Origin of the sequence: Rhodosalinus sp. (genome assembly GCF_041685465.1) — a bacterium.
GTDB lineage: Bacteria > Pseudomonadota > Alphaproteobacteria > Rhodobacterales > Rhodobacteraceae > Rhodosalinus.
The window spans coordinates 1-45322 of record NZ_JAWLFS010000001.1 but is presented as its reverse complement, the minus strand read 5'-3'; the positions used below and the strand labels follow the sequence as shown (position 1 = coordinate 45322).

39 protein-coding genes are annotated in these 45322 nt (G+C 70.3%); 22 read left to right on the top strand and 17 right to left on the bottom strand.

The window, feature by feature from the left end; all coding sequences use genetic code 11:
• Nucleotides 1–165 precede the first annotated feature (165 nt).
• The gene (locus tag ACESL7_RS00195; RefSeq protein ID WP_372890214.1) at nucleotides 166–618 is read left to right on the top strand and encodes a phosphate-starvation-inducible PsiE family protein; all 453 of its coding nucleotides are present in this window, start codon (nucleotides 166–168) and stop codon (nucleotides 616–618) included.
• Here the strand turns inward: ACESL7_RS00195 and arfB are convergent, their stop codons facing one another.
• The 6 genes from arfB to ACESL7_RS00165 all read right to left on the bottom strand — a co-directional run bounded on the left by arfB (nucleotide 619) and on the right by ACESL7_RS00165 (nucleotide 5677).
• On the bottom strand, nucleotides 619–1038 hold the full coding sequence (gene arfB / locus ACESL7_RS00190; protein WP_372890220.1) for an alternative ribosome rescue aminoacyl-tRNA hydrolase ArfB: 420 nt from the start codon (nucleotides 1036–1038) through the stop codon (nucleotides 619–621).
• Nucleotides 1039–1296: 258 nt separating this feature from the next.
• Nucleotides 1297–1920, bottom strand: a complete 624-nt coding sequence (locus ACESL7_RS00185) for a queuosine precursor transporter (protein ID WP_372890213.1) — start codon at nucleotides 1918–1920, stop codon at nucleotides 1297–1299.
• Between the two features lie 93 nt (nucleotides 1921–2013).
• Nucleotides 2014–2862, bottom strand: coding sequence for an esterase-like activity of phytase family protein (locus ACESL7_RS00180; RefSeq protein ID WP_372890211.1), 849 nt, complete (start codon nucleotides 2860–2862; stop codon nucleotides 2014–2016).
• Nucleotides 2835–3734 carry a penicillin-insensitive murein endopeptidase gene (gene mepA, locus ACESL7_RS00175; protein ID WP_372890209.1) on the bottom strand — a complete coding sequence of 300 codons (900 nt, stop codon included), beginning with the start codon at nucleotides 3732–3734 and terminating at the stop codon, nucleotides 2835–2837. Before mepA ends, ACESL7_RS00180 begins: the two co-directional genes overlap by 28 nt.
• A complete protein-coding gene (locus tag ACESL7_RS00170; protein ID WP_372890207.1) occupies nucleotides 3707–5068 on the bottom strand; it encodes an MFS transporter in 1362 nt (453 codons plus the stop codon). Before ACESL7_RS00170 ends, mepA begins: the two co-directional genes overlap by 28 nt.
• 42 nt (nucleotides 5069–5110) lie before the next feature.
• Nucleotides 5111–5677: an acyl-CoA thioesterase gene (locus tag ACESL7_RS00165; protein ID WP_372890205.1), complete on the bottom strand. Its 567-nt coding sequence runs from the start codon at nucleotides 5675–5677 to the stop codon at nucleotides 5111–5113.
• A 125-nt stretch (nucleotides 5678–5802) separates the two neighbouring features.
• Between ACESL7_RS00165 and ACESL7_RS00160 the strand changes: the two genes are divergently transcribed.
• The 3 genes from ACESL7_RS00160 to yaaA all read left to right on the top strand — a co-directional run bounded on the left by ACESL7_RS00160 (nucleotide 5803) and on the right by yaaA (nucleotide 9074).
• The gene (locus tag ACESL7_RS00160; RefSeq protein WP_372890203.1) at nucleotides 5803–6087 is read left to right on the top strand and encodes a YggT family protein; all 285 of its coding nucleotides are present in this window, start codon (nucleotides 5803–5805) and stop codon (nucleotides 6085–6087) included.
• A gap of 135 nt (nucleotides 6088–6222) precedes the next feature.
• Entirely contained in the window at nucleotides 6223–8274 is a 2052-nt protein-coding gene (gene recQ / locus ACESL7_RS00155; protein ID WP_372890201.1) for a DNA helicase RecQ, read from the top strand.
• A gap of 29 nt (nucleotides 8275–8303) precedes the next feature.
• Nucleotides 8304–9074, top strand: a complete 771-nt coding sequence (yaaA, locus tag ACESL7_RS00150) for a peroxide stress protein YaaA (protein ID WP_372890199.1) — start codon at nucleotides 8304–8306, stop codon at nucleotides 9072–9074.
• A gap of 9 nt (nucleotides 9075–9083) precedes the next feature.
• Here the strand turns inward: yaaA and ACESL7_RS00145 are convergent, their stop codons facing one another.
• The 4 genes from ACESL7_RS00145 to secA all read right to left on the bottom strand — a co-directional run bounded on the left by ACESL7_RS00145 (nucleotide 9084) and on the right by secA (nucleotide 17301).
• Nucleotides 9084–11624 carry a response regulator gene (locus ACESL7_RS00145; RefSeq protein ID WP_372890197.1) on the bottom strand — a complete coding sequence of 847 codons (2541 nt, stop codon included), beginning with the start codon at nucleotides 11622–11624 and terminating at the stop codon, nucleotides 9084–9086.
• A gap of 82 nt (nucleotides 11625–11706) precedes the next feature.
• Complete coding sequence (locus ACESL7_RS00140) at nucleotides 11707–13257, bottom strand: substrate-binding domain-containing protein (RefSeq protein WP_372890195.1); 1551 nt, start codon at nucleotides 13255–13257, stop codon at nucleotides 11707–11709.
• A 40-nt stretch (nucleotides 13258–13297) separates the two neighbouring features.
• Nucleotides 13298–14428 carry a hypothetical protein gene (locus ACESL7_RS00135; RefSeq protein WP_372890193.1) on the bottom strand — a complete coding sequence of 377 codons (1131 nt, stop codon included), beginning with the start codon at nucleotides 14426–14428 and terminating at the stop codon, nucleotides 13298–13300.
• 107 nt (nucleotides 14429–14535) lie between these two features.
• Nucleotides 14536–17301, bottom strand: coding sequence for a preprotein translocase subunit SecA (gene secA / locus ACESL7_RS00130; protein ID WP_372890191.1), 2766 nt, complete (start codon nucleotides 17299–17301; stop codon nucleotides 14536–14538).
• 173 nt (nucleotides 17302–17474) lie between these two features.
• Here secA and ACESL7_RS00125 point away from each other — a divergent pair, with 173 nt between their 5' ends.
• The 4 genes from ACESL7_RS00125 to ACESL7_RS00110 all read left to right on the top strand — a co-directional run bounded on the left by ACESL7_RS00125 (nucleotide 17475) and on the right by ACESL7_RS00110 (nucleotide 20333).
• Nucleotides 17475–18335 carry a peptidylprolyl isomerase gene (locus ACESL7_RS00125; protein WP_372890189.1) on the top strand — a complete coding sequence of 287 codons (861 nt, stop codon included), beginning with the start codon at nucleotides 17475–17477 and terminating at the stop codon, nucleotides 18333–18335.
• Between the two features lie 4 nt (nucleotides 18336–18339).
• The gene (gene argJ, locus ACESL7_RS00120; protein ID WP_372890187.1) at nucleotides 18340–19566 is read left to right on the top strand and encodes a bifunctional glutamate N-acetyltransferase/amino-acid acetyltransferase ArgJ; all 1227 of its coding nucleotides are present in this window, start codon (nucleotides 18340–18342) and stop codon (nucleotides 19564–19566) included.
• Nucleotides 19567–19571: 5 nt separating this feature from the next.
• Nucleotides 19572–19964 carry an 8-oxo-dGTP diphosphatase MutT gene (gene mutT / locus ACESL7_RS00115; RefSeq protein ID WP_372890218.1) on the top strand — a complete coding sequence of 131 codons (393 nt, stop codon included), beginning with the start codon at nucleotides 19572–19574 and terminating at the stop codon, nucleotides 19962–19964.
• 225 nt (nucleotides 19965–20189) lie between these two features.
• On the top strand, nucleotides 20190–20333 hold the full coding sequence (locus tag ACESL7_RS00110; protein ID WP_372890185.1) for a hypothetical protein: 144 nt from the start codon (nucleotides 20190–20192) through the stop codon (nucleotides 20331–20333).
• A 96-nt stretch (nucleotides 20334–20429) separates the two neighbouring features.
• Here ACESL7_RS00110 and infB read toward each other — a convergent pair whose 3' ends face one another.
• From infB to ACESL7_RS00075, 7 genes are all read right to left on the bottom strand, one after another.
• Nucleotides 20430–22907, bottom strand: coding sequence for a translation initiation factor IF-2 (gene infB / locus ACESL7_RS00105; protein WP_372890183.1), 2478 nt, complete (start codon nucleotides 22905–22907; stop codon nucleotides 20430–20432).
• Nucleotides 22904–23554, bottom strand: a complete 651-nt coding sequence (locus tag ACESL7_RS00100) for an RNA-binding protein (protein ID WP_372890181.1) — start codon at nucleotides 23552–23554, stop codon at nucleotides 22904–22906. Before ACESL7_RS00100 ends, infB begins: the two co-directional genes overlap by 4 nt.
• A 14-nt stretch (nucleotides 23555–23568) precedes the next feature.
• Nucleotides 23569–25194: a transcription termination factor NusA gene (gene nusA, locus ACESL7_RS00095; protein WP_372890179.1), complete on the bottom strand. Its 1626-nt coding sequence runs from the start codon at nucleotides 25192–25194 to the stop codon at nucleotides 23569–23571.
• A gap of 4 nt (nucleotides 25195–25198) precedes the next feature.
• A complete protein-coding gene (gene rimP / locus ACESL7_RS00090; protein WP_372890177.1) occupies nucleotides 25199–25768 on the bottom strand; it encodes a ribosome maturation factor RimP in 570 nt (189 codons plus the stop codon).
• A 269-nt stretch (nucleotides 25769–26037) separates the two neighbouring features.
• Nucleotides 26038–26910, bottom strand: a complete 873-nt coding sequence (locus ACESL7_RS00085) for a zinc metalloprotease HtpX (RefSeq protein WP_372890175.1) — start codon at nucleotides 26908–26910, stop codon at nucleotides 26038–26040.
• A gap of 117 nt (nucleotides 26911–27027) precedes the next feature.
• Nucleotides 27028–28467 (bottom strand): transcriptional regulator PpsR, encoded by a 1440-nt coding sequence (gene ppsR, locus ACESL7_RS00080; RefSeq protein WP_372890173.1) that lies wholly within the window; start codon nucleotides 28465–28467, stop codon nucleotides 27028–27030.
• Nucleotides 28468–28518: 51 nt separating this feature from the next.
• Nucleotides 28519–29289 carry a cobalamin B12-binding domain-containing protein gene (locus tag ACESL7_RS00075; RefSeq protein WP_372890171.1) on the bottom strand — a complete coding sequence of 257 codons (771 nt, stop codon included), beginning with the start codon at nucleotides 29287–29289 and terminating at the stop codon, nucleotides 28519–28521.
• Nucleotides 29290–29617: 328 nt separating this feature from the next.
• On the opposite strand from ACESL7_RS00075, the gene bchF reads away from it, so the two are divergent.
• From bchF to hemA, 14 genes are all read left to right on the top strand, one after another.
• Nucleotides 29618–30124, top strand: coding sequence for a 2-vinyl bacteriochlorophyllide hydratase (gene bchF, locus ACESL7_RS00070; RefSeq protein WP_372890169.1), 507 nt, complete (start codon nucleotides 29618–29620; stop codon nucleotides 30122–30124).
• Complete coding sequence (locus ACESL7_RS00065; RefSeq protein WP_372890167.1) at nucleotides 30121–31407, top strand: ferredoxin:protochlorophyllide reductase (ATP-dependent) subunit N; 1287 nt, start codon at nucleotides 30121–30123, stop codon at nucleotides 31405–31407. Before bchF ends, ACESL7_RS00065 begins: the two co-directional genes overlap by 4 nt.
• A complete protein-coding gene (gene bchB, locus ACESL7_RS00060) occupies nucleotides 31404–32996 on the top strand; it encodes a ferredoxin:protochlorophyllide reductase (ATP-dependent) subunit B (protein ID WP_372890165.1) in 1593 nt (530 codons plus the stop codon). Before ACESL7_RS00065 ends, bchB begins: the two co-directional genes overlap by 4 nt.
• Nucleotides 32986–36558: a magnesium chelatase subunit H gene (locus ACESL7_RS00055; RefSeq protein WP_372890162.1), complete on the top strand. Its 3573-nt coding sequence runs from the start codon at nucleotides 32986–32988 to the stop codon at nucleotides 36556–36558. The genes bchB and ACESL7_RS00055 overlap by 11 nt, the downstream gene beginning before the upstream one ends.
• A gap of 298 nt (nucleotides 36559–36856) precedes the next feature.
• Nucleotides 36857–37675, top strand: a complete 819-nt coding sequence (gene bchL, locus ACESL7_RS00050; RefSeq protein ID WP_372890216.1) for a ferredoxin:protochlorophyllide reductase (ATP-dependent) iron-sulfur ATP-binding protein — start codon at nucleotides 36857–36859, stop codon at nucleotides 37673–37675.
• A complete protein-coding gene (bchM, locus tag ACESL7_RS00045; RefSeq protein ID WP_372890160.1) occupies nucleotides 37675–38355 on the top strand; it encodes a magnesium protoporphyrin IX methyltransferase in 681 nt (226 codons plus the stop codon). The genes bchL and bchM overlap by 1 nt, the downstream gene beginning before the upstream one ends.
• The gene (locus ACESL7_RS00040) at nucleotides 38352–39791 is read left to right on the top strand and encodes a PucC family protein (protein WP_372890158.1); all 1440 of its coding nucleotides are present in this window, start codon (nucleotides 38352–38354) and stop codon (nucleotides 39789–39791) included. The genes bchM and ACESL7_RS00040 overlap by 4 nt, the downstream gene beginning before the upstream one ends.
• A 30-nt stretch (nucleotides 39792–39821) precedes the next feature.
• A complete protein-coding gene (gene puhA, locus ACESL7_RS00035; RefSeq protein ID WP_372890156.1) occupies nucleotides 39822–40592 on the top strand; it encodes a photosynthetic reaction center subunit H in 771 nt (256 codons plus the stop codon).
• A 19-nt stretch (nucleotides 40593–40611) separates the two neighbouring features.
• The gene (gene puhB / locus ACESL7_RS00030) at nucleotides 40612–41247 is read left to right on the top strand and encodes a photosynthetic complex putative assembly protein PuhB (RefSeq protein ID WP_372890154.1); all 636 of its coding nucleotides are present in this window, start codon (nucleotides 40612–40614) and stop codon (nucleotides 41245–41247) included.
• A gap of 28 nt (nucleotides 41248–41275) precedes the next feature.
• Nucleotides 41276–41743: a photosynthetic complex assembly protein PuhC gene (gene puhC / locus ACESL7_RS00025; RefSeq protein ID WP_372890151.1), complete on the top strand. Its 468-nt coding sequence runs from the start codon at nucleotides 41276–41278 to the stop codon at nucleotides 41741–41743.
• 17 nt (nucleotides 41744–41760) lie between these two features.
• Nucleotides 41761–42057, top strand: a complete 297-nt coding sequence (locus tag ACESL7_RS00020; protein ID WP_372890149.1) for a hypothetical protein — start codon at nucleotides 41761–41763, stop codon at nucleotides 42055–42057.
• Entirely contained in the window at nucleotides 42054–43190 is a 1137-nt protein-coding gene (acsF, locus tag ACESL7_RS00015) for a magnesium-protoporphyrin IX monomethyl ester (oxidative) cyclase (protein WP_372890147.1), read from the top strand. Before ACESL7_RS00020 ends, acsF begins: the two co-directional genes overlap by 4 nt.
• Nucleotides 43190–44011 carry a putative photosynthetic complex assembly protein PuhE gene (gene puhE / locus ACESL7_RS00010; protein WP_372890145.1) on the top strand — a complete coding sequence of 274 codons (822 nt, stop codon included), beginning with the start codon at nucleotides 43190–43192 and terminating at the stop codon, nucleotides 44009–44011. Before acsF ends, puhE begins: the two co-directional genes overlap by 1 nt.
• Entirely contained in the window at nucleotides 44001–45215 is a 1215-nt protein-coding gene (gene hemA, locus ACESL7_RS00005; protein ID WP_372890143.1) for a 5-aminolevulinate synthase, read from the top strand. Before puhE ends, hemA begins: the two co-directional genes overlap by 11 nt.
• Nucleotides 45216–45322 lie beyond the last annotated feature (107 nt).

The following is a 45322-nucleotide window of genomic DNA, read 5'->3' as shown; positions in this document are numbered from 1 at the left end:
AGCTTACTGGCGCTTCCGTCCCTAGGCAGTGCTCACTTTACAGGTGCCGACGGCCCAGCTAAGCGCTTCAGCGTCTAGTCGGCTGTTCTTCGCCACTAGCCAAGGGTTCGCTAATCCAAGGCTTGCTCCCGGAACCCCACCCCCACACCCCCGCGTTGCCCTGTCATGCAACTCGACGACCTCTACCGCCACTTCGAGCGTGTCGTGGCCGGGGTGCTCATGGCCGGGATGGTCGTGGTCATCGCGCTCGCCACGTGGAGCTTCCTGCGCGAGGCCGGGCTGGCCGCGGCGGATCCGACGGCCGCGCTCGACTATCCCGTGTTCCAGACCCTCTTCGACCGGTTGCTCGCCGCGATCATCGCGCTGGAGCTTGCCCATTCCGTGCAGCTCATGGTCAGCGGGCGGCGCGGGCTCACGCAGTTGCGCGCGGTGCTGGCGATCGGCGTGCTGGCCGTGGTGCGCAAGCTCGTGCTGATCGACATCGGCTCGGTCTCGCCGCTTCTGCTGATCGGGCTCTCGGCCGCGATCCTCGCCCTCGCGGGGGCGCTGGCGCTCCTGTCCTGGGTGCAGCACACGGCGAACGTCGAGCGCCTGCCCTCCCCCGGCGCGGAGGAGTGATCAGTCCCCCTCCACCGGGCCGCGCAGCGCCTTGACCGTGCCGCGCTTCTTCTTCGCCTCGAGGCGGCGCTTCTTCGAGGCGAGCGTGGGCCGCGTGGGGACGCGTGCCTTCGGCCGTTCGGTCGCGCGGCGGACCAGGTCGGCCATGCGCTCGCGCGCGATCTCGCGGTTGCGGGCCTGGTGGCGCGTCTCCTCCACCCGGAGGACCACCGCGCCGTCCTTCGTCCAGCGGCTCCCGGCGAGGCGCTTCAGCCGCCGCTTGACCGGCTCGGGCAGGTTGGGCGAGCGCGCCGCCTCGAAGCGCAGCTCGACCGCCGAGCTCACCTTGTTCACGTTCTGCCCGCCGGGGCCGCCGGCGCGGGTGAACTGCTCGGTGAGCTCCCAGTCCTCGAGGGCGATATCGTCGGTGATCCGCAGCATGGGGGGCAATGTGGGGTGGGTTTCGGCGACGAAAAAGGGCCGCCCCATGGACGGCCCTTTCCGAGAACTCGGAGGCGGTACCGGTTCAGGCACGCACCAATCCGGGGGCGTCGCCCCTCAGGGCTGCCTCAGAGGCGTGCCTCCCGGACTGTCCCGACACCTCGCTCCAATGTTTCTCTAGACACTGGACCACCTCCTTTCTCTACTGTTGCCGTTGGTCGCAGCGTGGCACGGATCGCCGCCCCTGAAAAGGAAAAATCATGCCGGCCGCGCGGTGAGGCGGGCGACGATCAGGCGGAAGGGCACCAGCGCGATCAGCGCGAGCGAGAGCTTCACCATCCAGTCGGCGGTGGCGAGCGAGACCCAGAGCGGCGCGACCGGGCCGAGCCCGAGGAGCGGCAGCGCCTCGTTCGCCCAGGCGACGTCGTTCGCGGGCTCGAGAAAGGCGAGCCAGGCGGAGAAGGCGATGGTGAAGAAGAGCGCGGTGTCGACGGTCGAGCCCACCAGCGTGGACACCAGCGGCGCGCGCCACCAGCGCCCGCCGCGCAGCCGGTCGAAGATCGCCACGTCGAGAAGCTGCGCCGTCAGGAAGGCGAGGCCGGAGCCCAGCGCGATGCGGAGCGTGACCAGAGGCCCGAACTCCCCCTGGATCTGCGACCCGACGAGCGAGCAGAGGACGCCGACGGCGAAGCCCGCGACCACGACCCGGCGCGCCGGCCCGACGCCGTAGACCCGGTTCATCACGTCGGTGACGAGAAAGGCCAGCGGATAGGTGAAGGCGCCCCATGTCAGCCACTGGCCGAAGAGGAACTGAACGAGGATGTTGGAGGCGACCACGATGGCCGCCATGGCAAGGATGCCGGGCAGATGCGCGCGTGTCATGAGCTTTCCCGTTTTGACAAGGTGGTCGGGGACTTGGCCCGCCCCCATGGCGGACGGGTCGCGCATAAGGGCTTCCGCGCGGTCGCGCAAGCGTCAGGGGAGGGCGTATTCCACGATCTCGCTGCGCTGGACCGCGAGGAAGTTGTCGTCGGCGATCATCGTGAGGCGCAGCCGCCCGCCCCCGTCGCGCCAGACGGCGAGCCCCTCGAGGTTGCCGTGCCGCCCCGGCGCGGTCGCGGGCAGCACCGTCTCGGGCGCGAGCGGGCGGTCACCGGGCCGGACGCGGCGCACGCGGCTCCGGAAGCCGACGCCCACGAAGGCGCGTTCGAGGATGTAGAGCCGCCCCGCGTCGTCGAAATCCGCCCCGACCGGCACGAAGCCGCCGTCGCGCGGCAGGCGACCCACGACGCGCCAGCGCCCCTCCGCGAAGCGGTAGAGCGGGAAGGCATCGCCTTCGCCCGCTTCCGGAAGGGTGTAGAGCCGCCCTGCCCCGTCCACGGCGAGCGCCTCGGCCCCCCGGTTTTCCGGCCATCGCGCGAAGGCGGCAGCCCGGGGCAGGACATCCCCGCCCGGAAAGGTCTCCACACGGCTTTGCCCCTCGTAGGCGATCCAGAGCCGGCCGTCCCGCAGCGCCAGCCCTTCGGCGTCGCTGGCCCCGGGACGTCCGGGCACGCGACCGGGAAGGGTCGTGACCCGGAGGGTCTCCACCCCCGCGATGCGCCCGCCGTCGCGGCGCACCCGCGCCTCGAACAGCGTGCCGCGGTCGCTCGCCGCGTAGAGCCGCGTGCCCGTCGCGTCGAGCTCCAGCCCCGAGAATCCTCCCGCCCGCGGATCCTCCAGCGCGAGCGCGTGGCGACCGAGGTAGGTCACCCCCTCCGGCGGCGCGCAGGACGCGAGGAAGAGGAGGGCGAGGATCAGGGCGACTGCAGGACGGTGGCGCATTGGCGCGGCAGATCGGCCATCGTGAGCTCGGGTCGCGGCTCGGGTGGCGGGGCGTCCGGGTCGGGGGGCGGCGGGTCGAGGATATTGTCCACCCAGTCCTGCGCCTCGGCGCAGCCGTCGCCGGGCGGCGGCGGGTCCTGCGCCACGCAGTCGCGCGCACCGCCGGGGCAGTGCAGGCGCACGTGGACATGGTAGTGATGCCCCCACCACGGCCGGATCTTGCGCAGCCAGGCGCGGTCGCCCTCCGCCTCGGCGCACATCCGGACCTTCGCCCCCGGAAAGACGAAGATGCGCGCCACGCGCGCGTCGCTGGCGGCGGCCTTCAGGATCTCGTGATGCGCCCGGCTCCAGCGGTCGTTGGTGAAGGCTCCGCGCGCCCGGCGCATGGACACCGAGGAAAGCTGCTCCCGCTCCGCCCGCGTCAGGTCGAGCCGGTCGGCGGGGCGCATCCAGATGTCGGCGTCGAGGCCCGACTGGTGGCTGCGGTGACCGGTCAGCATCGGCCCGCCGCGCGGCTGGCTGAGATCGCCGATGTAGAGCCCGTCCCACCCCGGTTGCGCCGCGGCGACGCGGCTCAGGTCGGTCAGGAAATCGATCATCGCCGGATGCGCCCAGTTGCGATTGCGGGACAGCCGCATCGCCTGCCAGGTGGGCCCGCTCTCCGGCAATTGCGCGGCCCCTGCGAGGCAGCCGCCGGAATAGCCGCCGATCACGGCGGACGGCCGGGGCGACGGCCCCTCCACCTGTCCGAACAGCTGCTTCGCCTCGCGCCCGCTCAGCACCGGGTCGAGCGGCGGCGCGGCGCGCTCCGGCGCCGCGCAGGCGGCGAGCGCGAGGGAAAGACTCAGACCGAGGCGTGTGCGGCGGGCCATGCGGCGCGATCTCCGTCCGGTTTCACGAAGGCTAGCAGCCCGAGCCCGATCAGGAAAAGCGCGATCAGCGGCGTGACGCCAAGTTGCTGGCTGCCGGTGGCCCATGTGGCGACCCCGATGGCGAGCGGCGCGACGAAGGAGGTCGCCTTGCCGGCGAGCGCGTAAAGACCGAAGGCTTCGGTCATCTTGGCGGGGTCCGCCTGCCGGACCATCATGGTCCGGCTCGCTGCCTGAATCACGCCGCCCGCCGCGCCGATGGTCACGCCGATCAGGTAGAAGGCGACGTCCGGCGCGGACGAACCCTCGGTCACGGGGATCCCGAAAAGCCGCGTCGGCGAGATGAACAGGATCGCCACCGCGACACCCGTCAGGATCAGGATGCACCCCGTGATCACCGGCTTCGGCCCGAAGGCTTCGTCCACGCGGCCGCCCACGACGGCGAAGACCGCGCCCGAAATGATGGCGAGGATGCCGAACATGCCAACGTCCACCACCGACCAGCCCAGAACGCCGGCGGCGTAGATGCCGCCGAAGGTATACATGCCGTTGAGCGCGTCGCGGTAGAACATCGAGCTTCCGAGGTAGGCGAAGAGCGAGGGCGTGCGCGGCAGGCGGCGCACGGTCGTCGCCACCTCGCCGAGCGCGCGGCGCACCGCGCCCGCGGGCAGGATCGGCGGCTTCGGGTCACGCACCCAGAGGAAGAAGGGGACCATGAAGACCGCGTACCAGAGCGCCGTGAGCGGCCCGACGAAGCGGGTGCCCTCCCGCGTCTCCGGGTCGAGGCCGAGGATCGGCTCGATCCCGATCAGCGTGCGGCCCGTCTCGCCGCTCTCGGCGAAGAGGGTCAGCATCACGACGAGCGCCACCAGCCCGCCCGCGTAGCCGAAGGCCCAGCCGTTGCCGGAGATGCGCCCGATCTTTTCCCTTGGTCCGAGGTCGGGCAGCATGGAATTCGTGAAGATCGTCGCGAACTCCATCCCGATCATGCCGACGGCGAACCAGAAGAGCGTGAGCACGAGGTTGAAATCCGAGGGCGCCGCGAACCACAGCATGCCGGCCCCCGCGACATACATCGCCGAAAAGCCCCAGATCCACGTCAGGCGGTTGCCGGCGGTGTCCGCCATCGCGCCGAGCACCGGGGCGAACAGCGCGATCACGATGCCCGCCGCACCGATCCCGAAGCCCCAGGCGCTCTGCGCCCGGCTGCCGTCGCCCACCATCTCCTGCACGTAGGGCGCGAAGATGAAGGTGATGAGCAGCGTGTTGTAAGGCTGGCTCGCCCAGTCGAAGAAGAACCAGCCCCAGATGCGTTTGCCGAGCGACGGCGCGGCCATGCCCCTCTCCCTCCGGGCGGTCGCCGCCCCTGCATCAGGAGACTACGCCGCGCCGCCGCGTGCAAGCGCCGCGTCGTCCTGCATCGGCGGCCAGGGGCGCGCCTCCTCCGCCGCGATCCAGGCCGCGACCCAGTCGGGCACCGGCGGCGGTGTCGTGTCCTGCCCCATGGCGGCGAGCACGGTCTCGGGCGGCACGATGCCGCCGCGCCCGGTCACCGCCGAGCGATAGAGGACATGGCCCGCGCACTCCCCTGCCGTCGTCCACATCGACTGCTCGAGGTAGATGAACCGCGCGTCCCAGGTCACCGCGCGCGACCGCATCTCGATCTTCTGGAAGGCGCGGATTCGGCGGCGGTAGCGCACGCTCGCCCCGGCCATGGTCAGCCCCCAGCGGTTCCGCCGCAGCGCGCCGACGAGCCCCGTCCGCATCGCCAGCGGAATGCGGCCCAGATCGTAGAGCGTGAGCGCCCGGCCGTTGTTGAGCTCGAGCCAGATGTCGAGATCCCAGGGCCAGCAGCGATGATGGGAGACATGCGTGGCGGTGAGTGGCAGCGGGTCCAGCCCGCGGGCCGCCCAGACCTCCTTGACCATCCGCACGAGGGGATACATGGCACGCCTCCTTCGCGGGCGGGGTGACGCGGCGGGTCGGCCGCGTCAACCGCGACCTCGCGGCAGACTTGCCGGACCGGGCCGGCATGGCTAGATCAGGGCGGCGACGGGGAAAGGACAGCGCGATGATGGCGATCTACGGACCACTGAAACTGATCCTGGACGTGGCCTTCTTCATCATGATCGCCCATATCATCATGAGCTGGCTCATCAACTTCCAGGTGCTCAACCTGCGCCAGCAGTTCGTGGCCTCCATCTGGGAGGGGCTCAACCGCCTGCTGGAGCCGATCTATCAACCGATCCGCAACATCCTGCCCGACACGCGGCCCCTCGACCTCGCGCCTCTGGTGGCGATCATCATCGTGATCTCGCTGCGCGACTTCATCCTGCCGACGCTGCTCTTCGGCTGAGGCGCGGCGCCCGGCCCGACGCCGGGACCGGGCAGGGCCGGACCATCGAAAGACCGGGTTGCGCCGGGGCGGGCCTTGTTCACCCGCCTCGCGGCAGGATAGCCTCGGGGTGCGAGCAGACAGGCGGCAGGGCAGATGAGCGAGGCAGGCGGCGCAGAGGCGATTCTGCGCGAGGTGTTCGGATTCGACGGTTTCCGTCCGGGCCAGGGCGAGATCGTGGAGGCCGTGTCCGCGGGGCGCGACGTGCTGGCCATCATGCCCACCGGCGGGGGCAAGTCGCTCTGCTATCAACTCCCCGCGCTCCTGCGCGACGGCGTGACGCTCGTCGTCTCGCCGCTCATCGCGCTGATGCGCGACCAGGTGCGCGCGCTGCGCGCCGCGGGGGTCGAGGCCGGCGCGCTCACCTCCGCCAACACCGAGGAGGAGACCGAGGGCGTCTGGGCCGCGCTGGACGCAGGGCGGCTGAAGCTCCTCTACATGGCGCCCGAACGTCTCGGCGCGGCCTCCACCTCGGGCGTGCTGCGCCGGGCGGGCGTCTCGCTGATCGCCGTGGACGAGGCGCATTGCGTCAGCCAGTGGGGCCACGACTTCCGCCCCGATTACCTGCGCATCGGCGAGCTCCGGCAGGCGCTCGGCGTGCCGCTCGCCGCCTTCACCGCCACCGCCGACGCCGAGACGCGGGAAGAGATCGTCGCGCGCCTCTTCGCGGGCCGCCCGCCGGAGAGCTTCCTGCGCGGCTTCGACCGGCCGAACATCCGCCTCGCCTTCCGCCCGAAGGACAGCCCGCGCCGCCAGATCCTCGCCTTCGCGGACGCGCGGCGCGGGCAGTCGGGCATCGTCTACTGCGGCACGCGCGCCAAGACCGAGACGCTCGCGCAGGCGCTGCGCGAGGCGGGGCATTCCGCCGCCGCCTATCACGGCGGCATGGAGGCCGAGACGCGCCGCACGGTCGAGACGCGCTTCGCCACGGAAGAGGGGCTGATCGTCGTGGCCACGGTCGCCTTCGGCATGGGCGTGGACAAGCCCGACATCCGCTGGGTCGCGCACGCCGACCTGCCCAAGTCGATCGAGGGCTACTATCAGGAGATCGGCCGCGCCGGCCGCGACGGCCTGCCGGCGGAGACGATGACGCTCTACGGCGCGGACGACATCCGCCTGCGCCGCAGCCAGATCGACGAGAGCCCGGCGCCCCCCGAACGCCGCGCGGCCGACCACGGGCGGCTCAACGCGCTCCTGGGGCTCGCCGAGGCGCTCGAGTGCCGGCGGCGCACGCTGCTGTCCTATTTCGGCGAGAGCGCTGCGGCCTGCGGCAACTGCGACCTCTGCGAGAGCCCACCCGAGACCTTCGACGGCACCGAGGCCGCGCAGAAAGCTCTCTCGGCCGCGCTGCGCACGGGCGAGAGCTTCGGCGCGGGGCATCTGATCGACGTGCTCACCGGCACCGAAACCGACAAGGTCCGCCAGCGCGGGCACGACCGGCTGCCGACCTTCGGCGTCGGGCGGGAGCACGGGCGCACCCAGTGGCAGGGTCTCTTCCGGCAGCTCATGGGCCGCGACCTCCTGCGCCCCGATCCCGAGCGGCACGGCGCGCTCCGCGTGACGGAGGCCGCGCATCCGGTGCTCAAGGGCGAGGCGCGCGTGGACCTGCGCCGCGACACGGTGACGAAAACGCAGGCCCCCGCGCCGAAGGCGCTCGTCTCGGAAGAGGACGCGCCGCTTCTCGCCGCGCTCAAGGCGAAGCGCCGCACGCTCGCCGAGGCGGCCGGCGTGCCCGCCTACATCGTCTTCAACGACCGCACGCTGATCGCCATGGCCGAGGCCCGGCCCACCACCCTCGACGAGATGGCGGCGATCCCCGGCGTCGGTGCGAAGAAGCTCGAGACCTACGGGCAGGCCTTCCTCCAGGTGATCGCGGAGGGGCCGGCGGAGCTGCACCCGAGCCGGCGCCGCCTCGCCGGGCGGCCGGAGGGCGCGCTCTTCGACCGGCTGCAGGAGGCCGAACGCCGCCTCGCCCGCGGCGAGACCGGGATCGAGAAGCCGATGTCCTGCACGCAGACGACGCTGCGCCACATCGCCGAGCGCCGGCCGGCCGACCTCGATCAGCTTGCGCGCATTCCGGGGATGGGCGCGCGACAGGTGGAACGCTTCGGCGACGCCTTTCTGGACGTTCTGCGCGCGGCGGATTAAGTGCTGACGGCGCTTCAGGAGGACCGCCGATGCTCGTCGTGATCTCGCCCGCGAAGAAACTCGACATGGAAGAGACGGCGCTGCCCGCCGGCGCCCCGGAGCCGAGCGCGCCCGATTTCGGCGAGGACGCCGCCGCGCTCGCGCAGGTGGCGCATGGGCTCTCGGACGCCGAACTGCAGAAACTCATGGGGATCAGCGACACCCTCGCGCGGCTCAACGCCGAGCGCTTCGCGGCCTTCGGTGACCAGCCGAAGAAGCCCGCCGCGCTCGCCTTCGCCGGCGACACCTACCGCGGGCTGGAGGCGTCGACGCTCGACGCCGACGCGCTGCGCTGGGGGCAGGCGCGGCTGCGGATCCTCTCGGGGCTTTACGGCGTGCTGCGGCCCCTCGACCTGATCGAGCCCTACCGGCTGGAGATGGGGAGCCGGCTGCGCACCGAGCGGGGGCGGTCGCTCTACGACTGGTGGGGCGACCGGATCGCGCGGGCGCTGAACGACGCCGCCGCCGCTGCGGGGACCGATACGCTCGTGAACTGCGCCAGTCAGGAATATTTCGGCGCGGTGGACGCGCAGGCGCTCGAGCTGCGGGTGATCACGCCCGTCTTCATGGAGATGAAGGGCGGCACGCCCAAGGTCGTCAGCTTCTACGCCAAGCAGGCGCGCGGCGCGATGGCGCGCTTCCTGCTTGAGACGCGCCTCGAGGACCCCGAAGAGCTCACCCGCTTTGACGCGGGCGGCTATGCCCACGCGCCGGATCTCTCGGAGCCCGACCGCCCGGTGTTCCTCCGCGGCGCGGACTGAGCCGCGCCGTCAGCCCGGATCGCCCGGCGCGAAGGGCCGGACCGCGGCGGGGCGGTGCGCGCGGATGGTCTCCATCAGCGCGGCCTTGCGAACCGGTTTGCTGATGTAGTGGTCGATCCCGTCCCCGAGAATCGCCTCGCGGTCGCCCTCCATGGCGTGCGCGGTCACGGCGACGATCGGCACGCGCGCCGTGCCCCCGGCCTCGCGGCGGCGGATCTCGCGCGCAGCCTCCCGACCGTCCATCTGCGGCATCGAGATATCCATGAAGATGAGATCCGGCGGTCCCGCCTCCCACGCCGCGACGGCCTCGTGCCCGTTGACGGCGACTTCGAGCTGGACGTCCAGATCCCGCACCATCTTGGCGAAGACCAGGCGGTTGGTGCGGTTGTCCTCCGCGAGGAGCACGCGCATCGGGCGCGGCGCCGCCTGCGCCCCGCGGTCTGGGGCCGGCAGCGTCGCCGGGACGGGCGCACCGCGCACGCCGCCGAGGCCGTGCAGCCGGCGCAGGAGTTCCTGCCGCGGCACGGGTTTCTGCAGCACGGCCTGCAGGACATCGGGGGCGAGGTCCGCCTCCACGATGGCCGGGTTGGAACTGAGCAGCAGGACCGGCATCGCATGGCCCTCCTCCCGCAGACGCCGGGCGAAGGCCACGCCGTCCGTGCCCGGCATCAGGTGGTCGGTCAGCACCACGTCCGGCGGCGGGGTCATCAGCGCCGCGGCTGCCTCCGCGCTCTCGGCCGCACGCACGGTCATGCCCAGCGCGGCGAGCTGTTTCTGCAGGATCTCGCGGTTGGCCGGGTGGTCGTCCACGACGAGCGCCGTCTTCAGCGCGGGCGGACCGGAGGGCGCGTCGGCCACCGCCTCGGCGGCGGGCAGCGGCACCCGGAAGCCGAAGCAGGTGCCCGCGCCCTCCTCGCTCTCGATCCAGATCTGCCCGCCCATCAGGTCGATCAGCCGCCGCGTGATCGCGAGGCCGAGGCCCGTCCCCTCGAAGGAGCGGTTGCGGTCGTCCTCCACCTGGTTGAACTCGCCGAAGACATGCTCCTGCCGGTCGGCGGGGATGCCGATTCCGGTGTCCTCCACCGTGACGATCACCTCCGCCCTGCCCTCCGTCACCTCGGGCACGCCGGTGACGCGGACGAGGACGTGGCCCGCATGGGTGAACTTCACCGCGTTGCCGATCAGGTTGGTCAGCACCTGCCGCACGCGCGCCGGATCGCCGACGAAGCGAGTGGGCAGGAACAGGTCGTAATCGACGAGCATCACCAGCCCCTTGTCGCGCGCAGTGGGCTGCAGGAGCATCACGATCTCGTGGATGCAGCGCTCCAGGTCGAAGGGTTCGGGGTGAAGCGCGAGGCGATCGGCCTCGATCTTGGAGTAGTCCAGCACGTCGTTGATGATCACGAGAAGCGACTCGCCCGAGGTGCGGATCGTCTCGGCATAGAGCGCCTGATCCTCGGTCAGTTCGGTGTCGGCCAGAAGCTCCGCCATGCCGACCACGCCGTTCATCGGCGTGCGGATCTCGTGCGTCATGTTGGCGAGGAAAGCGGATTTCGCGCGGTTCGCGGCCTCCGCCCGTTCCATCGCGCGTTCGAGCGCCTTCTGCTGCTCCTTGAGTTCGGTGACGTCGACGCGCAGCCCGACGCGGCCGCCATCGGTCGTCTCCTTCTCGAAGATGCGCAGCCAGCGGCCATCGCCAAGCTGTTGCTCGATGGCGACCTCCGCCGCGCGGTGCTTCTCGAGCCGTTCTGCGAGCCAGTCCTCCTCGCGCCCGAGGGCCTCTGCGTACTGACCGCGGTCGAGGCCGTGGCGCAGGATGTCCTCGAACGTCGCACCGGGGACCATCGCCGGCGCGCTCTCGGCATAAAGCTCGCGGTAGCGCGCGTTGCAGGTCACCAGCCGGTCGTCGGAATCGAAGACGACGAAACCGTCGGGCAGTTCCTCCACCGCGGACCACATCCGCATGAGCTCGGTGATGTTGACGGCCAGCGTCACGAACCCGCCGTCCGGCGTGCGCCGGTCCATAAGCTTGACGAACTGCCCGTTCCAGAGACGGATCACCTCGGGCGGGATGTCCGCCATCTCCCAGCGGGCGAGCATCCGGTCGCGCCATGCGTGCGACGATTCGCCCCGGGGATCGACGATGCCCTCCTCGATCATGACGTCGACGACATGCGCGAAACTGGCCCCCGGCGCGATCGACTCGATCCCGTCGAAGACCGAGAGATAGGCCCGATTGGCGAGTTCGAGCCGACCGTCGGCGTTGAACATGGCGAAACCGTCGCGCACCGAGTCGAGCGCCTTCCAGAGCTGCGTCTCGACGATGGCGATCTTCTCCGTCGCCTTGGTCAGGTCCGACTTCACGCGCGCGTTCTCGTCGCGGACGGTCGCCACTTCGGCCTGCGTCTCGACGATCCGCTCCGAAAGCGCGCGCGCGTGCTGCCCGAGCTTGCGGTTGGCTTCGAAAAGCTCCGCCTGCTTCTGTTCCAGCAGGCGCTCGGCGGCCAGCCGGCCGCGCCGTTCCTCGGCGAGCTTGCTGGACAGACTCATGGCTGGCGCTCCACCCGCGACGACACGATCGCGCAGATCTTCGCGCAGACAGGGTGAACGTCCGATTAACCGCGGGAGACCCTCAGCGCACCCAGATTTCCACCCGGCGGTTGATCGTCCGGCCCCATCTGCCGTCGTCGCAGGCCATCGGCATCGCCTCGCCGAAGGCGTCGGTCCCGATGTCCACGCGGGAAAGGTCCGCATCCGCGACCGCCGCCTCGACCGCCTCCCGCACCGCCTCCGCGCGCCGTGCGGCGATCCGGCGGTTGCTCGCCGCCGTTCCCTGCCCGTCGCTGAAGCCCGCGAAGAGCAGCGCGCGCCCGTCGTAGCGCCCCGCCTCGAGCGCCCGGGCGAGGCGTTCGACGTTGGCGCGCGACTGCGCGTCGAGGTCCACCGAGCCGGGGCGGAAGCGGAAGGATGTGGTCAGCCGCCGCATCGGCCGCAGCGTCCGGACGAGGCGCTGCAACTCGGGAAGCGCGACCTCCCCGCCCGCCGCCGCGATGGCATTGGCGAAGCGGTCGCCCTGCTCGGCGATCGCGACCTCCTCGGCGGCCTGATCGACGAAACCGGCGCGGCGCACGACGATCTGCGCCGGGGCGCTCTGGAGGTAGGAAAGAAAATCGCGCGCGATCCCGGGCAGGTGGCGGCGCGGCAGGTAGAGGAAAAGCGGCGCGCCGAAGGGATAGTCCTCCATCTTGATCGCCCGCCGCTCCGCGCGCAGTTCGAAGCCGCACCCCCCGGTCAGCGCCAGCGGCTGCGTGTTTCCGGTCCGCGCGAAACGCGCGATCCCGAGACCGAGGCGGTCACCGGCCACGGCATCCGCGAGCGCCGCGTCGCTCCGGTGCCGGATGACGACGGCGCCGGCCCGCGGTTCCGCCGAGGCCGGGAACCGGTCCGTGACCGCCTGCGCGAGGCCGGAGCCCGCATCGCGCAGGTGCACGGTGATCGGTGCATCCGGTCCGCCCAGCGCCTGCCAGTTGTCGATCTCCCCGGCGAGCACCTGCGCCAGGTCCGCGGGCGCGATGGCCCGGACCGGATGGCCGGGCGCGACGACCGGCACCAGCGCATCGAGGGCGAAAACGCGGCTCTGCTCCACGGCCGTGAGGTCCCCGAGCCCCGCCTCGCGGGCGCGATCGACTTCCTCGGGGCGCGCTTCGCGCACCGCGAGGGCGACGTCCGCCTCGTCGGCGAGCAGATCGGCGAAGGCCTCGTCGGTGGTCGTCGCGCGCAGGTGGACGCGGGCGAGCGTTTCGCCCCCCGGCTCGCGAAGCGTGAAGCGGCTCTGGCCCGCGTGCGGCGTCGTGCGCTCCAGAGCGAAGCCGCTGCGGCGCGCGAATCCGTCGATCAGCGCAGGGATCAGCACATCCATCACCGTCGGCGAGCCCGAGAGGCGCAGCTCGGCCACGAAGGGCGAAAGGCTCGGGCAGCCCGGCCCCGCGCAGAGCACGCCGGAGCCATCCACCGTCAACTCGCCGTAGACGGTCTCGACACGGTAATGCCGCCCGTCGAAGCCGAGAAGCGTGCCCTCGATCTCCACGTCGCCGTCGGGCGACCGGAGCGTGACATCCTGCGCCACGGCACCGGGCGCCAGAAAGAGAAGTGCGGCGGTAACCGCCACACGCCATGATCGCATGGGTTCCTCGATCCCGCCTGTCGCGGCCGTGGCAGGCGCGCTAATCGGAGGCGAGTTTCATGTCCTCGAAGAGGTTTTTCAACACCAGAAAGTCGCCCTGCGCTGCGCAGTCCGGCATGAAGATCGTGATTTCACGCGGTGTGGCAGTTTTGCCGCCGAGACGGCCGAGCGTATCCGCGGAGAGTTCCCGGTCGCAGGTCTCTGCCGTCACCTCGGCCTCGACGGCGAGCGCAACGTCGCCGCGGGACGCCTCGGGCGGGAAGGTGTAGACGTCCGCGACGAGCGCCTCCGGTGCGTCCGCATCGCCAAGGCGCATCAGAAAGGCGGCCTCCTCCTCCGGCGCGCGCGGCTCGCCGGCCCAGACGTGTCCGGCCTCTCCGTAGCCCGCCCCGCCTTCGAAGGCGTGAAGGTGCAGGTCGGCCTCGCCACGCCACTGCAGGGCCACGCGGTCGCGAACCCCCGCGTCGGGCACGGTCACCTGCGCCACGGCGCCTTCGCCGCTGGGGAACGCGGCGATGAACACCGCGGACTCCGAAAGGACCGGCGCCCGCAGCCGGAGCGCGCCATCGGCATCGGTGACGGCCGTGAACATGAGGCCGCTGTGGTGCAGCGTGAGCCGCTCCCCGGGCAGGCACGGCGCGTCGAGGGTGAGCCGCACGGTGGCCGCCGGTGCCGCCTCGGCCTCCAGCGCGATGTCGCAGGCGGGCGCGGGCGCGCTTTCGGAAACGGCGAAAGCGTCGGCGCCCGGCACCTCGGCAGCGGCATCCCGGACAGGCGGCGCGGGTCGCGGGCGCGGGGTGCGTGAGGGCCGCGGCGGGAGTGCGGCAGCGGTGAAATCGATCTCGGTCAGTTCCGTCGCATCCGCGAGCGGCACGGGCTGATCCGGCGGCGCGGCGAGGTCGCTTGCGGGCGCATCCGCGCGCGCGGCTGTCTGCTCCGATGGAGTGTCCGGGATCGCGGCGGCCCCTGCGGCCGCTTCGTCCTCCGGGGTCGCCTCGGGGCCGGCTGCGCCTCCGGCGGCCGCGCCCGCCTGCTGCACCGCGGGAGTGTCGCGCGGCCCACCGGCGAGCGGATCCGGCGCCTCCCGCTGCATCACGAAGCCGATGCCGAGCGCAAGGGCGAACGTGGCACCCGCCATCACGTAGCGGTTCGAGACGATTTGCGACATCATGCTGGCCTCCTGACTCCGGCACCGTATCCCGGGTCAGGCGCCAACATCGCGGTCAATCTTGGCAGGGGCGGGGCAGGCGCGCGGAATCTGTGAGGCGCACCGCCCCGTCAGACGAGACGCCCGTGGCAATGCTTGAACTTCCTGCCCGAGCCGCAGGGGCAGGGCTCGTTCCGACCGGGGCTGCCCCAGGTCGAGGGATCGCTTTCCACGAAGCCGGCCGCGGCCGTCCCCGCAGCCGTGGCCGCGCCGCCCGCCGCGGCCGGCTCGACCGGGGCGCCTGCGCCCACGGGCTCGGGCGTGCGGGCGGGGTGCTGCGCCGTGGCGGCCTCGGCCTGCTGGCGCAGGCGCGCCTGCTGATCCTCGATCTGGCGCATCATCACGCGCTGTTCCTCGTCGGTCATCGGACGGATCTGCGAGAGCTTCTGCGACACCTCCTCGCGCAGCGAATCGAGCATTCCCTCGAAAAGCTGGAAGGCCTCGGTCTTGTACTCGTTCAGCGGATCGCGCTGCGCGTAACCGCGGAAGGCCACCACGGAGCGCAGATGCTCCAGCCGCAGCAGGTGGTCGCGCCACTTCGCATCGATGGTCTGCAAAAGGATCTGCTTCTCGATCCCGCGCATGGCCTCGGGACCGAAGTCGGTGACCTTCTTCGCCATGTGTTCGTCGGCGGCCTGCTGAAGGCGCTCGCGCACGACCTCCTGATCGACGCCGTCCTCCTCGCCCCACTCGATCACGGGCACGTCGACGCCGAGCTTCTCGATCGCGGCGGCGTAGAGGCCCTGCGTGTCCCACTGGTCGGCGTAGGTCTTGGGCGGCAGATACTGGTTCACCAGATCCTCGACCACCTGGTGGCGCATGTCCTCGACGACGTCCGAGAGGTCCTCGGCCTCCATGATCTCGCGGCGCTGGCCGAAGATGACCTTGCGCTGGTCGTTCATCACGTCGTCGAACTTCAGGAGCTGCTTGCGCGTGTCGAAGTTGCGCGCCTCCACCTTGGCCTGCGCGCGTTCGAGGCTCTTGTTCACCCAGGGGTGCACGATCGCCTCGCCCTCCTGCATGCCCAGCCGGCTGAGCATCTTGTCGAGGCGGTCGGACCCGAAGATCCGCATCAGGTCGTCCTCGAGGCTGAGGTAGAACTGCGACCGGCCCGGGTCGCCCTGCCGGCCGGAGCGGCCGCGCAGCTGGTTGTCGATGCGCCGGCTCTCGTGGCGCTCGGTGGCGAGCACGAAAAGCCCCCCGGCCTCGATCACCTTCCTGTTCTCTTCCGCGTGCTCTTCCACGATCCGGGCGCGCACCTCCTCCGGGTCCGCCTCGGGGGTCGCGGCGAGCTCTTCCAGAACCTTCATCTCGACGTTGCCGCCGAGCTGGATGTCGGTGCCGCGGCCGGCCATGTTGGTGGCGATGGTCACCGCGCCGAGGCGGCCCGCGTCGGCGACGATCTTCGCCTCCTTCTCGTGCTGGCGGGCGTTTAGCACGTTGTGCGGCACGCCGTCCTTCTCCAGCAGGGCCGACAACGCCTCGGACTTCTCGATCGAGGTCGTGCCGACGAGCACCGGCTGGCCCTTGGCGTGCGCCGCGCGGATCTCCTCGACGATGGCCTGAAACTTCTCGCGCGCGGTGCGATAGACCTGATCGTCCTCGTCCAGCCGGGCGATGGGCTTGTTGGTGGGCACCTCGACCACGCCGAGGCCGTAGATCGTCTGAAACTCCTCGGCTTCGGTCGTCGCCGTGCCGGTCATGCCGGAAAGCTTCTCGTAAAGGCGGAAATAGTTCTGGAAGGTGATCGAGGCGAGCGTGACGTTCTCGGGCTGGATGTCGCAGCCCTCCTTGGCCTCGATCGCCTGATGCAGGCCGTCCGAGAGGCGCCGTCCCACCATCATGCGCCCCGTGAACTCGTCGATCAGCACCACCTGACCATCGCGCACGATGTAGTCCTTGTCCCTCTGGAACATCTTGTGTGCGCGCAGGCCCTGGTTGACGTGGTGCACGACGGTGGTGCTTTCCGGATCGTAGAGCGACTGCCCCTCGGGCAGGAGGCCGCGCGCCTGGAGCATCTCCTCGAGGATCTCGTTGCCCTCGTCGGTGAAGGTCACGTTCCGCGTCTTCTCGTCGATCGCGTAGTGATCTTCGGAAAGCTCGGGGATCAGGCGGTCGACCTCGCGGTAGAGGTCCGAGCGGTCCTGGCTCGGGCCCGAGATGATGAGCGGCGTGCGCGCCTCGTCGATCAGGATCGAATCGACCTCGTCCACGATCGCGAAGTGGTGGCCGCGCTGGTACATCTCCTCGAGCGAGGCCTTCATGTTGTCGCGCAGGTAGTCGAAGCCGAGCTCGTTGTTCGTGGCGTAGGTGATGTCGGCCTGATAGGCGGCGCGCTTCTCGTCCTCGGGCTGCTGGGGGACGACGACGCCGGTCGTCATGCCGAGGGCGGCATAGACCTTGCCCATCCACTCAGAATCGCGCCGCGCGAGGTAGTCGTTGACGGTGACGATGTGCACACCCTTGCCCGTCAGCGCGTTAAGGTAGGCGGGCAAGGTGGCGACGAGCGTCTTGCCCTCGCCCGTCTTCATCTCGGAGATGTTGCCCTGATGCAGGAAGATGCCGCCCATGAGCTGCACGTCGAAGGCGCGCAGGCCGAGCGCGCGACGCGCCGCCTCGCGGCAGTTGGCGAAGGCCTCCGGCAGGAGGCCGTCGAGCTCCGCACCGTCGGCGAGCCGCGCCTTGAATTCCTGCGTCTTCTCGATCAGCCCCGCGTCGGAAAGCGCCTGATACTCCGGCTCCAGCGCGTTGATCTTCTCGACCAGGGGGCGGGTCGCCTTGATCTTGCGGTCGTTCGGCGTGCCGAAGACCTTCCTGGCGATGCGTCCGATGCCCATGGTTCTCTCCGTCCGGGTTGACGATTTCTTGCGCGGCGCCCGCTTGCCCGCCTGCTCCGGAGCCCATAGGTGTTGGGAAAGACGGCGCCGCCCGGGCCTTGACGGCGATGTAAGGGGCGGCCTTTCGAGTGTCAACGCCGCGGCCCGTCGCCGCCCGAAGTCAAGGAGAGTTCATGCAGACCCTCACGCGCCCGATCGCCGCCGCGCTCACCGCGCTCGCCCTCGCCACCCCCGCCACGGCACAGGACGAGGCGCCCGACCTCTCCACTGTGGTCGCGACCGTGAACGGCGACGAGATCAACCTCGGCCACATGGTCGCCGCGCGCGAGAACCTGCCGCAGCAGTATCAGCAGCTACCCGATGACGTGCTCTTCGACGCGCTGATCGACCAGCTCGTGCAGCAGACGCTGCTCTCGCAGACGCAGGACGAACTCACCGGCATCGCCGAGATGACGCTCGAGAACGAGCGCCGCCTGCTCGGCGCGGCGCAGGCGGTCGAGGACGTGGTCAACACCGCCGTCACCGACGACGCGCTGCAGTCGCTCTACGACGAGCGCTACGCCGACGCCGAGGGTGGGACCGAGTTCAACGCCTCCCACATCCTCGTCGAGAGCGAGGAGGAAGCGCAGGAGATCATTGCCGAGATCGAGGGCGGCGCCGACTTCTCCGAGCTGGCCGAAGCGCGCTCCACCGGCCCCTCCGCGGCCTCGGGCGGCGATCTCGGCTGGTTCGGCGAGGGCGCGATGGTCGAGCCCTTCCAGCAGGCGGTCGAGACGCTGGAGCCCGGAACCCTCGCCGAGGCCCCCGTCGAGACGCAGTTCGGCTGGCATGTCATCCGGCTCAACGAGACCCGCACCGCAGAAGCGCCATCGCTCGACGACGTGCGGGGCGAACTCTCGGAAGAGCTGCGCCAGTCCGCCGTGGACACGCAGGTCGAGGAGCTTCGCGACGAGGCCGAAATCGACCGGTCCGGCGCGGAGTCGGTGGCACCGTCGGATCTCGGCGCCGCCGCGGCGTCCCTGCAGGCCGACTGAGCGCATGGGCGCCACGCCGCCGCGCTCGCCGCTCGCGCCCGCGCGGTTTCCCGATCTCCCCTCCGTCGCGGGCGTGACGCTCGCCACCGCGGCGGCGGGCGTGCGCTACCGCGGGCGGGACGACGTGATGCTCGCCCGGCTCGCCCCCGGCACCGCCTTGGCCGGGGTGTTCACCCGGTCTGCGACCCGCGCGGCCCCGGTGCTCGACTGCGAGACCAAGATCGGGGCGGAGAGCGACGCGGGCGCGGCGATCCTCGTCAACGCGGGCAACGCCAACGCCTTCACCGGCCGCCACGGCGCCGAGGCGGTGGCGCGGCTGACGGAGGCCGCCGGCGACCGCCTCGGCCTGCCCGCATCACGCGTCTTCACCTCCTCCACCGGCGTGATCGGGGAACGTCTGCCCGACGAGAGGATCGCGGCGGCGCTCGATGGGCTGGCGTCCGGGCTCGCCCCCGGCGGCTGGCAGGCCGCGGCGCAGGCGATCGCGACCACCGACACCTTCCCCAAGGGCGCGGGCGCGACCGTGGAGCTTGCGGGCGGCACCGTCCGGATCGCCGGGATCGCCAAGGGCTCGGGCATGATCGCCCCGGACATGGCGACGATGCTCGTCTACATCTTCACCGACGCGCGCCTCCCGCGCGCGGCGCTGCAGGAGATGGTCGCGGCGCTGTCCGACGAGACCTTCAACCGCATCACCGTGGACGGCGACACCTCCACCTCCGACACGCTGCTCGCCGCGGCGACCGGGGCGAGCGGGGTGGAGGCCGCGGGCGACCCCGCCTTCCGCGCGGCGCTGCACGGCGTGATGCTGGACCTCGCGCAGCAGGTGGTGCGCGACGGCGAGGGCGCCACGAAGTTCATCGAGGTGGCCGTCACCGGCGCGGCGAGCGCGGCGGACGCGAAAACCCATGCCTTCGCCATCGCCAACTCGCCGCTGGTCAAGACCGCGGTGGCGGGCGAGGACCCGAACTGGGGCCGCGTCGTCATGGCGGTGGGCAAATCCGGCGCCGCGGCGGACCGCGACCGGCTGAGCATCCGCTTCGGCGAGGTGCGCGTGGCCGAGGCAGGCTGGGTCGCGCCCGACTACCGCGAGGAGGACGCCGCCGCGCACATGCAGGGGCAGGAGATCCGCATCGGCGTGGACCTCGGCCTCGGCGACGGCGCGGCGACCGTCTGGACCTGCGACCTCACGCATGGCTACATCGACATCAACGCGGACTATCGCTCGTGACGAAGATGGTTCTGGTGGCGGCGGTCGCGCTGATCGACCGCGACGGGCGCGTGCTGCTCACCGAGCGGCCCGAGGGCAAGAGCATGGCCGGCCTCTGGGAGTTTCCGGGCGGCAAGGTCGAGCCCGGCGAGACGCCGGAGGCCGCGCTCATCCGGGAACTTGCCGAGGAGATCGGCATCGACACGGCGGCGAGTTGCCTCGCGCCCCTGACCTTCGCGAGCCACGCCTACGAGGACTTCCACCTGCTGATGCCGCTTTTCGCCTGCCGCAAGTGGGACGGCATCCCGCAGGGCCGCGAGGGCCAGCGCCTCGCCTGGGCGGCGCCCAAGGCGCTGCGCGACTACCCGATGCCGCCCGCCGACCTGCCGCTGATCCCGATCCTGCGCGACTGGCTCTAGAGCGTCTCGCCCGGAGGCGCGCACCGGGTCCGGGTTCCCGGACACGACCCGCAATGCGCAGCGCCCATCGCGTGTCGGGGAATGGCCGCGGCACGCGCAGGCTTGCCGCTGCGTCCTGATCTATCGCGCTGCCCGCGTCTCGAAGGATCCGATGCCACGGCGGTGTTCAGGGCGTAACACGCGCACGCGGCGCCGGAAGCGGCCGGCGCGCGGAGGGAGGCTTCGATGCTCAGAACCATCATCTTAGGCAGCGGCACGTCGGTGCAGGGCATCTTCGCGGGCCAGCGGCCCGACAACCGGATCGCCGTACGCGTGGGCGACAAGGTCTTTGCCGGCACCCCGGTCGAGCGCAGCACGGCCGCGGCCTGACGCACACGGGCACGCACGCCCGAACGGAAAAGGCCGTCACCACGCGGGTGACGGCCTTTTCTTTTCTTTCGCCTTCGGCGACGGCCCCGCAGGGGGTCAGGTCAGCGTGCGCTCGACCTCCTCGCGCTCGAAGATCTCGATGACGTCGCCTTCGCGGATGTCCTCGTAGTTCTCGAACGCCATGCCGCATTCCTGCCCGGACTGCACCTCGGCGACCTCGTCCTTGAAGCGCTTGAGCGTCTTCAGCGTGCCCTCGTGGATCACCACCTCCTCGCGCAGGAGGCGGACACCGGCAGAGCGCCGCGCGATCCCCTCGGTGACGAGGCAGCCGGCGACCTTTCCGACGCCCGACACCTTGAAGACCTGACGGATCTCGGCGTAACCGATGAACCGCTCGCGCACCTCGGCGCCAAGGAGACCCGAGGCCGCGGCCTTCACGTCGTCCACCAGATCGTAGATCACGCTGTAGTAGCGGATTTCCACGCCCTTCTGGTTGGCCGCGTTGCGGGCCGGGGCATTGGCGCGGACGTTGAACCCGATGACCGGCGCCCGCGAGGCCTCGGCGAGGCTGATGTCCGTTTCCGTGATCGCGCCGACACCCGAGTGCAGCACGCGCACGCGCACCTCCTCGTTGCCGATCTTCTCGAGCGCCTGAACGATCGCCTCGGCCGAGCCCTGCACGTCGGCCTTCATGACCACGGGCATCTCGGCGACGCTCTGATCCTCCTTGGCCTTGGCCAGAAGCTGCTCGAGCGAGGTCGCGGCACCGGCGGCCGCGCGCTTCTCCTTGGCCTTTTCCTGCCGGTACTCGGCGATCTCGCGCGCCTGCCCTTCGGTCTCGACCACGTTCAGGACATCGCCGGCCTCGGGCGTGCCGTTGAGGCCGAGCACCTCGACCGGGACCGAGGGTCCGGCCTCGTTCACGCGGTCGCCGCGGTCGTTGACGAGCGCGCGGACCTTGCCCCACTGCTCGCCCACCACGAAGATGTCGCCGCGCCGAAGCGTGCCCTTCTGCACCAGCACGGTCGCGACCGGGCCGCGGCCCACGTCGAGCTGCGCCTCGATCACCGCGCCTTCGGCGGCGCGGTCGGGATTGGCCTTGAGCTCGAGGAGCTCGGACTGCAGCGCGATCGCCTCGAGCAGCTCGTCGAGCCCCTGTCCCGAGATGGCCGACACCTCGACGTCCTGAACCTCGCCCGAGAGCTTCTCGACGATGATCTCGTGCTGCAGGAGGTCCGTACGCACCTTGTCGGGATTGGCCGAGGGCTTGTCGACCTTGTTGATCGCGACGATCATCGGCACGCCGGCGGCCTTCGCGTGGTTGATGGCCTCGACCGTCTGCGGCATCACCGCGTCGTCCGCGGCGACCACCAGCACGACGATGTCGGTCACCTGCGCGCCGCGCGAGCGCATCGAGGTGAAGGCCGCGTGACCCGGCGTGTCGAGGAAGGTCAGCGTCTCGCCGCTCTCGCTCTGCACCTGGTAGGCGCCGATGTGCTGCGTGATGCCGCCGGCCTCGCCGGTGGTGACCTTCGTCTTGCGGATGGCGTCGAGCAGCGACGTCTTGCCGTGATCCACGTGGCCCATCACGGTCACGACCGGCGGGCGCGGGCGCATGGCCTCGGCCCGGTCCTCGATCTGGTGGATCGCATCTTCCACGTCGGCATCCGAGACGCGGACGACCTTGTGCCCGAATTCCTCGATGATGAGCTCGGCGGTGTCGGCGTCGATCACCTGGTTCTGGGTGACCATCATGCCGTTCTGCATGAGCGCCTTGACCACGTCCGCGGTCCGCTCGGCCATGCGGTTGGCGAGTTCGGAGACGACGATCGTCTCGGGCAGCTGCACCTCGCGCACGATCTTCTCGCGCGGGGACTGCTGGCCCATCGCCTTCTGCCGCGCGCGCTCCTGCTTGCGCTTCATCGCCGCGAGCGATTTCTGGCGACCGCCCTCGCCGCCCGTAAGCGCCTGGTTGAGCGTCAGCTTGCCGGACCGGCGACCGCTGTCGCGCTCCCCCTTGCGGCCCTTGGCATCGCGCGCCTCGTCACGCTCCTTCTTCTTGGACGGCGTGGGGGCGGCGGGCTTGGCGGGCTGTGCCCTGGCGGCGGGCGCCGCCTCGGCCGGTGCGCCGCCGGCGGCACGTGCCGCATCCTCGGCGCGCTTGCGCTCTTCTTCCTCGGCCTTCTGCCGCGCCCGCTCCTCGGCCTCGCGCTGCTCGCGCTCCTTGGCCTCCTGCTCGGCGCGGCGGCGCTCACGCTCCTCGGCGCGGCGACGCTCCTCTTCCTCGCGCTGGCGCTGTTCCTCGGCCTCGCGGGCCTTCGCGGCCTGCAGCGCCTTCAGCCGGCGCTCCATCTCGGAGTCGGACACCCCGGCCGGCCTCTTGCCGCCGCCTGCGCCGCCCTGGGACTGCTTGCCGCCCTGTGCGCCACCCGCGGCCGGCTTCGACACCACACGCTTGCGCTTGGTCTCCACGACCACATTCTTGGTGCGCCCGTGGCTGAAGCTCTGCTTCACGCTTCCGGAACGCGCGCCACCGCGCAGGCCGAGGGTCTTCTTGCCGTCGCTATCGCTCATCTAGCCGTCTTGTCCTTTCCGGCGGGGCGCGCCCTTGCGCCGCCCCTGCTCTGCTCGTCCGTGCGCAGGCCCTGGAGTTTCGCGGCCTCCTCTACAACACGCGAGGTGAGTCCGCCAGCGCCGAGCGCTCCATGTATCACAGTTTGTCGCCCGAATGCCAAACCCAACTCGTCCGAGGTGAGCCAGCCGATCCAGCGTCCCCCCTCGGGCGTGGAGAGCCTGGACTTGCCGCGGGTCGAGCCGTCGCACGCCTGAAGCAGCACCTTCGCCTCGCCGCGACCGAGCCACGCCTTCACCTTCTCGTACCCCGCCACGGCCATCCCCGCCTTGCGGGCGAGGCTGATCAACTCGACCACGCGCCGCGCCAGCTGCGATTCGACCGCGTCGACCAGATCCTCCGGTACCGTCACCGGCCGCCGCGCCACGCGGGCGAACTGCCGTTTCTTCACCGCCCGTTCGAGCGCCGCGCGCTCGGGCGCGACGTGGATCCCGCGCCCCGGCAGCCGCCCGAGGATGTCGGGCACCACCGTGTCGTCGGGCCCGATCACGAAGCGGATGAGCTCCGTCCTGGGCCGTTCCGCGCCGGTGGCGATGCAGGTCCGCATCGCACCCGCGTCGCGGTCCTTCGCGCGGCCACCCCGGGTCATCGTCGCGCCGCCGCTCAGGCCGTGGCCTCCTCGACTGTCTCGTCCCCGTCGTCGGCTGCATCCGCCTCCGAGGCGACGAGATCCTCAGGATCGACCCAGCCCAGCATCACGCGGGCCGTCATCACCATGTTCTGCGCCTCCTCGAGCGAAACGTCGAAAGGCTCCAGAAGGCCGTCGTCCTTGACGCGCTGGCCGTCGACGCTCGTCCAGCCGCCGGCGAGCTCCCAGTCGGCGCAGGTCGCGAAATCCTCCAGCGTGGTCACACCGTCCTTCGCCAGCGCCTCTACCATCTGGGGCGTGAGACCCTCGAAGTCAATGAGGCTCTGCTCCGCGCCAAGCTCGCGGGCGCGCTCGAGGGCCGCGCGCGCCTGCGCCTCGAGGTGTTCGCGGGCGCGCGTCTGGAGTTCCTCGGCGGTCTCCTGGTCCACCCCGTCGATGACGAGAAGCTCGTCCATCTCGACGTAGGCGACCTCGTCTAGGTTGGTGAACCCCTCCGACACGAGCAACTGCGCGAAGAACTCGTCCAGATCGAGCGCATCCATGAAGAGCTGCGTGCGCGCCTCGAACTCCTTCTGGCGGCGCTGGCTCTCCTCCTCCTCGGTCATGATGTCGATGTCGAGGCCGGTGAGCTGGGAGGCCAGCCGCACGTTCTGCCCGCGCCGCCCGATGGCGAGGCTGAGCTGCTCGTCGGGGACCACCACCTCGATGCGCTGCGCGTCCTCGTCGATGACCACCTTGGCCACCTCGGCGGGCTGCAGCGCATTGACGAGGAAGGTCGCCTGATCCTCGTTCCACGGGATGATGTCGATCTTCTCGCCCTGAAGCTCGTTGACCACCGCCTGCACGCGCGAGCCGCGCATGCCGACGCAGGCGCCCACCGGGTCGATCGACGAATCATAGGAGATGACGCCGATCTTCGCGCGGCTCCCTGGGTCGCGGGCCACCGCCTTGATCTCGATGATGCCGTCGTAGATCTCCGGCACCTCCATCTTGAAGAGCTCGGCCATGAACTCCGGCGCGGTGCGCGAGAGGAAGATCTGCGGCCCGCGCGTCTCGCGGCGCACGTCCTTGATGTAGGCGCGGATGCGGTCGCCGTTGCGATAGCTCTCGCGGCCGATCTTCTCGTTGCGGCGCAGGATCGCCTCGCCCCGGCCGACATCGACGATGATGTTGCCGTACTCCTCGCGCTTGACGATGCCGTTGATGATCGTGCCCGCGCGGTCCTTGAACTCCTCGTACTGGCGGTCGCGCTCGGCCTCGCGGACACGCTGCAGGATCACCTGCTTGGCCGACTGCGCGGCGATCCGGCCAAGCTCGACCGGCGGCACCTCCTCCTCGTAGACGTCGCCCACCTTGGGGTCGTCCATGTACTGCCCGGCCTCCTCGACCGTCATCTCGGCCTGGTAGTTCTCGAGCTCCTCGTCCGGCACCACCGTGCGCACGCGGGTGAAGGTCGCGCGCCCCGTCTTGCGGTCGATGGACACGCGGATGTCCATCTCGCTGCCGTAGCGGCTCTTCGCGGCCCGGGCGAGGCTGTCCTCCATCGCCTCCACGACGAGCGCGGGGTCGATCATCTTCTCGCGCGCCACCGCCTCGGCGGTCTGGAGCAGTTCGAGCTGGTTGGCTGAGGTGATGGCCATGGCGTTATTCCTCTTCGGTCCCCGCAGGGTGTGACTCGATCTCGTCGTAGGCGCCCTCGTCGAGCGGCCGGGCCTTGCGCGCCCTGAGCATGTCCGTGATGAGCGCGTCGGTGAGCACGAGCTTGGCATCCGAAAGCCAGTCGAACTTCAGCCCCACCGTGCCCTCGGGCAGGTTCATCAGCACCTCGTCGTCCTCCACCCCGGCGAGCACGCCCCTGAAGCGGCGGCGCCCGTCGATCGGCTCGGCGGTCTCGAGCTTGGCCTCGTGGCCCTCGAAATCCGCGAAATCCCGGAGCCGCGTGAGCGGCCGGTCGATGCCGGGGCTCGAGACCTCGAGGGTATAGGCGTCGAGGATCGGGTCCTCCACGTCGAGCACCGCCGAAACGGCGGTGGAAATCTCGGCGCAGTCGTCCACCTCGATGCCCTCCTCCGGCTTCTCGGCCATGATCTGCAGGGTCTGGGTCTTGCCGCCCATCAGCCGGACGCGCACGAGCTCGAAGCCCAGGTCCTCGATCACGGGCTGGACGATCTCGGCGAGGCGCCGGTCGATGGCGGTCTTGGCGATCAGGCTCATGAAGATCCTGCGGCTCCGGGCGACAGATTGGCGGGCAGGCGGCCCGTCCGAAGATCCCGGTGGTCGCTGGCCCTCGGGTCCGGCGAACCGCTGTTGCGAGGCATATACGCGGCCCGCGCCGAGTCTGCAAGGCCTGCGCCCCGATTAACCCGCGCCCGCCGCGGGGTCGCGCCCCCGTGCCCATCATCTTGGTCCAAATACTCCGGGGGTGAATTGGCCGTCAGGCCAAGAGGGGGCAGCGCCCCCTGCCCGTCAGCGCCCCCTGCCCGTCAGCGCCAGACGCCGAAGCGGCCGAAGCGCGGCAGCGGCGCGGCCGCGGGTCGCCACGTCACGTCCCCCTCGGGCAGCGCGGGACGCGGCGTCGGCGGCGCGAGCGCGCGCATCCGCGCGACCCGCGTCTCCGTTGGCGGATGGGTGCGCAGGAGCGAGGGCTCGGGAATGCGCCGTCCGGGCAGGACGATCTCCTCCCAGAGGGACCCGACGCGGCGCTCCAGCTTGCGGAGCGCGGCGACGAGCCCCTCCGCGTCGCCGGTCAGCGCGACCGCGCCCCGGTCCGCCTCGTATTCGCGCGTGCGCGAGAGCGCGAGTTGCAGAAGCGCGACGAAGGCCGGCGAGAGGATCAGCAGAAGCGGCAGGTGCCACGGGATCACCGTCGCCCCGACCAGCAGCAGCGGGATGTTGATCAGGAGCATGATCTGCCCCGCCCAGGCGGCGAGCGAGACGATCCGCGCCAGCAGATCGGCGAGCGCCATGATCCGGAGATCATGGTGCGCGACGTGGCTGATCTCGTGTGCGAGCACGCCGGCAAACTCATGGCGGTTCAGGAGGCGCAGCATCCCGTCGGTGACGCAGATCGCGCTGTCCCCGGGGGTGCCCAGCGCGAAGGCATTGGGCACGCGGCTCGGCACGTAATAGAGCGCAGGCGCCCGCGGCAACCCCGCCCGTCGCGCGAGCTCGGCAAGGAGCGCGTGACCGAGCGGAAACTCCCGCCGGCCGAGCGGGCGCGCGCCGTAGGCGCCGAGCAGCATCCGCTTCGGCACCCGGGGCGCGAAGAACAGGCCGAGGCCGCCGCCGGCGGCGATCGCCGCGGCCAGGTCCGGCCCCACGAGGGCGCGGAGGGTGACCCACGCGACCCCCGCCATCGCCGCGATCAGAAGCAGCGACTGCGCGAGATTTGTAACCCTGTGTCCGGCCGACGGCCGCAGCATCCTTTCCCCGCTCGGTTGCACGTCGGGACGGATCGGGGGCGCGGGCGGGGACTACTCGTCGCGGCCCGCATCCGCGCTGTTGTCGAGAAGGCCGTATTTGCGGAGCTTCACGTAGAGGCTCTGCCGCGACAGGCCGAGCATCTCGGCCGCGGCGACACGGTTGTTGTCGGTGAGACGCACCGCCGTCTCGATGCAGAGTTTCTCGACCACGTCGGTGGTCGCGCCGACGAGTTCCTTGAGCGAGGCGGTCCCGACAAGGTCCATGACGTTGGTCATCGCCTCCTCGCTCATCGTGGCGCCCGCCTCGGCGACCGAGATCGCCTGCGTCGCGCTCGCCTCGCGGAGGATGAAGCCGATCTGGCGGTCGGTGCGACCGTTGAGCCGCGCGGCGGAGATGTCGACCGTCGCGCGCATGCCCACCACGCTCTCGACCTGTGCGGCGTAGCCCCTGAGCCGCCCGGTCTTGTCGAGCTGCTCGAAGATGAGCTTCATGTCCACGGCGCCGCGGGCGAGGAAATCGGCCAGCGGCCGGCCCTGCACGTCGCGCAGCTGCGCCGCGTCGGTGAGGCGCAGGAAGCCCTCGTTCGCCTCGCGCACGGCGCCCTTGGCGTCGGTCAGCACGATGGCGTCGCTCGTGCTCTCGTAGAGTTGCGACAGCGCGCGCTGGAACTCGCGCCCGGATTGATCCTCGTCCAGGACCGGCAGGATGCGGCAGAGCAGGGAGACTTCGCCCGAGGCGCGGAAGAACTCCGGACAGAGGCGCACGTCCGCCCCGGTGCGGCGCAGGACCGTCGACACGCCCTGTGCGTCGTCCGCCGCCGCCGCGGCCTTCAGCGCTTCGCCGAACTCGCCCTTGCGGCGGCCCTCGAAACACTGCGCGAAGGCGTTGGCGCTCAGATTGTCGGTCTTGACGGACAGAAGCTGCATCGCCGCACGGTTCAGGTCGAGCGCGCGGCCGGTGTCGGGCTCGACCATCGCCATCGGCGTCTCGGAGGCGTCGAAGACCACGCGGTACCGCGTCTCCACGCCCCGGAACCGCTCCGCGTCGCGCTCCCGCGCGAGCTGTTCGCGCACCAGCCGCTGCTGAATGTCGGCGAAGGGCTGCATGTCGCGGCCGAGCAGCAGGATACCGTGATCCTCGCCCGCGTCGTGAATCGTGTAGCGAATCGGGAATTCCCAGTTCGCGTTGTCCACGTGGTTGAGCTCCATCGGACGCACCACCGCGTCCGGATCGGCGAGCACCGTGGCGATGCGATCCTCGAACTTGGAGCGGCTGTCCTCGGTCAGGAACTCGCGGAAGTCACGCCCGACCCAGTGATCGAGACACCCGAGATAGGGGCTTTCGGGACTCACCGACAGGCCGAGCACCCGGCCGTCGCGGTCGATCGCGACGGCGAGGTCGGCGAACTGCTCGATGATCCATTCGATGCGCGACGGCGCAGGAAGGACACCGACACGTATCCGATCCGACATCCGGGCCTGTTTGGTCACGGCGGTCCCTTCGACGTTAGCGCCGCGAAGCCCCCCCGCTCCCGGCTGGTGTCATATACATAGCGACTCCGTCGCCGATACAAGACCGCAGGCGCGCAGGGCGGCCTCGCATGTTTCAGCAGCGTGATCGGCGCCACAAATCTCGGCAAGGTCGCGGACCTGCGGCACCAGCGGCCCGCCGACGACGAGGGGAGGCGCCGTGGACACGGCCGACCGCACCTCGTGGATATAATCACGAAGCCGCCCGATTGCACGACGGGTGGCACAGGTCAGGCCGACCATGTCGAAGTCGCGGTCCTCGAGCATCCGGGCAAGCTCGGACGGTTCGGGGCCGACGGAGACATGCACGGCGTGGCCCGCGCGGCGGATCTGGTCGGCGGCGATGAACACGCCCAGGGCATGCGCCTCGAAGGGCGGCAGCACCATCAGCACGCGGCCGGTTCCGTCGGCGCCCCCGGCCCCCACGCCCGCGCGCTCGCGGATCAGCGTCTGCAACCGCCCGGTGCCGAGCGTGACCTGCACGAAGCCCGCCTCGTCGCGGACCCAGCGCTCGCCGAGCTCGCGGGCGACGGCGGGCAGGTAGATGTCGAAGACATCGTCGCTGGTGATGCCGCTCGATACCATGGACGAGATCACCCGGTGATGGCTCGTCTCCGAGTCGGAGACCACCGCATCGCACAGCCGCTCGACCCAGTCGTGCCGGTCGGCCGCGCGCGCGCCCTGCTTGCGCTCGGCCAGGATCCGCAGCGCCGACTCGGCGAGGCTGCGGATGCCGGGGCTTTCGTCGGGGCCTTCGCTGCAGGTGTCCATGGCGTCTTTCATGGTGCCCTCCATCCCCAAGGCAGGTCCAAGGCGTTGCGACTCGCCTCGCGTGGGAGAGTTTGCGGCGCCCGCAAGGAGGCTGTCAAACCTTCCTGACACCTTCGCGGCGCCCCGGAACGCTTAGCGCCTGTTTTTGGACGGAGAAATTTTTCCTTTTTTTCAAGTGGTTTCGATACGATACCATCTGCCCCGCGCCGGAATGGCCCGCCCCCTGCGCGCGTCCACGCGGGCTTACATATCTCGATCGGACGGGTGTAAATTAGGATTGACACTTTCCGCGTCTCCCCCCTAGCATCGTCTCAACACCATCCGAGCCCGTGGAGGAGAAATGGGCGATCACCACACCCAGGCCGCAGCCGCGCTCTACACCCCGGAGCAGCGCAAGCGCCGCGACGAGAGCGTCTGGACGCTCGTGCAGGGCTTGCTCGCGCCGCTGCAGTTTCTGGTGTTTCTCGTCTCGCTCGCGCTGGTTCTGCGCTTCCTCGCCACCGGCGAGGGCTACGCGGCCGCGACCTGGTCGATCGTGGTCAAGACCGGCGTCCTCTACACCATCATGATCACCGGCGCGATCTGGGAGAAGGTCGTGTTCGGCCAGTATCTCTTCGCCCCGGCCTTCTTCTGGGAAGACGTGGTTTCCTTCGGGGTGATCGCGCTGCACACTTGGTATCTCTACGCACTCTGGACCGGCGCCTACGGCGCGTCCGCCGAGATGGCGATCGCGCTGGCGGCCTACCTCGCCTACGTCGTCAACGCCGGCCAGTTCCTCTGGAAACTCCGCATGGCGCGCCTCGCCGCTGAGGCCGCCGATGCCGACGCCGCCAGGGAGGCCGCATGACCGAGAGCTTCTCCCCACCGCCCGCCGCGGGCTGCCGCAACGCGCCCGTCCTCAAGGAGCGGGGCCAGCGCGAGGTGTTCTGCGGGCTGACGGGAATCATCTGGCTCCACCGCAAGATGCAGGACGCCTTCTTCCTCGTGGTGGGCTCGCGCACCTGCGCGCACCTGCTGCAGTCGGCCGCCGGGGTGATGATCTTCGCCGAACCGCGCTTCGGCACCGCGATTCTCGAGGAGGGCGACCTTGCCGGGCTCGCCGACGCGCAGGAGGAACTCGAGCGCGAGGTCGAACGCCTGCTCGACCGGCGCCCCGACATCCGGCAGCTGTTCCTCGTGGGCTCCTGCCCCTCGGAGGTCATCAAGCTCGATCTCTCGCGCGCCGCCGAGCGACTCACCCAGCGCCACGCGCCACGCGTGCGGGTGCTGAACTACTCCGGCTCCGGCATCGAGACGACCTTCACCGAGGGCGAGGACGCCTGCCTCGCCTCCATGGTGCCCGTCCTGCCCGAGACCGACCGCCGGCAACTCATGCTCGTCGGCGCCCTGCCGGACGTGGTGGAGGACCAGGCGCTCGACCTGCTGGAAAAGCTCGGCGTCGGCCCGGTGACCGTGCTGCCCGCCGCGCGGGCGAGCGATCAGGTGGGCGTCGGCCCGAACACCGTCGTCGCGCTGACGCAGCCCTTCCTCGGCGAGACGCTCTCGGCGCTGGAGCGCCGCGGCGCGCGCCACCTGCCCGCGCCCTTCCCCTTCGGCGAGGAGGGCACGACCGCCTGGCTCCGCGCCGTGGCCACCGAGTTCGGCGTCTCCGAGGAGCGCTTCGAAGAGGTCACCGCCGCCCCCCGCGCCCGCGCCCGCAAGGCCGTCGCGAAGGCGGCGGAAACGCTCAACGGCCGCTCGCTCTTCTTCTTCCCCGACAGCCAGCTCGAGGTGCCGCTGGCGCGGTTCCTGACCCGCGAGTGCGGCATGGAGGCCGTCGAGGTCGGCGCCCCCTACATCAACAAGCAGGTGGTCGCGCCGGATCTCGACCTGCTCGCCGAGGGGCCCGTGATCTCGGAAGGGCAGGACGTGGACCTGCAGCTCGACCGCTGCCGCGCCGCGCAGCCCGATCTCACCGTCTGCGGCCTCGGCCTCGCCAACCCGCTGGAGGCCGAGGGGCTGACCACCAAGTGGGCGATCGAGCTCGTCTTCACGCCCGTCCATTTCTACGAACAGGCCGGCGACCTCGCGGGGCTCTTCTCGCGGCCGCTCCGCCGGCATGACCTCCTCAAGCTGGAGGCCGCGGAATGAAGCTCTCCGTCTGGACCTACGAAGGCCCGCCCCACGTCGGCGCGATGCGCGTCGCAACGGGGATGACCGACCTGCACTACGTGCTCCACGCGCCGCAGGGCGACACCTACGCCGACCTGCTCTTCACCATGATCGAGCGGCGCGACCACCGCCCGCCGGTGACCTACACCACCTTCCAGGCGCGGGACCTGGGCAGCGACACCGCCGATCTCTTCAAGACCGCCTGCGAGGACGCCTACGCGCGCTTCCAGCCGCAGGCGATGATCGTCGGCGCCTCCTGCACCGCGGAGCTCATCCAGGACGACCCCGGCGGCATGGCCGAGACGATGGGCATGCCGATCCCGGTGGTGCCGCTGGAGCTGCCCTCCTACCAGCGCAAGGAGAACTTCGGCTGCGACGAGACCTTCTTCCAGCTGGTGAAGGCGCTCGCCGGTCCGGTGGAGAAGACGGAAGCGATCACCGCCAACCTGATCGGGCCCACCGCGCTCGGCTTCCGCCACCGCGACGACATCACCGAGGTCGCCCGCCACCTTGAAGAAATGGGAATCGGCGTGAACGTCGTCGCGCCCATGGGCGCGACGCCCGAGGACCTGACACGCCTCGGCGCGGCGCATTTCAACGTGCTGATGTACCCCGAGACCGCCGAGAACGCGGCGCGCTGGATGGAGCGGGAGCTTGGCCTTCCCTTCACCAAGACGGTGCCGATCGGCGTCGGCGCGACGCGCGATTTCCTCAAGGAAGTGAGCGATATCACCGGCCTGCCCGTGCAGACCGACGAGAGCCGCCTGCGCCTGCCGTGGTATTCGGCGAGCGTCGATTCGACCTATCTGACCGGCAAGCGCGTCTTCCTCTTCGGCGACGGCACCCATGTCGCGGCCGCCGCGCGCATCGCGCAGGACGAGATGGGCTTCGAGGTGGTCGGCCTCGGCTGCTACAACCGCGAGCAGGCGCGCAACATCCGCCGCGTGGCCAAGGACTACGGCGTCGAGGCCACGATCACCGACGACTACCTCGAGGTCGAGGCCGCCATCGAGGCCGCCGCGCCCGAGATGATCCTCGGCACGCAGATGGAGCGCCACATCGGCAAGCGCCTCGGCATCCCCTGCGCCGTGATCTCCGCCCCGGTGCACGTGCAGGACTTTCCCGCGCGCTACGCGCCGCAGATGGGCTTCGAGGGCGCGAACGTGATCTTCGACACATGGGTGCACCCGCTCGTCATGGGGCTCGAGGAGCACCTGCTGCACATGTTCCGCGAGGACTTCGAGTTCAACGACGACGCCGGACCGTCGCACCACGCCGCCCATTCCCCGGCGCAGCGCCCGGCCGAGCCCGCCGAGGAGGGGGGCGCTGCCCCCCGTCCGGCTGCGCCGGACTCCCCCCGGGATATTTCGACCCAAGAAGAAGGACCGGCAGGTGTCGGCGGGATCGAGATCGTCTGGCGGCCGGCGGCGGAGAAGGAGCTGAAGAAGATCCCCTTCTTCGTGCGCGGCAAGGCGAAGCGGAACACCGAGGCCTTCGCGCGCGAGCGCGGGGTCGCCGAGATCGACGTGGACACCCTCTACGAAGCGAAGGCCCATTATGCGCGATGAAACCGGCCTGACAGGGCAGCGGCCCGGCTACCGCGTGACGATCATCACGCTCGACGCCCATGCGGCGAGCGCCTGCCGCCGGGTGGCCGAGCGGCTCTCGCCGGAGTTTCCGGGGCTCGACGTCTCGCTGCACGCGGCCGCGGAATGGGGCGAGACGCCGGGCGCCTTCGAGCGGGCCGTCGAGGCGGTGGAGAGCGCCGACATCGTGATCGCCAACCTGCTCTTCCTCGAGGAGCACGTGAAGCCGATCCTGCCGCATCTCGAGGCCGCGCGGGAGCGCTGCGACGCGATGGCCGGCGTGATCGCGGACGCGCAGATCGTGCGGCTGACGAAGATGGGCACGCTCGACATGTCGGCGCCCGATTCGGGGATGCGCAAGCTGATCAAGAAGCTGCGCGGCTCCTCGAAGCCTTCGGGCGATTCGGGCGAGAGCAAGATGAAGATGCTCCGCCGCCTGCCGAAGATCCTGCGCTTCGTCCCCGGCAAGGCGCAGGACCTGCGCGCCTGGTTCCTGGTGATGCAGTACTGGCTGGGCGGGTCGGACGACAACATCGAGTCGCTGCTGCGCTTCCTGATGTCGCGCTACTGCCGCCACGAGGCCTGGCGCGGCGGCGAGGCGCCGGCGCCGGTGGAATACCCGGAGGTCGGCCTCTACCACCCGGACCTGGCCGAACGGATCACCGAGGATCCGGCCGCGCTGCCCGCGCCGGAGGCGCCCAACGGCACGGTCGGCCTGCTGATGATGCGGAGCTACGTCCTGTCGGGCGACACGGCGCATTACGACGCGGTGATCCGCGGGCTGGAGGCCAAGGGCCTGCGCGTGCTGCCGGCCTTCGCCGGCGGGCTCGACGGGCGGCCGGCGATCGCGCGCTTCTTCCGCGACGAGGCGGGGACGAAGATCGACGCGCTCCTGTCGCTCACCGGATTCAGCCTCGTGGGCGGGCCGGCCTACAACGACAGCGAGGCGGCGGTCGAGGTGCTCGAGGGGCTGGACGTGCCCTATCTCGCCGCGCATCCGCTGGAGTTCCAGACGCTCGCGCAATGGGCGGAGTCGAGCCAGGGCCTCGGGCCGATCGAGACCACGATGCTGATCGCGCTGCCGGAGCTCGACGGCGCGACGAACCCCTGCGTCTTCGCCGGGCGTCACGGCACGGAGCCCTGCAAGGGCTGCCGCTACGCCTGCCAGGTCGAGCAGGAGAGCCGCGACATGGCGCCCTGCCACGAGCGGATCGACAGCCTCGCCGAGCGGGTGGAGCGCCAGATCCGTCTGCGCCGCAAGGAGAACGCCGAGAAGAAGGTCGGCGTGGTGCTCTTCGGCTTCCCGCCGAACGCGGGGGCGGTGGGCACGGCGGCCTATCTCGGCGTCTGGGAAAGCCTCTACAACACGCTGCACCGCATGGCCGAGGCGGGCTACGACCTCGAGCCGCCGGAGAGCGTGGAGAGCCTCCGCGCCGCGGTGCTGGAGGGCAACGCGGCGCAGTACGGGCAGGAGGCGAATGTCGCCGCGCACGTCAGCGCCGACGAGATCGTGAAGAATACCCCGCCGCTGAAGGCGATCGAGGCGGTCTGGGGTCCCGCGCCGGGCAAGGTGCAGTCCGACGGGCGCGGCGTCTTCGTGCTGGGCGCGCAGTTCGGCAAGGTCTTCGTCGGGATCCAGCCGGCCTTCGGCTACGAGGGCGATCCGATGCGCCTTCTGTTCGAGAAGGGCTTCGCGCCGACGCATGCCTTCGTCACCTTCTACCTCTGGCTGCGCAACACCTACGGCGCCGACGCGATCCTGCACTTCGGGATGCACGGCGCGCTGGAGTTCATGCCGGGCAAGCAGGCCGGCATGGGCGCGATGGACTGGCCCGACCGGCTGATCGGCGAGATGCCGAACATCTATCTCTACGCCTCGAACAACCCCAGCGAGGCGAGCCTCGCCAAGCGGCGCTCGGGCGCGGTGACGATCACCCATCTGACGCCGCCGCTCGCCGCCTCGGGGCTCTACAAGGGACTTTCGGAGCTCAAGGACTCGCTCACGCGCTGGCGCGGGATGGCCGAGAGCGACCCGGCGCGCGCCGAGCTCGAGGCGCTGATCGCCGAGCAGGCGGAGGCGGTGGACATGGGCGGCACGCCGCCAGAGGCGCTGTGGCTGAAGCTCCTCGAGACCGAGGACGCGCTGATCCCCGAGGGGCTCCATGTGCTCGGCCGGCCGATGACCGAGGCGCAGGTGACCGATTACCTCGGCCTGATCGAGGGCGCCGACGACGAGACGAAGGCGCGGGTCGCCGAACTCCTGTCGCAGGACCACGAGATCCCGGCGCTCCTGAAGGCGCTCGATGCGCGCTATACCGCGCCGGTGCCGGGCGGCGATCTCATCCGCTCGACGGATGTGCTGCCCACGGGGCGCAACATCCATGCCTTCGATCCCTTCCGGATGCCCACGGAGTTCGCCTGCCGCGAGGGGGCGAAGCAGGCCGAGGTCCTGCTCGCCACCCATGCGGAGATCCCGAAGAGCGTGGCGATGGTGCTCTGGGGGTCGGACAACATCAAGTCCGACGGCGGGCCGATCGCGCAGGCGATGGCGCTCATGGGCACCGTGCCGCGCTTCGACAGCTTCGGCCGCCTCGCCGGCGCCGACCTGATCCCGCTGGAGGAGCTGGGGCGCCCGCGCATCGACGTGATCATGACGCTCTCGGGCATCTTCCGCGACCTGCTGCCGCTGCAGACGCGGATGCTGGCGGAAGCCGCGTGGAAGGCGGCGACCGCCGACGAGCCGGTCGATCAGAACTACGTCCGCGCCCATGCGCTCGCCTACGCCGAGAAGATCGGCTGCGACCTGGAAACCGCCGCCCTGCGCGTCTTCTCCAACGCCGAGGGCGCCTACGGCTCGAACGTGAACCAACTCGTGGACAGCTCTGCCTTCGGCGACGAGGACGAGCTGGCCGACGCCTACCAGACGCGCAAGAGCTTCGCCTACGGCCGCGACGGCAAGGCGGCGGCGCAGCCCGAGCTTCTGGGCACGGCGCTCGGCGACGTGGAACTCGCCTACCAGAACCTCGAGTCGGTCGAGCTGGGCGTGACCACGGTGGATCACTACTTCGACACGCTGGGCGGCATCTCGCGCGCGGTGAAGCGCGCGCGTGGCGGGCAGGAAGCCAAGGTCTACATCTCCGACACGACCCGCGGCACCGGCAAGGTGCGCACGCTGGCCGAGCAGGTCTCGCTCGAGACGCGGTCGCGCTCGCTCAACCCGAAGTTCTACGAGGCACTTCTGACCCACGGCTCGGAAGGCGTGCGCCAGATCGAGGCGCAGGTGACCAACACGCTCGGCTGGTCGGCGACGACCGGGGCGGTGGAGCCCTGGGTCTACCAGCGGATCTCGGAGACCTTCGTGCTCGACGACGAGATGCGCGCGCGTCTCGCGGAGCTCAACCCGCAGGCCTCGAGCCGGATGGCGAACCGCCTTCTGGAAGCCTCGGACCGCGCCTACTGGCAGCCCGACGCGGCGACGCTCGCGGCGCTGCAGGACGCGGCCGACGCGCTCGAGGACCGGATGGAAGGGATCGCGGCGGAATGACCGGGGCGGGGGCATACGGAACCGTGGCCCGGGGGGCGCTGCCCCCCGTCGGCTCCGCCGACTCCCCCCGGGATATTTCGACCAAGAAGAAGGACCCGAGCGGCGCGGGACGGGAACGCGCCGCCGCAGACGTGAAAGGGAGACACCCATGAGTCCGCTCGACAGCAAGCTGCCGCCGGCCGCGAGGGCCAATGCCCGCGAACAGGAGGGCCTGAAGAAACGCGGCCTCGGCGCGCCGCCGCAGATCGGGAAGGGCGAGGACGGCGAGGGCTCGCTCCAGGTGCATCAGGACCCGTCGATGAAGATCGAGGGCGCGAAGGTCTTTTCGGTCTACGGCAAGGGGGGCATCGGGAAATCGACGACCTCGTCGAACCTGTCGGTGGCCTTCGCGAGCCTCGGCAAGCGGGTGCTGCAGATCGGCTGCGACCCGAAGCACGATTCGACCTTCACGCTGACCGGCCACCTGCAGCCCACGGTGATCGACATCCTCAAGGAGGTCGACTTCCACGCCGAGGAGCTGCGCCCCGAGGACTTCATGACCGAGGGCTTCAACGGCGTGCAATGCGTGGAGGCCGGCGGGCCGCCCGCGGGAACGGGCTGCGGGGGCTACGTCGTGGGGCAGACGGTGAAGCTCCTGAAGCAGCACCACATGCTGGAAGACACCGACGTGGTGATCTTCGACGTGCTCGGCGACGTGGTCTGCGGCGGTTTCGCCGCGCCGCTCCAGCACGCGGACCGGGCGATGATCGTGACCGCGAACGACTTCGACTCGATCTACGCGATGAACCGGATCATCGCCGCGGTGCGGGCGAAGGCCAACAACTACAAGGTCCGCCTTGCGGGCTGCGTGGCCAACCGCTCCAGGGACACGAACGAGGTGGACCGCTACTGCGCGGAAGTGGGCTTCCAGCGGCTGGCGCACATGCCCGACTTCGACGCGATCCGGCGCTCGCGGCTCAAGAAGAAGACGCTCTTCGAGATGCCCGACGAGGAGGACATCGTCATGGCGCGCAAGGAATACGTGCGCCTTGCCGAGACGCTCTGGAACGGCACCGAGGGCCTTGCGCCCGAGCCGATGGAGGATCGCGACATCTTCGAGCTGCTGGGCTTCGACTGATGAGCTACGAGAGCACCCTGTCCCGCGTCGAGACCTATTTCGACAAGACCGCGACCCGCACCTGGGAGCGGCTGACCTCGGACGCGCCCGTCTCGAAGATCCGCGAGACGGTGCGCCAGGGGCGCGAGACGATGCGCATGCAGATCCTCGGCCGGCTGGGCGAGGATCTGCGGGGCGTGCGGGTGCTCGACGCGGGCTGCGGGGCGGGGCCGATGACGGCCGAGCTCGCCCTGCGCGGCGCGGAGGTGGTGGCGGTGGACATCTCGCCGTCGCTCGTGAAGATCGCCGAGGCGCGGCTGCCGGAGGGCTGCCGGGGGCGGGTGACCTTCGCCGCCGGCGACATGCTCGATCCCGCCCACGGGCGTTTCGACCACGTCGTGGCGATGGACAGCCTGATCTACTACCGCCTGCCGGATCTCGCGCGCGCGCTCGACGTGCTGGCGCGGCGCACCGAGGGGCGGGTCGTCTTCACGGTCGCGCCGCGCACGCCGCTCCTGATGGCGATGTGGCAGGCGGGCAAGCTCTTCCCGCGCTCCGACCGCTCGCCCACCATGGTGCCGCATGCGCCCGAGCGCCTCGCCCGGGCGCTGCGCGAGGCGGCCACGCCTGCGCGGCTCCGCGTGCTCGAGCGCGTCGCGCGGGGCTTCTACATTTCCCAGGCGCTGGAGGTGTCGCGATGAGTCTCTGGCGCCTCCGTCCCCTCGCGCGGTTCACCACGCAGATCCTGCCCTTCGCGGACGCGGCGAGCGAGGGCCTGCCGCTGAGCCAGCTTCTGCGGCTCTCGCTGTTCCAGGTCTCGGTCGGCATGGCGATGGTCATGCTGCTGGGCACGCTGAACCGCGTGATGATCGTGGAGCTTTCGGTGCCCGCGCTGGTCGTGGCCAGCATGATCGCGCTGCCGGTGCTGATCGCGCCCTTCCGCGCCCTGCTGGGCTTCCGCTCGGACACCCACAGGAGCGCGCTCGGCTGGAAGCGGGTGCCCTACCTCTGGTTCGGCTCGCTCTGGCAGATGGGCGGGCTCGCGGTGATGCCCTTCGCCATCCTCGTGCTCGGCGGGCAGCAGACCGTCGGCCCGGCCTGGGCCGGCGAGGTGCTGGCGGCGGTGTCCTTCCTGATGGCAGGGCTCGGCATGCACATGACGCAGACCGCGGGCCTTGCGCTCGCGGCGGACCGCGCGACCGAGGAGACGCGGCCACGCGTCGTGGCGCTGCTTTACGTCATGTACCTGATCGGCATGGGCGGTTCGGCCATCGTGGTCGGCTGGCTTCTGCGGGATTTCGCGCCCTTCACGCTGGTGCGCGTGGTGCAGGGCGTGGCGCTGGCCGGCATCCTGCTGAACCTCGTGGCGCTCTGGAAGCAGGAAAAGGTCAGCCCGATGACCCGCGAGGAGCGCGAGGCGCCGCGCCCGCGTTTCCGCGACGCCTGGGCCGACCTGGCCGCCGGGGGCACGGCGGGGCGGCTGCTCGCGGTGGTCTTCCTGGGGACCATGGCCTTCAACATGCAGGACGTGCTGCTGGAACCCTACGGCGGCGAGATCCTCGGCCTTTCGGTCTCGGCCACGACGCTGCTGACGGCGATCTGGGCAGGCGGCGCGCTCCTGTCCTTCGCGCTCGCCGCCCGGATGCTGGCGCGGGGTTCGAACGCCTACCGCATGGCCGCCATGGGCGTGCTGATCGGGGTCGCCGCCTTCTCGACGGTGATCTTCGCCGCGCCGATGGAGTCGGGCGCGATCTTCTTCGCCGGCGCGGCGCTCATCGGCTTCGGGGGCGGCATGTTCGCTGTGGCCACCCTGACGGCGGCGATGACCATGCCGGCCGAGGGCGCGGCGGGCCGCGGCCTCGCGCTCGGCGCCTGGGGCGCGGCGCAGGCGACGGCGGCGGGCCTCTCCATCGCGCTCGGCGGCGGGCTGCGCGATCTCGTCAACCACGCCGCGCTCTCGGGGCGGCTGGGCGAGGCGCTGAACGACCCGGCGACCGGATACTCCTTCGTCTACCACCTCGAGATCGGGCTTCTCTTCGTCACGCTCGTGGCGATCGGCCCGCTCGTGAAACACGCCGGCCCCGCGCGGTCCGAACCGGAGCAGCGCCGCTTCGGTCTCGCGGAGATGCCGACATGACCGCTGCATGCCTCTCGAAAGGAAAGCACCATGACTGAGACATTCTTCGGAGAGTTCGACCTGGCGAGCCTGTCGCTCTGGCTCTTCTACCTCTTCTTCTTCGGGCTCATCGTCTACCTTCAGCGCGAGAACATGCGCGAGGGCTACCCGCTCGAGGACGAGCAGGGCAATGCGGCGCCGACGCCGAGCGTCTTCCCGCTGCCGGAGGACAAGACCTTCAAGCTGGCGCACGGGCGCGGCGAGGTCTCCTATCCCTCCCAGCAGGTTCAGGAGCGCGAGGACCTCGCGATGGAGCAGACGCAGCCGATCCGCGGCTATCCCTTCGTGCCGACCGGCGATCCGCTCGTCGACGGCATCGGCCCCGCGGCCTGGGTGCAGCGGCGCGACGTGCCGGAGCTCGACGGCCACGGCCACCCGAAGATCGTGCCGATGGCGGCCACCGAGAACTTCCACGTCGCGGCGGGCCGCGATCCGCGGGGGCTGCCGGTGATGTCGGGCGACAAGGTGGTGGTCGGAACGGTCACCGACATGTGGATCGACGAACCCGAGCAGCTCGTGCGCTTCCTCGAGTATCAGCTCGACCCCGAGTGGGGCCAGGGCAAGCGGCTGGTGCCGATGACGCTCGCCGTGATCAAGCGCGACCACGTCAAGATCCGCACGATCTACGCCAAGCACTTCGCCAACGTGCCGAGCCACGCCTCGCCGCGGCAGGTGACCCTGCTCGAGGAGGACAAGATCGCCGCCTACTACGCCGGCGGCGTGATCTACGCCGACGAGGAGCGGCTCGAGCCGCAACTCTGACCGGAAAGGACCCGACGCCATGTCGCACGACGATTTCGCATTCGAACCCGTGAAGGGCCTGCCCGAGACGCCGCCGGAGGGCGAGCGCATCCTCTGGCAGGGCCGCCCCGACGCCTGGGCACTCGCCTTCGAGTCGATGAACCTGAAGTGGGTGATGGGCTATTTCGTCCTGCTCGCGGCATGGCGTCTGGTCGCCGCCATCGGCCTGATGCCCGTCACGCAGGCGGTGGCGATCTCGACGCCCTTCATCGTCATGGGGCTGATCGTCTGCGCCCTGCTCGCCCTCGTCGCGTGGGTGCAGGCGCGGGCGACGGTCTACACGATCACCAATCGCCGCGTCGCCATGCGTGTCGGCGCGGCGCTCACCGTGACGCTCAACCTGCCCTACACGCAGATCGCGAACGCCAATCTTGACCTGCGCCGCCGCGGCACCGGCACCATCGCGCTGGAGCTCATGGGCGAAACCCGCTTCAGCTACCTCGTGCTCTGGCCGCATGTCCGGCCGTGGCACCTGAGGCACCCGGAACCGGCGCTGCGCTGCATCCCGGACGCCGAGCGCGTCGCGGGCCTGCTGGCCGAGGCCGCCGAGACCCGCGTGGCCGAGCCGCAGGTGGCCCGTGCCGACGCGCCGGTTGCCCCGGTGGCCGCCGAGTGAAATTGTAATCCGAGGGAGGAGCCTGAAGATGTCGCACACCGCCCGCCCGCCGCGCACCTACACGCCGGAACACAGGATCGTTCCCACCGTGCTCGTGCGCGCGATGTTCGGGCTCGTCATGACCGTCCTCGTGATCGTCTCGATCGCGGTCTGGACGGACCGTCCCGTCACCTCGACCCCGCCGGAGAGCGCGATCACGCATACGCGCCTGCTCTACCTCGACGGCGACATGTCCGGCGCCGCCAGCGTGCGGGCGGAGGACGGGACGCTCATCGCCGACCTGTCGCCCGAAGAAGGCGGCTTCGTGTCCGGCGTGTACCGTGTGCTCGACCGAGAGCGCACCAAGCACGGCGTGGCCCTCGACGGCCCCGTCGAACTGCGGCGCCACGAGAACGGGCGCTTTTCCGTCCACGATCCCTCCACCGGGTGGGGAGCAGACCTGATGGGGTTCGGTCGGGACAACGCGGAAGCCTTCGCCAAGCTTCTGCGCGAGTGACGAAAGGGAACCGAGACATGGGACTTCTGACGCGAGAAATCGAACACGCGCCCTGCACCGTGGAGGTGAGCCACAGGTTCGAAAGCCTGCACGCGCATGTGCGCTTCAACAACGGGGCGGTCGTCCACCCCGGCGACGAGGTGAAGGTGAAGGGCCCCGAGATCATGGCCGCCTTCGGCGAGGTCGTGACCGAGGACCGCGACGCGATCATCGTGCGCGCCTCCGGCCTCGAACGGTTCTGGACGCGCCTGACAGGCGACGTCGAGGTGATGGAGCTCTGCGAATTCTCGTTCTCCGAGGAGGTGGACCTATGAACGCGCCCACACACCCGATGCCCAAGCACTCCGCCGACGCGACGACCGCCGAGGAAGGCATCGCGATCCAGGAGGAGCAGGCAAAGTTCGACAGCAAGTCGGCCACCGACACGGCGATGCAGAACACGCTGCTGACCCCGCGCTTCTACACGACCGACTTCGACGAGCTCGACGCGATCGACGTCACGCCCGTCCGCGAGGACTGGGACGCGCTGATCGACGAGATGGAGGCGGACCCGAACAAGGGCCACTTCAAGAAGGACGAGACCTGGGATCACGTCGACTGGGACAACATGGATCCCAAGCTGAAGAAGGAGTTCATCGACTTCCTCATCAGCTCCTGCACCGCGGAGTTCTCGGGCTGCGTCCTCTACAAGGAGATGAAGCGGCGCGGCCACAACGAGGACATCACGCAGCTCTTCCAGCTCATGGCGCGGGACGAGGCGCGGCACGCCGGCTTCATCAACGACGCGCTGCGCGAGGCGGGCGTCGCGGTGAACCTCGGGTTCCTGACGCAGAAGAAGAAGTACACCTTCTTCCGGCCGAAGTTCATCTACTACGCCACCTACCTCAGCGAGAAGATCGGCTACGCCCGCTACATCACGATCTTCCGCCACTTCGAGAAGCACCCCGAGAAGCGGTTTCATCCGATCTTCAAGTGGTTCGAGGAGTGGTGCGGCGACGAGTTCCGTCACGGCGAGGCCTTCGCGCTGCTGATGAAGACCGATCCGAAGCTGACGCGCGGCGTCAATGTCCTCTGGATCAAGTTCTTCCTGACGGCCGTCTTCGCGACGATGTACGTCCGCGACCACCAGCGTCCGGCGTTCCACGCCGCGATCGGCGTGGACCCGGACTGGTACGCGCATGAGGTCTTCACCAAGACGAGCGCGCTGTCGGAGCAGATCTTCCCGATCACGCTCGACATCGAGAACCCGCGCTGGCAGCGCAACCTCGAGCGGCTGCACAAGGCCAACGTGGCGATCGCAGAGGGCAAGAAGCAGGGCGGCGTCGGCGGCAAGCTCAAGCAGTGGACGAACAGCGCCCGCGCCGCGATGACCTTCGCGGCGCTCTACACGATCCCGGCGAAGACGCATCAGGTGCCCGAGAGCCCCCGTCTGGAGCCCGTCTACTGATGTTCGCCTCGGGCTGGATCGCAGCGCTCGTCGCGCTCTTTGCCTGGTGGTTCTCCACCGGGGCGATCCTCGCCCTCGTGCGCTTCGCGGACCGGCGGGGGCCGCGGGCGAACACCGCGGCCACGCTCTGGACCCTGCCGCTTCTGGCGGCGGGGCTTTTCGGCTATCACGCGACCCTCGGCGGCAGCGGCCCGGCGGCGGTCTACGGCGCCTTCCTCTCGGCGCTGGCGATCTGGGGCTGGGTCGAGCTCGCCTTCCTGACCGGGCAGATCACCGGGCCGGCGGCCCGGCCCTGCCCGGCAAGCGTGGGCGAAGGGGAACGCTTCCTGCGCGCCTGGGGGACCATCGCCTATCACGAGATGCTGCTCGTCGGGCTGCTGATCGCCATGGCGCTGATCGGCTGGGGCGCGGAGAACCTCTTCGGACTCTGGACCTTCGGGGTGCTCTTCGCCGCGCGCATCTCGGCCAAGCTGAACCTCTTTTACGGGGTGCCCAAGATCAACCTGGAGTTCATCCCCGACGCGCTCGCGCATCTGCCGAGCCATTTCCGCACCGGGCGGATCAACCGGCTCTTCCCGCTCTCGGTCTCGCTTCTGACCGCCGCCACCGCATGCTGGGTGGAGCGTCTGATCGCGGCCGACACGACCGCGGCCACCGTGGGCTTCGCCCTGCTGGCCGCGCTGACCGCCCTCGCCCTGCTGGAGCACTGGCTCATGGTGATCCCGTGGCAGGACGCGAAACTCTGGCGCTGGATGCTCCCCGAGCGTCGCCGTGCGCCCAAGACAACGACTTACGGACCGGAGGACGCTCATGGACTTTGAAGCGCTGTTCGAGACCCAGCTCGACGCCCTGAAGGAAGAGGGCAACTATCGCCGCTTCGCCAATCTGGAGCGGCAGTGCGGGAGATTCCCCCGCGCGCGCAACCACGACGACGACGCACCGGCCGAGGTCACGGTCTGGTGCTCGAACGACTACCTCGGCATGGGCCAGCACCCGGTCGTCACCGAGCGGATGAAAGAGGTGATCGAGAGCTGCGGCGCCGGCGCCGGCGGCACGCGCAACATCTCGGGCACCAACGCGCACCACGTCGCGCTGGAGCACGAGCTCGCCGACCTGCACGGCAAGGAGGCGGCGCTCCTCTTCACCTCGGGCTACGTCTCGAACTGGGCGGCGCTGTCCACGCTCGGCAGCCGCCTGCCCGACGCGGTGATCCTCTCGGACGAGCTCAACCACGCCAGCATGATCGAGGGCATCCGCCACTCCCGCGCGAAAAAGGTCATCTGGAAACACAACGACCCCGAGGACCTCGACGCCAAGCTCTCCGCGCTGCCGGCCAACGCGCCGAAGATCGTCGCCTTCGAATCCGTCTACTCGATGGACGGCGACATCTGCCCGATGGAGGAGATCGTCGAGGTCGCCGAGAAGCACGGCGCGATGACCTACCTCGACGAGGTGCACGCCGTGGGCCTCTACGGGCCCCGCGGCGGCGGCGTCTCGGAACGCGACGGGCTGGCCGACCGCATCACGCTGATCGAAGGCACGCTCGGCAAGGCCTATGGTGTCGTGGGCGGCTACATCACGGGCTCCGCGGCGCTCTGCGACTTCGTGCGGAGCTTCGCCAGCGGGTTCATCTTCACCACCGCGCTGCCCCCGGCGGTGGCCGCGGCGGCGCAGGCCTCGATCGCCTATCTCAAGGAGTCCGACGCCGAGCGGCAGGCGCAGCGGCGCAACGTGGCGCGGCTGCGTGCCGGGCTCGACCGGGCGGGCATCCCGCACCTGCCGAACCCGAGCCACATCATCCCGGTGATGATCAAGGACCCGGTGAAATGCCGGATGCTCGCCGACATCCTGATGCGCGACTACGGGATCTACGTGCAGCCGATCAACTACCCCACGGTGCCCAAGGGCACCGAGCGGCTGCGCTTCACGCCCTCGCCCTGGCACACGGACGCGGACATCGACCATCTGATCAACGCGCTCACCGTGCTCTGGAAGCAGTGCGCCCTCGCCCACGAGGTCGCCTGAGCCCCGCGCGCATCGGTCCCTCCGGTCCCTCTTCGCACCGCCGCGTCCCCCGGACGCGGCGGTCATCGTTCGGGCGCGCCCCTCCGGACGCGGCGGTCGTCGTTCGG

Excerpts from the sequence above, each read along its gene's own strand:
- hemA (WP_372890143.1), top strand. The coding sequence starts at position 44,001 with ATGGACTTTGAAGCGCTGTTCGAGACCCAGCTCGACGCCCTGAAGGAA.
- puhB (WP_372890154.1), top strand. The coding sequence starts at position 40,612 with ATGTCGCACGACGATTTCGCATTCGAACCCGTGAAGGGCCTGCCCGAG.
- puhC (WP_372890151.1), top strand. The coding sequence starts at position 41,276 with ATGTCGCACACCGCCCGCCCGCCGCGCACCTACACGCCGGAACACAGG.
- nusA (WP_372890179.1), bottom strand. The coding sequence starts at position 25,194 with ATGGCCATCACCTCAGCCAACCAGCTCGAACTGCTCCAGACCGCCGAG.
- ACESL7_RS00170 (WP_372890207.1), bottom strand. The coding sequence starts at position 5,068 with ATGGCCGCGCCGTCGCTCGGCAAACGCATCTGGGGCTGGTTCTTCTTC.
- rimP (WP_372890177.1), bottom strand. The coding sequence starts at position 25,768 with ATGAGCCTGATCGCCAAGACCGCCATCGACCGGCGCCTCGCCGAGATC.
- ACESL7_RS00075 (WP_372890171.1), bottom strand. The coding sequence starts at position 29,289 with ATGAAAGACGCCATGGACACCTGCAGCGAAGGCCCCGACGAAAGCCCC.
- puhA (WP_372890156.1), top strand. The coding sequence starts at position 39,822 with ATGACTGAGACATTCTTCGGAGAGTTCGACCTGGCGAGCCTGTCGCTC.
- yaaA (WP_372890199.1), top strand. The coding sequence starts at position 8,304 with ATGCTCGTCGTGATCTCGCCCGCGAAGAAACTCGACATGGAAGAGACG.
- ACESL7_RS00085 (WP_372890175.1), bottom strand. The coding sequence starts at position 26,910 with ATGGCGGGGGTCGCGTGGGTCACCCTCCGCGCCCTCGTGGGGCCGGAC.
- ACESL7_RS00055 (WP_372890162.1), top strand. The coding sequence starts at position 32,986 with ATGCGCGATGAAACCGGCCTGACAGGGCAGCGGCCCGGCTACCGCGTG.
- bchM (WP_372890160.1), top strand. The coding sequence starts at position 37,675 with ATGAGCTACGAGAGCACCCTGTCCCGCGTCGAGACCTATTTCGACAAG.
- ACESL7_RS00145 (WP_372890197.1), bottom strand. The coding sequence starts at position 11,624 with ATGAGTCTGTCCAGCAAGCTCGCCGAGGAACGGCGCGGCCGGCTGGCC.
- ACESL7_RS00195 (WP_372890214.1), top strand. The coding sequence starts at position 166 with ATGCAACTCGACGACCTCTACCGCCACTTCGAGCGTGTCGTGGCCGGG.
- ACESL7_RS00180 (WP_372890211.1), bottom strand. The coding sequence starts at position 2,862 with ATGCGCCACCGTCCTGCAGTCGCCCTGATCCTCGCCCTCCTCTTCCTC.
- ACESL7_RS00100 (WP_372890181.1), bottom strand. The coding sequence starts at position 23,554 with ATGACCCGGGGTGGCCGCGCGAAGGACCGCGACGCGGGTGCGATGCGG.
- ACESL7_RS00160 (WP_372890203.1), top strand. The coding sequence starts at position 5,803 with ATGATGGCGATCTACGGACCACTGAAACTGATCCTGGACGTGGCCTTC.
- ACESL7_RS00065 (WP_372890167.1), top strand. The coding sequence starts at position 30,121 with ATGACCGAGAGCTTCTCCCCACCGCCCGCCGCGGGCTGCCGCAACGCG.
- argJ (WP_372890187.1), top strand. The coding sequence starts at position 18,340 with ATGGGCGCCACGCCGCCGCGCTCGCCGCTCGCGCCCGCGCGGTTTCCC.
- ACESL7_RS00165 (WP_372890205.1), bottom strand. The coding sequence starts at position 5,677 with ATGTATCCCCTCGTGCGGATGGTCAAGGAGGTCTGGGCGGCCCGCGGG.
- bchF (WP_372890169.1), top strand. The coding sequence starts at position 29,618 with ATGGGCGATCACCACACCCAGGCCGCAGCCGCGCTCTACACCCCGGAG.
- ACESL7_RS00110 (WP_372890185.1), top strand. The coding sequence starts at position 20,190 with ATGCTCAGAACCATCATCTTAGGCAGCGGCACGTCGGTGCAGGGCATC.
- acsF (WP_372890147.1), top strand. The coding sequence starts at position 42,054 with ATGAACGCGCCCACACACCCGATGCCCAAGCACTCCGCCGACGCGACG.
- ACESL7_RS00040 (WP_372890158.1), top strand. The coding sequence starts at position 38,352 with ATGAGTCTCTGGCGCCTCCGTCCCCTCGCGCGGTTCACCACGCAGATC.
- ACESL7_RS00020 (WP_372890149.1), top strand. The coding sequence starts at position 41,761 with ATGGGACTTCTGACGCGAGAAATCGAACACGCGCCCTGCACCGTGGAG.
- arfB (WP_372890220.1), bottom strand. The coding sequence starts at position 1,038 with ATGCTGCGGATCACCGACGATATCGCCCTCGAGGACTGGGAGCTCACC.
- ACESL7_RS00140 (WP_372890195.1), bottom strand. The coding sequence starts at position 13,257 with ATGCGATCATGGCGTGTGGCGGTTACCGCCGCACTTCTCTTTCTGGCG.
- secA (WP_372890191.1), bottom strand. The coding sequence starts at position 17,301 with ATGGGCATCGGACGCATCGCCAGGAAGGTCTTCGGCACGCCGAACGAC.
- ACESL7_RS00125 (WP_372890189.1), top strand. The coding sequence starts at position 17,475 with ATGCAGACCCTCACGCGCCCGATCGCCGCCGCGCTCACCGCGCTCGCC.
- ACESL7_RS00135 (WP_372890193.1), bottom strand. The coding sequence starts at position 14,428 with ATGATGTCGCAAATCGTCTCGAACCGCTACGTGATGGCGGGTGCCACG.
- bchB (WP_372890165.1), top strand. The coding sequence starts at position 31,404 with ATGAAGCTCTCCGTCTGGACCTACGAAGGCCCGCCCCACGTCGGCGCG.
- mepA (WP_372890209.1), bottom strand. The coding sequence starts at position 3,734 with ATGGCCCGCCGCACACGCCTCGGTCTGAGTCTTTCCCTCGCGCTCGCC.
- infB (WP_372890183.1), bottom strand. The coding sequence starts at position 22,907 with ATGAGCGATAGCGACGGCAAGAAGACCCTCGGCCTGCGCGGTGGCGCG.
- bchL (WP_372890216.1), top strand. The coding sequence starts at position 36,857 with ATGAAGATCGAGGGCGCGAAGGTCTTTTCGGTCTACGGCAAGGGGGGC.
- puhE (WP_372890145.1), top strand. The coding sequence starts at position 43,190 with ATGTTCGCCTCGGGCTGGATCGCAGCGCTCGTCGCGCTCTTTGCCTGG.
- recQ (WP_372890201.1), top strand. The coding sequence starts at position 6,223 with ATGAGCGAGGCAGGCGGCGCAGAGGCGATTCTGCGCGAGGTGTTCGGA.
- mutT (WP_372890218.1), top strand. The coding sequence starts at position 19,572 with ATGGTTCTGGTGGCGGCGGTCGCGCTGATCGACCGCGACGGGCGCGTG.
- ACESL7_RS00185 (WP_372890213.1), bottom strand. The coding sequence starts at position 1,920 with ATGACACGCGCGCATCTGCCCGGCATCCTTGCCATGGCGGCCATCGTG.